This is a genomic window from Streptomyces sp. NPDC050703 (genome assembly GCF_040654435.1).
GTDB lineage: Bacteria > Actinomycetota > Actinomycetes > Streptomycetales > Streptomycetaceae > Streptomyces.
Window position 1 is genome coordinate 1 of the sequence record NZ_JBFAHX010000021.1, and the last position, 54,742, is coordinate 54,742.

Below are 54,742 nucleotides of genomic sequence, written 5' to 3' on the forward strand. Positions count from 1 at the left end.
AGCGGGCTCACGCGTTCTTCACAGAACACGGCATCACCGTCGAACGAGTCCTGACCGACAACGGCTCCTGCTACAAGTCCAAACTCTTCACCCAGACCCTGGCCGTGGCCGGCATCACCCACAAGCGCATCCGCCCCTACCGGCCGCAGACCAACGGCAAGGTCGAACGCTTCAACCGCACCCTCCTCGACGAATGGGCCTACCTGCGGCCCTACACCTCAAACGACGAGCGGACCGCAGCCCTGGCAGACTTCCTCCACACCTACAACCACCACCGCTGCCACACCGCACTCGGCGGCCAGCCCCCGATCAGCCGGGTCAACAACGCTGCGGGTCAATACACCTAGGGCGTGGCGGGTCAGTCGGACGTCGGGCGGTACACGGTGAGCGCCTCGGGGAGCTTGTCGATCAGGAGCGCGGGCGGGGCGGGCGTGACCTCGCCGTCGTACGCCATGTGGGTGCCTTCGGGCAGACCCGAGATGACCAGGCGCTGCGGCTTGGCGGCGGCGTAGACGCGGGTGCGGGTGAGCTGTCCCGCGAGGGCGGCGGCGAGCAGCCTGCTGCGGGCGAAGCGGCCCGCGTGGGCGATGCGGACGTCGAGCAGCCCGTCGGCCAGGTCGTGCCTGCGCACCGGGGCGATGCCGACGCTGCGGTAGGCGCCGTTGCCCGCGAAGAGGAGCCACATGGAGCGGCGGCGGCCGTTCACCACGGCGCGCAGCGGACGGCCCGTACGCAGGATCTGCAGGACGCCGAGCAGGGTGGCGGGCGGACCGCCGATCTTGGGGGACCAGTGCTCCCTGCTGCGGACCAGCTCGGGGTAGCTGCCGAGGCTGAAGGTGTTGAGGAAGTGGGCCTCCTCGGCGTGGACCCTGCCGCCGGGGCCGAGGCCGGCGAGCGGCTTGATGCGCCCCACGTCGGCGCGGACCGCGCTGCCCTGGCCCACGGCGACGCAGGCGTCCGCGATGGTGTCGACGCCCAGGTCGGCGGCGAAGTGGTTGAACGTGCCGCCGGGCAGCACCATCAGCGGTACGTCGAACCGCAGGGCGGGCGCGACGGCGGCGTTGACCGTGCCGTCTCCCCCGCACACCCCGAGGACGCCGCCACGCCGGGCCGCGTCCCTGGCCGCCTCTTCGAGGACCTTGGGCAGGGCGCCCGCCTCCTCCTCGTAGAGGACCACCTCGGCGCGCGGCAGGGCGGTCTTGATCTGCCGCACCGGGTCCGCGAGTTGCGGCTGCGCGCCCGATGACGGGTTGACGACCACGATCAGGCCCTCGCCCTCCGGCAGCGCGGGGGCGTCGACGCGCGGCCGTGCGGGCGGCGGGAGCTGGGCGCGGGTGGGCACCATGCCGCGCACCGCGTAGGCGGCGCCGACGCCGAGGGCCGCGCCCACCAGGACGTCCCGGGGGGCCCGCGCGCCGCCGCGGACGCGCGAGTACGCCACCGTCGCGGCGACCGGGGCCAGCACCGCGCCCCAGCCGGGCGCCTCCAGGGCCGCGCCCGCCGCGAAGGCCGCCGCCGAGGCCGCGTGGCCCGAGGGGTAGGGGCCGGTCAGCGGCTTGCGGGGCAGGCGTCGCAGCAGGGGGGCCGCCTCGTGGACCGGGCGTGAGCGGCCCACCGCGCTCCTGCTCAGGGTGTTGACGGTGACCGACGCGAGACCCATGGACGTGAGGCCGCGCACCGCGGCGCGCCGCCCCCGCACCCCGCCGAAGACCCACATCCCGGCAGCGGCCCCGCAGAACAGCAGCCGGTGTTCGGTGCCGAGCAGCCGCCGGGCGCGATGCCTCAAGAGATCCTTCATGCCCCCCGCCTACCCCGGAAGCCGCGCGGAAGGCCCGAAGGGGCGAAGCAGTGCGCGAGATCACGCGGCAGGGCGGGGGTTCAGGCGGGCAGGGCGGCGAGCCAGTCCGTCAGGAGCCGGTTCACCTCGGCGGGCCGCTCCTGCTGGACCCAGTGGCCGCAGCCGTCGAGGATGTGGGCGCCGCTCAGGCCCGGCAGGGTGTCGGGGAACGCCTCGACCGCGTCGGCCAGCCAGGTCGTGGAGGCGTCGAGGGCACCGCCGATGAACAGGCTGGGCACGGTGAGGGGCGCCCCGGCGAACCGGGCCAGGTCCTCCCAGTCGCGGTCCATGTTCCGGTAGCGGTTGAGCGCCCCGGTCAGGCCGGTCCGCTCGAACTCCCCCGCGTAGACGTCGAGTCCGGCCTCGTCGAGCCAGCCGGGCAGGGCTCCGGCGGAGAAGCGGTCGCGCAGGGTGCCGCCCAGGGACGTGAAGTGCGGGTCGGGGTCGCCGGGGCCGGGCATGGTGTCGGCGGAGAGCGCGGCGTAGAAGCCGGCGAGCCAGCCGCGGACGTCCGGCTCGATCTCGGCCTCGGCGCGCCCCGGCTCCTGGAAGTACGAGACGTAGAACTCGTCCCTCCCCTCGCCGCCCATGCCCGCGAACACCTCGCTGGGGCGCGGGCCGCCGGGCGGCGTGTACGGGACGCCGAGCAGGGCTGCGGCGCGGAAGACGTCCGGCCTGACCAGCGCGGAGTGGGCGGCGATGGTCGCGCCCCAGTCGTGCCCGACCACCACCGCGCTCTCCTCGCCGAGGGCGTGGACCACGGCGGCGTTGTCCTCGACGAGTTCGAGCATCCGGTACGCCGCCACGTCGGCGGGACGGCTGGAGCGCCCGTAGCCCCGGACGTCGACGGCGACGGCCCGGTACCCCGCGGCGGCCAGTGCGGGCAGTTGATGCCGCCAGGAGTACCAGGACTCGGGGAAGCCGTGCACCAGCAGGACCAGCGGCCCCGATCCCTGCTCGACCAGGTGGACGCGGCCGGCGGGCGAGGGGACGAGGCGGTGCGTGCGCTCGGCGGCGGCCGGGGACTGCGGCATGGGCCCTCCAGGGGCGTTCGGCGGACCGGTGACGTGCCCACGAGCATGGTGCGGGCACCGTGCCACGGACGATGTTTGTTGCCGGTCCGGCAAATTCGCGGGCCACGGGGCCAGTCGCCCCGCCCCGCCGCCGAGTGGGGACGCGGACCCCTTACGGGACGGTCGAGTTACGGGACGGTCGAGTTACGGGACGATCGAGTCCACGTAGCCGCCGTCGACGCGTACGGCGCCGCCCGTCGTCGCCGAGGCGAGGGGCGAGCTGAGGTAGACGACCATGTGGGCGATCTCCTCCGGTTCGATGAGCCGCTGGATCAGCGACTGGGGCCGGTGCTTGACCATGAACTCCCGCTGGGCCTCCTCCCACGGCAGCTCGCCGCCGACCAGTTCGCGGACGAAGTCCTCGACGCCCCCGGTGTGCGTGGGGCCCGCGATGACGGAGTTCACGGTCACTCCCGTGCCGGCCGCCTCCTTGGCGAAGCCGCGGGAGACCGCGAGCAGCGCCGTCTTCGACATGCCGTAATGGATCATCTCGGCGGGCGTGACGAGCGCCGAGTCGGAGGCGATGTTCTGGATGCGCCCCCAGCCGCGCTCCTTCATGCCGGGCAGGTAGTGGCGGATCATGCGCACCGCGGTCAGGACGTTGACCTCGAAGTAGCGGCGCCATTCGGCGTCGCTGACGGCGAGGGCGTCCGCCGCCCCGAACACGCCGAGGTTGTTGACGAGCACGTCCGCGTCGGGCACGGCGGCGATGACCTGCGCCGCGCCCTCGTCGGTGGAGATGTCCCCGGGCGCCGCGGTGAACTCGCCGCCCCCGCACGTGGCGCGCAGCCGCTCGATGGCGCCTTCCACGGATGTCCGGGAGCGGCCGTTGACCGCGACCCGGGCTCCCGCCCCGGCCAGGCCCGCGGCGATGGCGGCCCCGATGCCCTGGGTGGAGCCGGTGACGAGGGCGGTCCTGCCGGTGAGATCGACGAGCACGGTGCATGCCTCCTGAGACGTGGTGCGGCCGGGGTGTTCCACCCCGCTTCTCCCCTCCTGTTTCCGCCCCCCTCGCGGTTCATCCCGACCGCAGGACGTCGGCCAGGACCCGCACGTGCCCGTGCGGCAGGTCCTTGGCCGCCGTGAGCAGGGTCAGCCCGCCCGAGCGCGCGAGGCCGCGCAGGCGGTCGAGGCCGGCGGCGCGGTCGGCGTCGTCGAGTTCCCGCCGGTAGCGCTCGGCGAACGCGTCGAACTTGTCCGGGTCGTGGCCGTACCACTGGCGCAGCCCGGTGGAGGGCGCGAGTTCCTTGTCCCAGGAGTCGAGTTCCGCGCGGTCCTTGGAGAGCCCTCGCGGCCACAGCCGGTCGACGAGGACGCGGGAGCCGTCGTCCGGTTCCGCGGCGTCGTAGACCCGCTTGACCTGGATGTCGAGAGAGCGTCCTGTCGTCATGCCGGCATTCTCCCCGGTGTGGTCCCGGTGTGGTCCTTCGGGCATTCTCCGCCGGACGGCGGCCTCGCGCGCGCCCGACCCGTTCGGACGAGCAGCGCGGGCCCCGTTCCTCCCGCCCTGGTGCAGTGGGGCCATGACGGGACGCATCGGCAGGATCGACCGGCGGTGGTTCGCCCGGGTGGCCGCCGCGCGGCCGGCCGGCGCCGACCGGGTGCTGCCGCCGCTGAGCACCGCCGCGGACCACGGACGGCTGTGGCTCGCTTCGGCCGCCGCGCTGGCGCTCGCCGGCGGGCCCGCGGGCGGGCGTGCGGCCCGCCGGGGTACGGGCGCGCTGGCCCTGGCCTCGCTGACCGCCAACGTGGTCGCCAAGTGGGCCGTGCGCCGCGACCGCCCGGGGCTCGGCGCGGTCCCGCTGGTGCGGCGCCTGGCCAAGACGCCGTGGACGTCGTCGTTCCCCTCCGGGCACGCGGCCTCCGCGGCCGCCTTCGCGACGGGGGTCGCCCTGGAGTCGTCGCGGTACGGCCTCGTGGTCGCGCCGGTCGCCGCGGCGGTGGCGTTCTCCCGCGTCTACGTGGGGGTCCACTACCCCTCGGACGTGCTCGCGGGCTGTGCGCTCGGCGTGGCCGCCGCCGCGGTGACCTGCTACTGGTGGCCGCCGCGGCCGGGCGAGGAGCGGGATGCGCGCACCCGTGTGGCGGCGCCCGCGCTGCCCGGGGGCGAGGGCCTGGTGGTCGTCCTCAACACGGGGTCGGGCAGTGACGTGCCGGGCCGCCCGCCCGCCCGGCGGCGTCTGGAGCAGTTGCTGCCGAGGGCGGAGATCCTCGCGTGCGGCCCCGGCGACGATCTGGAGCGGCTCCTGGACGAGGGGGCCGCGCTCGCCGCGGGGAGGGGCGGGGTGCTCGGCGTCTGCGGTGGTGACGGCACGGTCAACGCCGCCGCGAACCGGGCCGTTGCGGCGGGGCTCGCCCTCGCGGTCTTCCCCGGGGGCACGCTGAACCACTTCGCCCAGGACGCGGGGGCGGCCACGTTCGAGGACACCGCGCACGCCGTGGAGCGCGGCGAGGCCGTGCGCGTGGACCTGGCCAGGGTCCTGGACGGCGACAGCGCCGACGGCGACGGCGATGGCGACGGCGACGGCGACGGCGACGGCGACGAGGGCACGGTCGTCGCGGGCTTCGTGAACACCTTCAGCATCGGCCTCTACCCCGAACTGGTGCGCAGGCGCGAGAAGCTGGAGGGCCGGGTCGGCAAGTGGCCCGCGGCGGCCGTGTCCCTCCTCGCCGTGCTCCGCGACGCGACGCCGCTGCGGGTGAGGATCGACGGCCACGACCGCGTCCTGTGGCTGCTCTTCGCGGGCAACGGCCGCTACGTCCCCGACGGCCTCGCCCCCTCGCACCGGCCCCGTCCGGACGACGGGCTCCTGGACGTCCGCACGGTCGACGCCGAGGCGCCGCTGGCCCGCACCCGGCTGATCCTGTCCTCCCTCGGCGGGGCGCTGCGGCGTTCGCGGGTCTTCGGCACCGAGCGCGTCGAACGGCTGCGGATCAGCGGCCTTGAGGACGTCCGCGACCTCGCGTACGACGGGGAGGTCGCGCCGGCGCCCGCGACGCTGCTCCTGGACAAGCGGCGGGGCGCGCTGACGGTCTACAGCCCCGCCCCTTCGGGGGCCACCGCGCGGTGAACGGCGCGCTCGGGCCGGGGGCGGCACACCCGGGGGTCAACCTCCGGGGGACGCGCCCACCTGAGGGTGAAGCGGCTCGCGGTGAGGGGCGCCCGACCGGTAGGACGGGCGGGGTCAGCCGTCCCCGCCTCAGGGAGCAGCGCACCCATGAGTACCCGTGCAGTCCTTGTCACCGCCCTCGTCACGGGCCTCGTCCTCGGCATCGTGGGGACCAGGGCGGACACGTCCACCCAGCCTCGTACGACCGGTTCCCCCGCCGGGGCGGGCCGTTAGGCTGCGGCATTGCCGCGCAGTTGCCGTGCGGCCGCCAGCCGCCGTCGACGGAAGCGAGTGAACCTTGAACTTCCTCACCATCGGTCATCGCGGGGTCATGGGTGTCGAACCCGAGAACACCCTCCGCTCCTTCATCGCCGCGCAAGCCGCGGGCCTCGACCTCATCGAGCTGGATCTGCACCTGAGCAAGGACGGCGCCCTCGTCGTCATGCACGACGCCGACGTCGCCCGTACGACCGACGGCAAGGGGCCGATCGCCGACAAGACGCTCGCCGAGCTGCGTGAGCTGGACGCGGGCCGCGGTGAGCGCGTGCCCGTCTTCGAGGAAGTCCTCGACGCGGTGAGCGCGCCGCTGCAGGCCGAGATCAAGGACGTGGCCGCGGCGCGCGCCCTCGCGGAGGTCATGCACCGCCGCGACCTGGTCGCCCGGGTGGAGGTCATCTCCTTCCACGACGAGGCGATCGCCGAGATCGCGCGCCTGGTGCCGGGGGTGCGCACCGCGCTGGTCGCGAGCCGGTACGGGACGGACGTCGTGGAGCGCGCCACGGCCGTCGGCGCGACCACCCTCGTGCTCAACATCCGGCGCCTCACGTCGGAGATCGTCGAGCACGCCAGGAAGGCCGGTCTGCGGATCATCGGCTGGGTCGTGAACACGCAGGACGACCTGCGTCTGGTGCGCGCGCTCCAGCTCGACGGCGCGACCACGGACTACCCCGAGATCAAGCGCACCGGCCGCTTCACGGCCTGACCGTCACCCGGGGCGGCCCCGCCTCAGGCGAGGTCCTTGACGAGCAGCTCGAACCGCAGGTCGTCGCGTTGCGGGATGCCGAAGCGCTCGTCGCCGTACGGGAAGGGCGTCATCTCTCCCGTACGGCGGTAGCCGCGCCGTTCGTACCAGGCGATGAGGTCCTCGCGTACGGAGATCACGGTCATGTGCATCGCGCGGGCGCCCCACTCCTCGCGGGCCACGCGCTCCGCCTCGGCGATGACGGCCTTGCCGAGGCCCGCGCCCTGCTGGACGGGGCTCACCGCGAACATGCCGAAGTAGGCGTGCTCGCCCCGGTGTTCGAGCTGGCAGCAGGCGACGAGTGCGCCGTCCCGCTCGACCGTCATCAGGCGGCTGCCCGGCGCGTCGATGACCTCGGCGACGCCCTGGGGGTCGGTGCGCTGCCCCTGGAGGATGTCCGCCTCGGTGGTCCATCCGGTGCGGCTCGCATCGCCGCGGTACGCCGACTCGATGAGCGTCACGAGCGCGTCGACGTCGGCGGGTCCCGCGTCGCGGAAGGCCAGTTCTCCGGTACGCGGACGCGGGGCGGTGTCCATCGGCTGTTCTCCGATTCTCGGCGCGGCACGGTGCACCGCCGAGCCTAACCCGGGGCTAGGGTGCGGCCGCATGGTGCATGTACTGAGCAGCAGGACCCTCCTCCACCCCAGCGATCCCGAGCGTTCGCGCGCGTTCTACGGCGGGGCCCTCGGCCTGGCCGTGTACCGCGAGTTCGGTACGGGTCCCGAGCGCGGCACGGTCTACTTCCTCGGCGGCGGCTTCCTTGAGGTCTCCGGGCGCTCGAAGACTCGGCCCCCGCCCGAGCTGCGGCTCTGGCTCCAGGTCGACGACGTCCACGCGGCGCACGAGGAGCTGACCGGACGCGGCGTGGCGGTGGTCAGGCCGCCGGTGAAGGAGCCGTGGGGGCTGGTCGAGATGTGGATCGAGGACCCCGACGGGCTCAGGATCGTCCTGGTGGAGGTCCCGAACGACCATCCGATCCGCTACCGCCCGGGGATCTGAGCGAGTCCGGTCGGCCGATCCCCGCGTGGGCGGCGGACTCCTCCCCCGTCCGCCGCCCACGTGAGCCACGTCACACGACTAATCCATCCGGGATGCAGGGGTACACGGCCACAGGTACGGTCCAGAAGATCCATGACGACTCCTGACAGCCCCCCCACGGCCCTGAAGACGATCTCCCACTCCCTTGGAGAGACATCACATGGCAGCTCCCCGGATCCTCATCGTCGGCGGCGGTTTCGCCGGCATGGAGTGCGCTCACAAGCTGGAGAAGACGCTCGCCCCCCACGAGGCCGAGCTACGGCTGATCAGCCCCATGGATCATCAGCTCTACCTCCCCCTGCTCCCCCACGTCGCCGCAGGCGTGCTCACCCCGCAGTCGGTCGCGGTGCCGCTGCGCCGGATGCTGCGCCGCACGGCCATCGTGCCGGGCGGTGCCATCGGCATCGACACCAGGACCAAGACGGTGTTCGTACGGAAGATCAACGGCGAGGAGGTCGTGGAGCGCTACGACTACCTGGTCCTGACGCCCGGCAGTGTCACGCGGCAGTTCGACATCCCCGGCGTCGACAAGTACGCGGTCGGCGTCAAGACGCTCGCCGAGGCCGCCTGGATCCGCGACCACGTCATCTCCCAGCTCGACCTGGCGTCGGCCAGCTCCTCCCGCGAGGAGCGCGAGCAGCGGCTTCAGTTCGTCGTGGTCGGCGGCGGCTACGCGGGCACCGAGACCGCCGCCTACCTCCAGCGCCTGACGTGCGCCGCGGTCAAGCGCTACCCGCGCCTGGACGTCTCGCAGATCAAGTGGCACCTGGTGGACATCGCGCCGAAGCTCATGCCCGAGCTGGGCGGGCCGCTCGGCGACAAGGCCATGCAGATCATGCGCCGCAGGGGCGTGAACGTCTCGCTCGGGGTGTCCGTCGCCAAGGTGACCGAGGACACCGTCACACTCACCGACGACCGGGTCCTGCCGTGCCGCACGCTGATCTGGACCGCCGGGGTCGCCCCGAGCCCGCTCATCGCGACGCTCGGCGCCGACACCAACCGCGGCAGGCTCGTCGTCAGGCCGGACCTGACGGTGCCGGACCTCGACGGGGTCTTCGCGCTCGGCGACGCGGCGGCCGTGCCGGACGTCGTCAAGGGCGGCGACGCCATCTGCCCGCCGACCGCGCAGCACGCCATGCGGCAGGGCTGGGCCGCCGCGAAGAACGTCCTCGCCGCGCTGCGCGGCACCCCGCTCGCCGACTACCGGCACAAGGACCTGGGCCTGGTCGTGGACCTCGGCGGCATCCAGGCGGTGTCGAAGCCGCTGGGCGTGCAGCTCTCCGGGCTGCCCGCGCAGGTCGTGGCGCGCGGCTACCACCTGGGCGCGCTGCGCACCGTCACGGCCCGCTTCCGCACGGCCGCCAACTGGGGCCTCAACGCGCTCGCCGGCGACGACTACGTCCGTACCGGCTTCCAGGCCCAGCGCCCGGCCACCCTGAAGGACTTCGAGATGACGGACGCGTATCTGTCCCCGGAGGAGATCGAGCAGCGGGTGGCGGCGGCGTGACGCCAAGGGGTCCGGCGGCTCAGGCCCGCCGCGCCCCGGTCCTGCCTTCGAGCCGTGCGAGCAGCTCGCCCAGGAGTCCGCTCAGCCGCTCCTGGTCCGTGCCGCCGAGCACGGACAGCACGACCGTCTCGTAGGAGAGCTGCTCGGGCAGGATCGTGTCGACGAGGTGGCGCCCCGCGTCGGTGAGCCGGACGTGAGCGACCCGGCGGTCCCGCGCGTCGGCCCTGCGCTCGACGAGATCGCGCTCCTGGAGCTGCTTGAGCCGCTTGGTGACCGCGGCCCCCGAGGAGAACGTCTCGCGGGCCAGCTCCCCGGGCGTCAGCTCGTGGCCGGTGCGGCGCAACGCGCCGAGCAGGTCGAACTCCGCGCGCGTCAGGCCCGCCCGGCGCAGCGGCGCGTCCTCGGCCTGCTGGAGGAGGGCCGCGCAGCGGTTGATGCGGCCGATCACCTCCATCGGCCCGGTGTCGATGTCGGGGCGCACCGCCTGCCACTGCCGCACCACCGCGGCCACGGTGTCGCCGCCGGCCTCCGCCGCCGGGCCGTTCTCTGCTCTCATGCTGGTGCGCCCTCCCAGGCGTCGGCGGTTCCTTCGCGGTCCCGCGTGGCCGGTCCGTTCTCGCGGCTCCTTCGTACCGTCGCCGCGAGCGTACGGTGTCCGGCGCGCTCGGCGGCGACCACCCGCTGCTCGGGCAGGGCGCGCTGCCACCATTCGCCCGCCGCGGCGTCGGCGGCGGCCCGCAGATCGACCAGGGCGGCGGTGAGCCCGCGCCGCGCGGGCTCGACGGGGCCCGCCCCGGCCGCGAGGCCCGCCTCGGCCTGCGCGATGGCCCGCTCGGCGGCGGTGAGAGCGCGTTCGATGTGGTCGGTGGCGCGCCGGTTGGTGACGAGGATCGCGGCGGCGACGCCGAGCACGGCACCGACGAGGGTGTCCACGACGCGGTCGACGATCAGTTCGCCCGGCTGCTGGAACCGCGCGAACTCGGTGACCAGGAGCGCCATGGGCGTCACGCAGACGCTGCCCATCCAGTAGTTCCGGCTGATCAGCGCCTCGGCGCCGAAGGCGAGCGCGAGGCAGCTCACGATGAGTTCCGCGTGGCCGAGGTGGGCGAAGGGCGCGATGGCGGCGAAGGCGAGCACCCCGACGAGGTTGCCGACCACGCGCTGTACGCCGCGGTTCCAGGTGAGGGTGAGGTTCGCCTGGTAGAGGGAGGCGGCGGTGACCAGGGCCCAGTAGGGGCGCCCGACGCCGAGGGCGAGTGACGCGTAGCCCGCGAGCGCGCAGCCGACCGCGGTGCGCAGCGCGATGGGCAGCAGCGGGGAGCCGGGGCCGAGCCTGCGCCACAGCGGCACGGTGGGGCCCGCGAGTTCGGCCTCGACGCCGAGCAGTTCGTCCCGTTCGCCGGGGCGTACGCCGGCGGGGCGCGGCACGGCGCTCGTGCCGCGCAGCCTCGCCGCCCAGGAGCGCAGCGCGTCGGGGTCGGCGGCGGCGGGCGCGGCCAGGGCCTCTTCGGCGCGGACGACGAGGCGGCCCAGGGCGCGGCGGGCCTCGGCGGTGCGGCTGCCGGTGGCGAGCAGGGCCTGCCAGGCGGCGTGCACGGCTCCCGCGGCGGCGGAGCGGGCCCGCTCGGCGGCGGCCGTGTCGCCCTCGGCCCGCGCGGTGTCCGCGTACGCGGCGGCGGCTCGCAGGGCGCGGGCGGTGGCCCGGCGCTCGGGGCCGTGCGGTCGCAGGAGCGCGGGCGCCATGCCGACGAGCCACGCGACGGCACCGCCGGCGAGGGTGAGGGCGAGGTGTGCGGGGACCTGGCCGATGTCACTGGGCGCGAAGAGCGTCGCCGAGCTGATGAAGGTGAAGATCAGGTGCCCGGGCGGCCCGACGCGGGTCGCGTCGCACAGCGTCTTCTGCAGGGCGGCGAGCACCGCGCCGACGGCGACGAGGATCGCGGCGGAGCCGGTCAGCGAGGCCGTGAGGAGGGCGGCGGCCACGCTCGCCGTCATCCCGGCGACGACCCAGGCCAGGGCGCGGGCCCTGGCGGCGTACGGGAGGTGGTGCGTGTACAGGGCGCAGAACGACCCGGCCATGGTGTACATGACCAGGTCGAGCCGGCCGAGGGCCAGCAGCGTCAGGTTGGGGATCGCGGTGGCGACGACGACGCTGCAGGCCGGCTTGAACCAGATGTCGGACGGCTTGTTGGGGCGGAGCACCCCGGCGAGCGGCAGCCGCCGGACTCGGACGCGGGCGGGGCGGTGGGGCGGGGCGGATGCGGGCGGGGTGGACGACGACGTACTGCTCATACCTAAAACCTTAGCAAGTGTTTTACTTGCAAAATATTGGACGTCGCAGCGGCCCTCGGCGACCCGCTCGAACCGCCGGGGGGCGCCCCGCCCTGAGCGGGTCACACCCCCCACGCGCTCCCGGTGCACCCCCTCGCGCCCGCATACGGCTCGGCGGCCCCGGGCATCGACCCGACGACACCGTCGACAGGGGGAGGTGCGCGGTGCACGGACCGGCGCAGGCCGCCTGGCTGCTCGTCGCGCTGTGTGCGGCGACCGGGGCCTACTGTCTGCTGCGGATGCGCAGCCGTATCGAGGAACAGCGCCGCACCGCGGGCGGCGAGGCGCTCATGGGCTTCGGCATGGCGGTGATGGCCGTGCCCGCGGCGGTCCTCGCCCTGCCGCGCTGGACCTGGCTCGTCAGCGCGGCGGTGTTCGGCGCCGCGACGCTGCACGGGCTGTGGCAGTCCGTGGGGGCCGCGCGCCCGGACCGCCACCACGTCCACCACCTGGTCGGCGCGCTGGCGATGGTCTACATGTCGGTGGCGATGATCACGGCGCCGGGCGGTCACGCGGGCCACGGAGGCACGGGCCTGCCGCCGCTGACCGGGGCCCTGCTGCTCTACTTCGCGGGGTACGTCCTGTGGTCCGGGGTGCGGCTCGCCCCCGCCGGGACGGCCGCGGCGGGGGAGGGTGCCGTCGGCGGAGCGCCGGTGCTCGGGTGGGGGGACAGACCCGAGCTGGCGCTCGCGTGCAGGCTCTCGATGGGCATGGGGATGCTGGCGATGCTGCTCACGCTCTGACCGCTGCGGCCCTCTGGCTGATCATCGCGGCGAGGACGGTGAGGCTGTCGAGCTGGCAGTCCGCCGCCTCGGCGACGGCCGGGTCGTTGGCCCACAGATGTCCCCAGGGGCCCCGGCGCAGGTGGGCGGTGCGGAGGCCGGCCTGCCGGGCGGGGAACACGTCGTGGGCCGGGTGGTCGCCCACGTAGAGCGTCTCCGCCGGGCCCGCCTGGGCGACTTCGAGCACCTTCGTGAAGAACGCGGGGTCCGGCTTCGCCACCCCCCACTCCCCCGAGGTGGCCACGGCGTCGGCGGGCAGATCGAGGTCGCGCAGCAGCTCGGCGGCGCGCGCGGTCCCGTTGCCCGCGATGACGACCCGGATGCCGAGCTTGTGCAGGGCGCCGAGGGCGGGCCGCACGTCCGGATAGAGGTCGGCCTCGCCGATGTGCTCGCCCCGGCCCGCGCCCTCGCGCGCACGCTCGGCCGACTCGACGTCCATGTCGGGGCTGACGAGCTTGAGGGCGTCCTTGCCGTCCCTGCCCTGGGCGACGACGGCGCCGACGAGCACGGAGAGGGTATGGCTCGGGACCTTCAGCCAGTTCGCCCACGAGGTCCAGTAGCGGTCGTCTTTGGTGAGGGTCTCCCCCACGTCGAACACAATGGTCTCGATCATCGTCCGGACACTACGGCGCCCCGCGCCCACCGGGGCGCACACCGCTCGGCGGCACGCGCCCGCGACCCGATCGGGGAAACGCCACTACTGCTTTCGGACCTGCACCGCTTTCGGACCCGCTTTCCACGGCCGTGCCGGGACCGCCGTCACGGCACGGTTCCACCGTGGCGTGCGTCACTTGCCGAGGCAGGCCATACCCTCCGGTGGCCGCGCCCTCATAGGCTGGGCGGCATGATGGTCCCCGTCGCGTTGTTGCTGCTGGGCGCCCTGACCGCCGTCGTCGCACCGCGCATGCTCGCACGGGCCGACTGGCCGGAGCGCGAACCCGTGGTCGCGCTGTGGGCCTGGCAGTGCGTCGTCGCGGCCGTCCTGCTCTGCTGCGCCCTCTCGATGGTCCTGAGCGCCGCCGCCGCGTGGCAGGCCGTGCGCGGTCACGTCTTCGCCCCCGCCCCGCACGCCGTCGTCGAGGCCTACGCCCTGCAGGCCCCCGGCCCCTGGGCCGCGGCCACCGCCGTGCTGCTCGCCTGCGGCGGGGTGTGGAGCGCCGCGATGCTGACCCGCGAGATCACCCTCGCGCGGCTCCGGCGCACGGTGCGCCGCACCGAACTCCGCGACCGGGCCCCGCTGTTGCCCGGCGAGGAGCCGGGTGCCGACCGGCTCGTCGTCCTGGAGGGCGAGCGCCCCGACGCCTGGTGGCTGCCGGGCCAGGCCCCGCAGCTCGTCGTCACCACGGCCGCCCTGCGCCGCCTGAAGGGCCGTCAGCTCGATGCGGTGCTCGCCCATGAGCAGGGCCACGCGCGGGCCCGGCACGACTGGCTGCTCCACTGCTCGGGCGCGCTGGCCGCCGGGTTCCCGCAGGTGCGGGTGTTCGCGGCGTTCCGTGACGAGATGCACCGCCTCGTGGAGCTCGCCGCCGACGACGTGGCCTCGCGCCGCTTCGGCCGCCTGACCATCGCGCTCGCCCTGGTCGAACTGAACGAGGACCGCGGGGTCTTCGGGCCCTGCCCCACCGCGCACGCCCACGTCCCGCAGCGCGTGCACCGCCTGCTCTCCGCCCGGCCCCGCCTCACCGCGGCGCACCGGCTGCGCCTGACGGCGACCGCCGCGCTCGTACCGGTGATCCCGGTCCTCGTGACCTTCGGTCCGGGACTGCGAGCCCTGGGCTAGCGGCGGCCCCCGCCGTCCCGGGGATGGCATACGCCCGGCGTCGTCGGCAAGGATCACTTCATGCACCCCGCGCCGACCGACTCCCCGCCCCGTCCGCCCTGCCGCCGGGCCGCGCTCGCCGCCACGCTGTGCGGCGTGCCCGCGCTCGTGCTGCTGCTCCTCGTGGAGCTGGAGTGGGGCCCGCTGACCACCCTGGACAGGGACATCGCGCGGACGACGCACCGCTGGGCGGTGGCCGACCCCGACGCCACGCAGGCGAGCCGCATCCTCACCGACTGGGTGTGGGACCCCTGGACGATGCGCGCCCTGTGCGCGGCGGCGGTGCTCTGGCTCGTGGCGCGCGGCGCGCGGCGGCTCGCGCTCTGGTCGGCGGCCTCCTGCCTGGCGGCATCGGCGGTGCAGCAGGCGCTGAAGGCGGCGGTCGACCGCCCGCGCCCGGTGTGGCCCGACCCGGTGGACTCCGCGCACTACGCGGCGTTCCCCTCGGGCCACGCGATGACGGCGGCCGTCGTCTGCGGCCTCCTCCTGTGGCTGCTGCGCCTGCACGGCGCGGGCCCCGCCCTGTGGCGCACGGCCCTCGCCCTGGCCGTGCTCTCCGTCGCCGGCGTGGGCCTGACCCGCGTCTGGCTCGGCGTGCACTGGCCCACGGACGTCCTCGGCGGCTGGCTTCTCGGCGCCGTGGTGGTGGCGCTCACGGTCGCGACGTACGAGCGCGGGCCCGCACGGCGGGACGCGGCCGGTACCTGACCGGTGGCCCGCGGACGCCCTTGAGCGCCCGTCAACCGGACAGGACGTACGCGTCGATGTGGCGGTCGGGGCCGTGTGCGCGCAAGGCGGGCCGCAGGTCCCATCCGTTGTCGCCGACCATCACCACGCCGACGCCCCGCTCGCGGAGCCCCGCGAGCAGCCCGGTCCTCGGTGGGTTCGTACGAGGCCGATCCGCGCGACGCGCTCATGGCCGACGACGGCCGACGGGCCGACGGCGGCGGCGGCCGTCCCGGAGAACCAGCCGTGAGCAGGCAACACTCCCCCGCGGTGTTGCCTGCCCCAGGCCGGTCCCGGCCACGCGGGGCACAGATGGGCCCCGGCACCGGTACGCGCTGAGTATATTGGCTCAGAGCCAGTCAACGCAGGAGTTACAGAATGTCCCCGCGGAGCCCATCGGTCAATGAAGAGCTCCGCAGGCGTTCGCGCGAGCGGCTGCTGCAGGCGACGGTGGAGCTGGTCGCCGAGCGGGGGTACGAGGCGACGACGCTCGGGGCCATCGCCGACCGCGCGGGCGCGGCCCGCGGCCTGGTGTCCTACTACTTCCCCGGCAAGCGCCAGCTCCTGCAGTCGGCCGTGCACCGCCTGATGCACCGCACGCTGGAGGCCGCGCTCGAACGCGGGCCCGGCGCGCCCGACGGCCGGGAGCGCCTGGCCCGCGCGGTCGACGCGATCCTCGGCCTGGCGCGCGACGAACCGCTCCTCATGCGCACGCACATGGCGGGCATCCTCCAGGCGGAGGGCTTCGTGCAGTGCGCCGAGCAGCAGCGCCTCGCGGAGCTGCTGCGCGACACCGTCGAGCGGTACGGCTCGCGCGACGTGGACCGCGACTACCCCTTGCTGCGCGCCCTGCTGATGGGCGCGGTCTTCGCGCTGCTCATCCCGGGCGCCCCGATGCCGCTGGCGACGCTGCGGGCCGAGCTCTTCCAGCGGTACGGCCTGGAGTGGGAGCTGGGTGTCCCGCCGGGCGGCGGCCCGTCCGGCGGGACACCTCCTCCGCTGTCGTTCCGTCCGCAGCGGCCCGCGGGGCCTCAGTCGACGTAGTCGGGCTGCGTCTGGACGTTGAGCTCACCGAGCCGGACGCGTTCCGCGGCCTTGACCCGCTTGTCGTCGATCTTCAGGACGTCGAGCCCCATGGCCATGTCGTTCGAGTAGACCCGGCCGTTGTAGTAGTACGCGGACCAGGAGCCGGCAGTCGTGATCTTGTCGGTGGTATGCGGACCGCGCTCGAAGTAGCCGATCTCCCTGGGCCTGCTGGAGTCGGTGAAGTCCCAGACGGAGACACCGCCCTGGTACCAAGCCTGGACCATGAGGTCCTTGCCCTTGACGGGGATCAGCGAGCCGTTGTGCGCCACGCAGTTCTCCGTGGCGGCCTGGTGGCGCGGGATCTTGAAGTAGCTCCGGAAGACGAGCTTGCGCTTGTCACCCTTGCCCTTGACGTCGTAGATGCCGTTGGCGCCACGCTTCGGTCCGGTGGCCTCGTCACAGGTGGCGCCGGAGCCGCCGCCGAGCTCGTCGGTGAAGACGACCTTGTTCGCCTTCTGGTTGAAGGTCGCCGAGTGCCAGAACGCGAAGTTCCCGTTGTCCTGCACCTGGTCGATGATCTTCGGGTTCTCCGGGTCCTCGATGGAGAACAGCAGGCCGTCGCCCATGCAGGCGCCCGCCGCGAGGTCCTTGGAGGGCAGCACCGTGAGGTCGTGGCAGCCGGTGGTCTTGGAGACGCCCGGGTTGGTGGGCCCGCCCGGGTTGCCGCCGCCGTCGGGTCCCTCACCGGGGAAGAGCACGGGGAAGTTCACGACCGCGGCCTTCTGCGGGGCCTTGCGCGGCACCTTGATGACGGAGATCCCGTCGTGCGGCGGCCGGCAGTCGGGGAAGGCGGCGTTCGGCGAGTACGAGGAGACGTACACGTAGACGTCGCGCTTCTTCGGCACCAGCGTGTGCGTGTGGGAGCCGCAGGCGGTCTCGACGGCCGAGACGTACCGCGGGTTCCGCTTGTCGCTGATGTCGAAGATCTTCATGCCCTCCCAGGAGGACTTCTCCGTCGCGGGCTGCGAGGTGCTGTTGCAGGAGTTGTCGCTGCGCGAGGAGTCGGTGGAGAGGAAGAGCAGGTTCCCCGAGACGGAGATGTCGTTCTGCCCGCCGGGGCACAGGACCTGGGAGACCGTCCTCGGGGCCTTGGGGTCGCTGATGTCGAAGATGCGGAAGCCGTCGTAGTTGCCGGCGAACGCGTACCTGCCCTGGAAGGCGATGTCCGTGTTCAGGCCCGGCAGGGCGTCCTTCGGGACGTTGGCGACGTGCTCGATGTTGGCCGAGTGGACGACCTCGTCCTGCCCGGGTACCTCACCGCGCTCGACGGCCTCGCGGGCCGCGGCGGCGTCGCTCTCGGAGACGCTCCTCGGGGCCGCGGCGCCGGGGTCACCCGGGTCGGGTGTCGCCCCGGCGGGCGCCACGGTGAGCAGGGTGGCGAGGAGGCCGGCCGCCACGGCTCCGGCTCCCAGGCGTCTGCGCCGCGTTCGAGGGCTGTTCAACAGGGTCACTGCGTCCTCCCTTGTCGCCGTTCAGAGTTGAACGGTTCACGGACACCCGCAGTATCTGCCTCATCATGCACATATCAACAGAGGGGAATCAGGCTCGTCCCGGAAGTTCCGGATCACTGGTACTCCCGCCCGTGCTAGGACAGACTCCGACTCGTCCCCCCGCCACCGGAGGCCGCCGTGCACCCCGACTGCCGTCGTACGTACGCCCTCGCCACGCTCGTGGCCGCCGTCCTCACCCTGGGAGGCTGCGACTCCGGACCCGCATCGGACACCGGCGGCGGGGCCTCGCCCGGGCCGTCGGTGATAGCCCCGGGCAAGCCGGGCGAGAGCGCGGCCACGCTGTCGGCGGAGGACGCGGAGGAGCGCCGGCCCGCCGACGACACCCCGAACTCGGCCGACTTCACGTACACGCAGATGATGATCGAGCACCACGGCCAGGCCCTGACGATGACCGGACTCGCCCCGCAGCGGGCGTCGTCGACCGGGGTGAAGCGGCTGGCGTCCCGCATCGGCGCCGCCCAGAGACCGGAGATCGGCGCCATGAAGCGGTGGCTGAAGCGCCACGGCGGGCCGCGCGAACAGCACGGGCACGACCACGCGACGATGCCGGGCATGGCCAGTGACGCCCAGCTGAGGCAGTTGCGCGCGGCGAAGGGCGAGGCGTTCGACCGGCTCTTCCTGAAGCTGATGATCACGCACCACGACGGGGCGGTCTCGATGGCCGCGGACGTCCTCTCCGAGGGCAACGACATCCAGGTCGAGGAGATGGCGAACGACGTGGTCGCCCAGCAGACGAGCGAGATCGGCCGGATGCGGAGGATGGGCCGAGAGCACAGGCTCTGAACTTCCGCGCCCGGGGGCCCGTGCCGCACCGCGCACTCTCCTGACAGGGCGCACCCCGGATGCGATCCTGAAACCGTCCCGGGGTCGCCTCGCGGAGGGAGCACCACCGTGCTGCAGGTCGCCGTCGTCGGATCGGGCCCGAGCGGGGTGTACGCCGCGCAGTCGCTCGTCCAGCAGGACCGGGTGCCGGACGTGCGGGTCGATGTGCTCGACCGGCTGCCCTGCCCGTACGGCCTGGTGCGCTACGGGGTCGCGCCCGACCACGAGAAGATCAAGTCCCTCCAGAACAACCTGCGCACGGTGCTGGAACACGAGCGCGTCCGCTTCGTCGGCGGCGTCGAGATCGGCCCGGAGACCCTGCCCCCCGCCCGGCTCCTCGGCCTCTACCACGCGGTGGTGTACTGCGTCGGCGCGGCGGCGGACCGCAGGCTGGGCGTCCCGGGCGAGGACCTGCCGGGCAGCCACTCGGCGACGGAGTTCGTCTCCTGGTACAGCGCGCACCCCGACGCCCTGCCGGCCGGTTCCGCCCCGGACGGCTTCGTGCGGGGCGTGGAGTCGGCCCTGGTCATCGGCGTGGGGAACGTGGCGGTGGACGTCGCCCGCATCCTGGCCCGCGGCGTCGCCGAGCTGCTGCCCACCGACATGCCGGACGCGGCCCTCGGGGTCCTCGCGGGCAGCCGGGTCCGCGAGGTGCACATGGTGGGCAGGCGCGGTCCTTCGCAGGCCAGGTTCACCACCAAGGAGCTGCGGGAGCTCGGCTCGCTGCCGGAGACCGAGGTCGTCGTGGACCCGGCGGAGCTGGCGCTCGACCCCGCCTATTTGGACCCCTCGGGCCTGCCCGCGGCGAACCGCCGCAACGTGGAGGTGCTGCGCGGCTGGGCTCAGCGCCCTCCGGCCGGCCTCGCGCGCCGGATCAGGCTGCGCTTCTTCCTGCGTCCGGTCGCCCTGACGGCCGGGGCGTCGGGACGGGTCGCCGGGGCGCGGTTCGAGCGCACGGTGCCGGACGGCCGGGGCGGGGTCACGGGGTCGGGGCGGTACGAGGACGTCCCCGCCCAGCTGGTCCTGCGCTCGGTGGGCTACCGCGGGGTGCCGCTGGAGGGGCTGCCGTTCGACGCCGAGCGGGGCACGGTGCCGCACGCGGCGGGGCGGGTGCTGCGCGCGGGGGCGCCATCGGCGGGCGAGTACGTGGCCGGGTGGATCAAGCGCGGGCCCACCGGTGTCATCGGCACCAACCGCCCCTGCGCCAAGGAGACGGTCGGCTCCCTCCTCGACGACGCCCCCGGCCTGCTGCGCAGGGAGCTGCCCGGCGATCCGCTCGCGGGGCTGCGCGCGGCGGGTCTGCGCCCTGTCGAGTGGCCGGGGTGGCTGGCCATCGAGCGCGCCGAGGCCGAGCTGGGGCGCTCGCTCGGCAGGGGCGTGGTGAAGATCCCGGACTGGGAGGGGCTGCGCACGGCGGCGGAGCGGGCCACGCCGGGCTGAACTCCGGTGCCCCGGCCCCGCCCAGCCCGTTCCGTCCTGCTCCGTTCAGTCCCGTCCTGTTCCGTTCAGCTTCCGGCGGCCGTCTGCCGCTCGGCCTGGCGTGCCGCCGCCGCGAGGACCGCGTCGAGGAGGCCGGGGAACAGCGCGTCGAGGTCGTCGCGGCGCAGCACGCTCAGCTTGGCGGTGCCGCGGTAGATCTGCCGGATCACGCCGTTCTCGCGCAGCACCCTGAAGTGGTGCGTGCTGGTCGACTTGCTCACCGGCAGTGCGAAGTAGGAGCAGGAGAGCTCCGCGCCCTCCTCGCGCGCGAGGTCTCGGACCACCCGCATCCGCATGGGGTCGGCGAAGGCGTGCAGCACGCCTTCGAGCGTGATCTCCCCGGGCTCGGGGTGGGCGAGCGTCCTGCTGCCCGCGGCGGTCGTCATAGCGGCTCCCCTTCGTCCGGCATCTCCCTGACGCATTGTACGAGAACCTTCGTAGTTTGACATCCACCGTACTACGAGGACTATCGTACGAAGCACACACCAGCCGTGACGAAGGAGGCCGCCGTGAGCGCGCTGTTCGAGCCCTACACCCTGCGATCCCTGACCATCCCCAACCGGGTGTGGATGCCTCCGATGTGCCAGTACTCGGCGCTGCCCGACGGCCCCGATGCGGGCGCGCCCCACGACTGGCACTTCGCGCACTACGCGGCGCGGGCCGCCGGCGGCACCGGCCTGATCATCGTCGAGGCCACCGCGGTCAGCCCCGAGGGCCGCATCAGCCCCTACGACCTCGGCATCTGGAACGACACGCAGGTCGCCGCCTTCCGCCGGATCACCGGCTTCCTCAAGGGCCAGAACACCGTTCCCGGCATCCAGATCGGGCACGCCGGACGCAAGGCCTCCACCGACCGCCCCTGGGTCGGCGGCGCCCCCGTGGGCCCCGAAGCGCACGGCTGGCAGCCCGCGGGCCCGAGCCCCGTCGCCTTCGACGAGCACCACCCGGTGCCGACGCAGCTCACCGTCGCGGAGATCCAGGAGATCGTGGCGCAGTTCGCCGACGCGGCCCGCCGCGCCCTGGACGCCGGCTTCGAGGTCGCCGAGCTGCACGGCGCGCACGGCTACCTCATCGGCGAGTTCCTCTCCCCGCACAGCAACAAGCGCACCGACGAGTACGGCGGCTCGTACGAGAACCGCACCCGCTTCGCGCTGGAGGTCGTCGACGCCGTGCGCGCGGTGTGGCCCGAGGACAAGCCGCTGTTCTTCCGCATCTCCGCCACCGACTGGCTGGAGGAGGCGGGCTGGACCGCGGACGACACCGTCCGCTTCGCCACGCAGCTCAAGGAGCACGGCATAGACCTGCTCGACGTCTCCACCGGCGGCAACGCCGCGGGCGTGCGCATCCCCGTCGGTCCCGGCTACCAGGTGCCGTTCGCCGCGCGCGTGAAGGCCGAGACCGAGATGGCCGTCGCCGCGGTCGGCCTGATCACCGAGGTGGAGCAGGCCGAGAAGATCCTCGCCAACGGCGAGGCCGACGCCGTGCTGCTCGGCCGCGAGCTGCTCCGCGACCCCTCGTGGGCGCGGCGCGCGGCGCGCGAGCTCGGCGCCGACGTCCACGTGCCGGACCAGTACCACCGCTCGGTCTGATCCGGCCCGCCCCGCGCGCTACTCCGGGATCGCCGCCAGGGTGAAGGAGTGGCCCGCGGGGTCGGAGTAGGTGCGCGAGTCCCGTGGCCCGTGGTTGTTCTTGGTGTCCACGGGGCGCGCGCCCAGGCCGATGGCCTCGCGCTCGGCCTCGTCCATGTCCTGGCGGGCGACCATGATGCGCAGGTGCGCCTGCTGCGAGTCCTCGGGGCGCGGCCAGCTCGGCGGGATGTAGTCCCGCTCGCGGTGGACGGCGAGGCAGACCCCGTGGTCGTTGGTGACCTCCACGTAGTCGGGGTCCTTGCTCAGCCGCACCTCCGCACCGAGCAGTCCTGCGTAGAACTCGGCGAGCGCCTCGGGCTCCGAACAGTCAAGTACCAGCACGGTGTTCTTCTGCACGGTCATTCTCTCCGGATGTCCCCGCGGCCCGGCTCCAAACCGGGCCGCGGCCCCGGCTGCCCGCTTCCCGCGGCCTGCTTCATCCACTGCGCCTCGTACTTCGCGTACGTGCCGTCGTGCACGGCGAGGTGCGTGAACTGGTCGCGGGGGGGAGCTTCGCCCGGTAGCGCGTCTCGCTCGCGCCGGTCATCATCACGTCCGCCCTGCCCGCCACGGGCTCCTCGAAGATCGTGGCGTTCTCCGGGTGGAGCCTGATCGCCGCCCGCTCGATGTTCGCCCGGGACGTCTGCGGCAGCGCCTCGGCTAGCGTCGGCGGTGTGAGACTCGAAGACGCCCTGCGCCACCGCCCCGTCGTGCTCGACGGCGGCCTCTCCAACCAGCTGGAGGCCGCCGGGCACGACCTGGGCGACGCCCTGTGGTCGGCGCGGCTGCTCGCCGACGAGCCCGATGCGGTCGAGGCCGCCCACCGCGCCTACTACGAGGCGGGCGCCGAGGTCGCGATCACCGCGAGCTACCAGGCGACCTACGAGGGGTTCGCCCGGCACGGCATCGACGCCCGCCGCACGGCCGAACTGCTCCGGCTGAGCGTGGAGCTGGCGCGACGGGCCGGCGCGGGCCTCGGCCGCGAGGTGTGGGTGGCCGCTTCGGCGGGGCCCTACGGCGCGATGCTCGCGGACGGCTCCGAGTACCGGGGCGGGTACGGGCTCACGGAGGCCGGCCTGGAGCGCTTCCACCGGCCGCGCCTGGAGACCCTCGCCGCGGCCGGGCCCGACGTGCTGGCCCTGGAGACGGTGCCGGACACCGAGGAGGCGGGGGCCCTGCTGCGGGCGGTGCGCGGCCTCGGGGTGCCCGCCTGGCTCTCCTACAGCGTGGCGGGAGGGCGCACGCGCGCGGGGCAGCCGCTCGACGAGGCGTTCGCCGTGGCCGCTGAGGCGGAGGAGGTGATCGCGGTGGGGGTGAACTGCTGCGATCCGCGCGACGTCGAGGCGGCGGTGGCCACGGCCCGGCGGGTCACCGGACTTCCGGTGGTCGTGTACCCCAACAGCGGGGAGATCTGGGACGCCGGGGCGCGGGCCTGGCGCGGTCCGGCGCGGTTCGAACCCGGCATGGCATCGCGGTGGCGGGCGGCGGGGGCGCGGCTGGTCGGCGGGTGCTGCCGCGTGGGTCCGGCGGCGATCGCGGGGCTGGCGGCCGAGCTGGCGCCGCCGGACCAGCGGGGCTGAGCGAGGACACGGCGCCTGACCTGCGGGGAAAGCCGGTCGAAGGGAGACTGTCAGTGGTGGGGTGCAGACTGACGGATACCTGAGACAACGCCGTCCCGGAGGAGGCCGCCATGGCCGAAGTCCTTCTGTCCGTAGGCACCCGCAAGGGCCTGTTCATCGGCCGCAGGCGCGCAGGCGCCTGGGAGTTCGACGACAGCCCGTACTTCAACGCGCAGGCGGTGTACTCCGTCGCGATCGACACCCGGGGGCCACGCCCCAGGCTGCTGGCGGGGGGTGACAGCGCGCACTGGGGCCCGTCCGTCTTCCACTCCGACGATCTGGGCCGGACGTGGACGGAGCCCGCGAAGCCGGCGGTGAGCTTCCCGAAGGACACGGGCGCGTCCCTGGAGCGGGTGTGGCAGCTCCACCCGTCGGCGGCCGAACCCGACGTGGTGTACGCGGGCACCGAGCCCGCCGCGCTGTACCGGTCGGAGGACCGGGGCGAGAGCTTCGCGTTGGTGCGCCCCCTGTGGGAGCACCCCACCCGGTCCCAGTGGGTGCCCGGCGGCGGCGGCGAGGGCCTGCACACCGTCCTGACCGATCCCCGCGACGCCCGTTCGGTGACCGTCGCGGTCTCCGCGGCGGGCGTGTTCCGCACCGAGGACGGCGGGGCGAGCTGGGCCCCGTCGAACAAGGGCGTGTCGGCGGTGTTCCTGCCGGAGGAGGACCCGGAGTTCGGGCAGTGCGTGCACAAGGTGGCGCGGGACGCGGCCGACCCGGACCGGCTGTATCTGCAGAACCACTGGGGGGTGTACCGCAGCGACGACGCCGGCGCGCACTGGACGGACATCGGCGGCGGTCTGCCCTCGGACTTCGGCTTCGCGGCGGTGGCCCACCCGCACCGCGGCGGGACGGCGTACGTCTTCCCGATCAACGCCGACATGGACCGGGTCCCCGCCGGCCGCCGCTGCCGGGTGTTCCGCACGTCGGACGGGGGCGGGAGCTGGGAACCGCTGAGCGAGGGGCTGCCCCGGGGCGACCACTACGGCACGGTGCTGAGGGACGCGATGTGCGCCGACGACAACGACCCTGCGGGCATCTACTTCGGCAATCGCAACGGCGAGGTGTTCGCGTCGGCCGACGACGGCGACACCTGGCAGTTGCTCGCCTCGCACCTGCCGGACGTGCTCTGCGTGCGGGCCGCGGCCATCGGTTGATGGGCGGTGGTGCCGCGGCAGTAGGGTGACGGCGTGGCACCACGACCCTTGCACGAGATCGTCGAACCAGGCTGGGCCAAGGCCCTGGAGCCGGTGGCCGAACGGATCGCCGGGATGGGGGACTTCCTGCGCGCGGAGATCGCCGCGGGACGCACCTACCTCCCGGCGGGGCCGCACGTACTGCGCGCCTTCCAGCAGCCCTTCGACGACGTCCGCGTCCTGATCGTCGGACAGGACCCCTACCCCACGCCCGGTCACGCGGTGGGCCTGTCGTTCTCGGTCGCGCCCGAGGTGCGTCCGCTGCCCGGCAGCCTCATCAACATCTACCGCGAGCTGGGCGACGACCTGGGCCTGCCGCCGCCGGCCAACGGCGACCTCACGCCCTGGACGCGGCAGGGCGTGCTGCTGCTCAACAGGGCGCTGACCACGGCCCCGCGCAAGCCGGCCGCGCACCGCGGCAAGGGCTGGGAAGAGGTGACCGAGCAGGCGATCCGCGCGCTCGCCGCGCGCGGCAAGCCGCTGGTGTCGGTCCTCTGGGGGCGTGACGCGCGCAATCTGCGGCCGCTGCTCGGGCCGTTGCCGTCGGTGGAGTCCTCGCACCCCTCGCCGATGTCGGCGGACCGCGGGTTCTTCGGCTCGCGCCCGTTCAGCCGGGTCAACGACCTTCTCGTTCGGCAGGGCGCGCAGCCGGTGGACTGGCGGCTGCCGTGACCGGAGCCGCGTGTGTCCTGGGCGTCGACTCGGGGGGTTCCGGTCTGCGGGCCGCTCTCCGGACTCCGCAAGGGGCGCCGTGCCCGGAGCCGGTGCGCTCTGCGCAGCCGGTGCGCACGGGGCCGCGCGGCATCGACGCCGGGCACTTCATGGAGCTGCTGCTGCCCCTGGCGCGGGGCCTCCTTGCCGACGTGGGCGGAGCCCGGGTGTCCGCGGTCGCGGTGGGCGCCGCCGGGATGGCGACGCTCGGCGACGACCTGCGCGCGGAGCTGCCCGGCGCGCTCGGCCGGGCGCTGGGTGTGCGGCGGGTGGCGCTGGCCGCGGACGCCGTGACCGCTTACGCGGGCGCGCTGGGTGACCGCCCCGGCGCGGTGGTGGCCGCGGGCACCGGGCTGATCGCGGTCGGCACTGATCTCACCGCCTGGCGTCGCGCCGACGGCTGGGGCCATCTCCTGGGCGACTGCGGGGGCGGGGCCTGGATCGGGCGCGCGGGGCTCGAAGCGGCGATGCGGGCGCACGACGGCAGGCGGGGCGGTTCGCGGGCGCTGCGGGACCGCGCGGAGAAGGTGTTCGGCCCATTGGCCGGGCTGCCGGGGCTGCTCTATCCGCGGACGGACCGGCCCGCGGTCCTCGCCTCGTTCGCGCCCGAGGTCGCGGCCTGCGCGGCCGACGACGCGGTGGCGGGCGGCATCCTCCGGAACGCCGCCCGGCATGTCGCCGAGGCCGCCGCGGCCGTCTGTCCCCAGGACGTGGCGAGCGAGGTGGCGCTCACCGGCGGGCTGCTCAAGCTGGGCGAGCCGTTGCTCGGCCCGCTGCGCGGCGACCTGTCGGAGCTGCTGCCGCGCGCCCGGCAGGTCCCCGCGGCCGGTGATCCGCTCGACGGGGCGCTGCACATCGCGGGCGGCCTCGCGGCGGACCGGCTGCTGCTGCCGCGTGACGCGCGCATGCTCTCCGTGCACGGGTGGGAAGGGGCGCCGGCCTCGGCGTAATTCCTCAGACAAAATCGGACTTATACCGCCCACCTGCACCCTCCCCGAACAGCGTATGGCCGCGAGCCAGTAGCATGCGGGCGCATGAGCTCCCCCACTGGGCCCGCATCCGGCCTGCCCGTACGAATGCCGCGCCCCCGTCAGCCGGGCCGGCACCGCCGCCCGGAGCCCGTCGCGGCTCCTGAGGGCGCGCCCGCACTGGTCCTCGCCGTCCCGGGACCCCCCAGCACCACCACGCGCCAGCTCGCCGAAGAGGTCGTGAGCATCGCCCGCTCCGAGCTGCCCGGCCTCGACGCCAGGATCGGCTACGTCGACGGTGAGGAAGACGCCACCGTCACGTCCTTCCCCGAGTTCCCCTCGCTCGCGTCCGTGCTCGCGCACGCGGCGGCCGAGCGCACCGCCCGCTTCGAGCGCGCGCGCGAGGCCGGCGCCGACGCCGCCGGGCCCGAGGGCCCCGCCGCGGTCGTCGTGCCGCTGCTCGCGGGCCCCGACAGCGCCCTGATGCTCCGCGTCCGGGAGGCCGTCACGGCCGGCGGCGCCCCCGCCGAGCTGACCGATGTGCTCGGCCCGCACCCGCTGCTCGCCGAGGCGCTGCACGTGCGCCTTTCGGAGGCGGGCCTCGCCCGCGCCGACCGCGCCCGGCTCTTCACGGTGGCCACCGCCGCCGACGGCATCATCCTCGCCACGGTCGGCGGCGAGGAGGCCGTGCAGGCCGCCGGGATCACCGGCATGCTGCTCGCCGCGCGCCTCGCGGTGCCGGTGATGGCTGCCGCGCTCGACCAGGAGGGCTCCGTCGCGGCCATCGCCGAGCAGCTGCGCGGCGCGGGCTCGGCGCAGCTCGCCCTCGCCCCGTACCTGATCGGTCCCGAGCTCGACGAGGGGCTGCTCGACGCGGCGGCGAAGGAAGCGGGCTGCTCGGCCGCCGAACCGCTCGGCCCCTACCCGGCGATCGGCAAGCTGGCCCTGTCGAAGTACACGACGGCGCTGGGCATCGCGCCGCAGCAGGCTTCGGGCGCGCCGGTGCACTGAGTGCTCCTCGTACGCCGGTGAACGGGCCCGCCCCGATGTGGGGGCGGGCCCGTCCGCGTACGCGGGCGGGGCGGCTCAGCCGAAGATCACGCAGGAGGCGGCGGGCGCGTCGATCGAGCCCGCCTTGCGGGGGATGCCGGTGCCGGGGTCGACGGTGAACCAGGTGACGTCCCCCGAGCGCTCGTTGGCCGCGTAGAGGTGGCGGCCCGAGGGGTGAAGGGCCAGGTCACGCGGCCAGTGCCCGCCGCACGGCACCGTGGCGGCGAGGCGGGGGGCCTCGTCGGGGGCGCCGAGGGCGAGGACGGAGATGACGTCCGTGCCGCGCGTGGCGGTCCAGAGGAACCGCCCGTCGGGGGCGACGACGACCGCGGAGGGGTAGACGTCGCCCTCGGGGGTGTCGACGAGGACGGAGACCTCGCTGAGCGGCTTGAGCGCGCCCGTCCCGGCGTCCCAGGAGCAGGTGGTGAGGGTGGGCGAGAGTTCGTTGAGGAGGTAGGCGCGGTCGCCGTCGGGGTGGAAGGCGAGGTGCCGCGGGCCCGATCCGGGGCGTACGGCGACCTCGCGGTGCAGGGTCAGGCCGTCGTCGCCGAACGCGCAGACGCGCACGGAGTCCGTGCCGAGGTCCACGCTGACCGCCCAGCGGCCGCTGGGGTCGGCGAGCACCTGGTGGGCGTGCGGGCCCTGCTGGCGCTGCGGGTGCGGGCCCGAGCCGGTGTGCCGCAGTTCGCTGGACGGGGTGGCGGCGAGGCCGCCGTCGTCGCGCAGCGGTACGGCGGTGACGCTGCCCGACCGGTAGTTGGCGGTGAGGACGTGGCCGTCGTACAGGTCGAGGTGGGTGGGGGCCGAACCGACCGGCACGGGCTTGCCCCTGAGTTCCGGCTTGTCCCCGTCGATGTGGAACGCGGCGACGGCGCCGTCCGACGTCTCACTGACCGCGTAGAGGGTGTCTCCGGAGGGCGAGAGCGCGAGGTAGGACGGGTCAGGCACGGCGTCGGTGGTGCTGAGGACGGCCAGCGCGCCGGTCCCCGTGTCCACGGCCGCCGTGAGGACGCCGAGGCCCCCGGCGGCGGTGAACGATCCGATGTAGGCCCGTCCGGCCTGTCTGCCCACGACCACTGCTGTCCCCTCTCGACCGGGGCGCCGCGTCCCGGGCGCCGCTCGTGCGGCCGACGCTAGCAGTGGGTCACGGCGGGGCCGGGTGAGCCCCGGGGATCACCGCGTGTGTCGCAGCTCACTCCCGCGCGCGGGCCGGTGGCGGAACCTCCAGCACTCCTTCACCGTTTACCCATATGTGGCCTCGCGGAGAGGCGCCCGTCCTCCGCTCGCCACCCCCTTGCCGCCCCGGCTGGTCCCCCCCGTCCAGCCGGGGCTTCTCTTTCTCGTGTCAGCGGCCTCGTATCGGCGCGTTTCGTGTCAGCGCCGCTTCTGGGAGTGCAGGTACCAGGCTGCGGCGAGAGCGATGAGCACCACGATGATGAGTATCTTCATGACCTCCTGCTGCCCAGGACGGCAGGTCTGAAGCCCACCTCCCCGCCGTGGCCGCGCCCGGTGGCGCGCTCAGGCCCCGGTCGGCTCAGGCCCCGATCAGCCGTGTCCGCGGCGAGCTGTGCAGGGGGTCGGCCAGCTCCGCGAGGGCCCTCTCCAAGCCGTGCAGATGGGCGAGAGCCGGTTCGACGACGGAGCCGTGCGGCACATCGGCGGGCCGGAGGGACGCCGGGGCACCGTCGGCGGGACCCGTCAGCGCCTCGACCGCGGCCTCCACGCGCCAGCAGGCGGCGGCGAGCCGGTCGTCGTGGGACGCCTCGGGGTCGGCGGCGATCGAGGCCAGGCCGCGCACCTCGTCGGCGCAGGCGTCGAGCAGCGCAATGACCTGCCGGGCGCGTTCCTTGCGGGCCCGCAGCGGGCTCAGCGGGTGGACGAGCGGGGCGAGGGAGAGGCGCACCTTGCCGAGGAGCTGCTCCAGTTCGGCGACGCGGGGCGCGGGGTCGGCCGTGACCGAACCGGCGAGCCGGGCCGCGGCCTCCGCGGTGCAGGCGTGCACGCAGCGCAGGGCGCGTTCGATCCAGGCGTGGGTGGTGGCGTGCGTCGTCACGGGCAGGACGAGCAGCACCGCGAGGGCGGCGCCGAGGGCTCCCGCCCCGGTCTCGGCGACGCGCAGGGCGAGCAGGGCCGGGTCGAGCACCCCGAGCAGGCCGTAGAGCACCCCGGCCATGACGGTGACCGCGAGCATCATCCAGGTGTAGGAGACGGCGGCCGTGTAGAAGATGCCGAAGACGCTGACGGCGACGATGAGCGCCGAGGGGACGGGCGCGCCGTCCAGCGGCACGGCGACGACGAGGCCGAGCGCGACGCCGATGACGGTGCCGAGGACCCGGCGGAAGCTGCGGACCAGGGTCTCCCCGCTGGACGCGGTGTTGACGAAGACCCACCAGGTGGCGCCGACGGCCCAGTACCAGCGCTGATCGGAGAGCACCTGGCCCACGGCGAGCGCGAAGGCGCCGCCCGCGACGGCCTGCACGGCCTGCCGTGTGGTCGTACGGGCGAGGCCGGTGCCGGGGTGCGGCGGCGGCATGACGGCCGGGGGCAGCCGGCGTTCGTAGCACCAGGCGCCGAAGCGGACGGCCGCCGCGGCGCAGAGCGAGAGCAGGACGGCGGCGTACAGCTCGGGGAGCTGACGGGGGACGGTGTGCAGGAACTGCGTCGCGAAGAACATCATGAACGCGAAGACGCCGAGGGAGTGCCCGCGCGGCCCCCAGCGCCGCGCGTAGACGCCGGCTCCCATGACGGCGAGGAAGGCGGCGTCGCGCGCCACGGGCACGTCGTGCAGCAGGGCGGCGACGGCGAGTACGGGGAATCCGACGGCGGGCAGCAGGGCCGTGGTCACCGCCTGCCCCCTGACCGTGGCGTCGCCGACGGTGAAGAGGGCGAGCAGCGCGGCGAGGCCGCCCGTGATCGCCGCGACGAGCGAATGTCCGGCCAGACCGCACACGGCGACCGCGCCGCCGATGCCGAGGACCGCCCTGGAGGCGAAGCGCAACCGCGTCCGTCCCGGATCGGGCGCCACGAACATCCTCTTCATCACTGCCTTCCCGCCCCTCTCGCGCCTGTCGCGTCCGGTCCGTGGGGTTCGTCCGAGGAACCCGCATGAAAAAGGCGCCGCGGAAACCCGCAGCGCCATCGACAGCACCATCACACCATCTGATCGCCCTCTGGCTCAACCGATGCCGGTCGCACTGGGCCATTGGCACACCGTCGGGCGCTTCGGCTGGGCCGCGGGCGGGCCAACGGATCACGCGGGGCCGGGGGTGTGGCGGTCGGTGCCCCGCCACACCCCCGGACATCGGCGCCGCTGGTCAGACGGCCGGACCGAAGCGCTCCCAGGCGCGGTGGGCGCCGAGCGACTGGGTGACCGTACGCAGCACGGTGGCCGGTTCACCCGCGGTCACGCCCGCGGCGCCCGCGGGCAGTCCGGCCGCTTCGAGGACGGCCGGGCCCGTGCCCCAGGCACCGATGGCCTTGCCGTGCCGGAAGGCCTCGGAGACGAGGAGCAGCACCCGGGGGTCGATCGCCGTGGCCACGGCCGCCGCGTCGTCGACCTTGGCGTCGCGCGCTCCGTAGGCGTCGGGGGCCGGGGCGGGGGCGGCGGCGAGGAGGACGGCGTCGAACTCGACGGACCGCGCGGTGGTGAAGGTGCGCTGCACGGTGACGGGGTCGGCGTCCAGGCCGAGCTTGCCGCCGGCCGGGGCGATGACCAGCGGGACCATGCCGGCGTCCAGGATCTCCGCGCGCACCGTGCGGACGGCGTCCAGGTCGGCGCCGTCGGTGACGATGCCGATGATGCGGCCGTCGGCCGGCCACTCCTGGCCGACCTGGGAGAGGGCGGGGCTCGGCGCGACGTCGGCGAGCGGAACGGTGGCCTCGGGCGCGGGCAGGCCGAGTCCCGTGGCGACCCGGGAGCACAGCTCGGGGTCGATGTTCGCGAGGACCCGCAGGCCGCGCTCCTTGATGCCGGTCTCCCAGCACTTGCCGAGCTCGAAGGTGTAGGCGGCGATGATGTGCTCGCGCTCGACGGGGGTCATGCTGAGCCAGAACTGCCGGGGCTGGCTGAAGTGGTCGTCGAAGGTGGCCGGCGCCTCGCGCACCTTGCGGGAGGCGGGCACCTCGGCGGGCACCTCGATGTAGGCCCCGGTGTCCGCTCCGGCGAGGAAGGGGCAGCCGCCGTCGGCGGAGTTGGGCCGGTAGGGGGCGACGCCCCGGTGCACGGCGGTCTGGTGCATGCCGTCGCGCAGCATGTCGTTGACGGGCGCGTGGGTGCGGTTGATGGGGAGCTGACCGAAGTTCGGGCCGCCGAGCCTGCTGATCTGCGTGTCGAGGTAGGAGAAGAGGCGGCCGTGGAGCAGCGGGTCGTCGGTGACGTCGATGCCGGGGACGAGGTGGCCGGGGTGGAAGGCGACCTGCTCGGTCTCGGCGAAGTAGTTCGACGGATTGGCGTTGAGGGTCATCAGGCCGATCGGGCGGACCGGCGCCAGCTCCTCGGGCACGATCTTCGTGGGGTCGAGCAGGTCGATGCCCTCGAACATGTGGTCAGGGGTGTCGGGGAAGGTCTGGACGCCGAGCTCCCACTCCGGGTAGGCGCCCGCCTCGATGGCGTCGGCGAGGTCGCGGCGGTGGAAGTCGGGGTCCACGCCGCCGGTGAGCTGCGCCTCCTCCCACACCAGGGAGTGGACGCCGAGGCGCGGCTTCCAGTGGAACTTGACCAGCGTCGTGGCGCCTTCGGCGTTGACGAGGCGGAAGGTGTGGACGCCGAAGCCCTCCATCATCCGGTAGGAGCGCGGGATGCCGCGGTCCGACATGTTCCACAGCGTGTGGTGGGTGGCCTCGGTGTGCAGGGTGACGAAGTCCCAGAACGTGTCGTGGGCGCTCTGCGCCTGCGGGATCTCGCGGTCGGGGTGCGGCTTGCCCGCGTGGATGATGTCGGGGAACTTGATCGCGTCCTGGATGAAGAACACCGGGATGTTGTTGCCCACGAGGTCGAAGACGCCCTCCTGGGTGTAGAACTTCGTGGCGAAGCCCCGGGTGTCCCGCACGGTGTCCGCGGAGCCGCGCGAGCCGAGGACGGTGGAGAAGCGGACGTAGACCGGCGTCTCGACGCCCTCGGCGAGGAAGCCCGCCTTGGTGATCCCGGCCGCGGTGCCGTAGCCGCGGAAGACGCCGTGCGCGGCGGCGCCCCTGGCGTGCACGACGCGCTCGGGGATGCGTTCGTGGTCGAAGTGGGTGATCTTCTCCCGCAGGTGGTGGTCCTGCAGCAGCACGGGGCCGCGCGGCCCCGCCTTCAGCGAGTGGTCGGTGTCGTAGAGGCGCGCGCCCTGGGCGGTGGTCAGGTAGGCACCGTCCTGGGCGACCCTGTCCTGCGGCACCCCGGTCGCCTGCCCGGTGGGGCTGTAGGTGTCCGGGCCGCGCTGGTCGGCTTTGGGCGGCAGGGGCTCGCGCGGCTCCGTGGGCTCGGCGACCGGCACGGCCTCGGGGCCCGGAGCACCAGGAATCTCATTTCCCTTGTGCATGGCCTTCTGGACCTTTCCCACGGCCTTCTCCGCTGCGGCGGTCACCGGGTTCTTCTTCTCGCTCACTGGATTCCGATCCTTCGACGGTACGGTGCCACGGGCGGGGAGTGAGTGGCACCTGGCAGGGGCTCTTTCGCGTGACGACGGGTACCCCGCACCCCCGCAGGAGACACCTGCACTGCGCCGTCCGTGGCCGGACGGAAAGTGCGATTGGCCGGGGCCGACCCGGGTAGACGGTGATCGGTCTCTTCGAGAACATGCGCGCGCCATCCGCAGTGCCATCATGGGCCCATGGGAAAAAGCGCGCTCATCGTCATCGACATGATCAACACCTATGACCATCCCGACGCGGACCAGCTCATACCCTCCGTACGCAAGGCGTTGCCCTCGATCGTGCGGCTGATCGAGCGCGCCCGGGAGGAGGGTGTACCGGTCATCTACGTGAATGACAATTTCGGCGAATGGCGCTCCCACCACGGAGAGATAGTCGAGACCGCCCTGTCGGGACCGCATTCCGAACTGGTCCGTCCCGTGCGGCCGGACGACGCGTCACTGTTCGTGGTGAAGGCCCGCCATTCGATCTTTTTCGAGACGCCGCTCACTTATCTGCTCTCCCAGCTCGACGTCGACCACGTGGTCCTTTCCGGCCAGGTGACCGAGCAATGCGTGCTGTATTCCGCGCTCGACGCCCACATTCGCCATCTGCGGGTGACGGTGCCCGAGGACGCGGTGGCCCATATCCACTCCGACCTGGCTGGGGCGGCGCTGCTCATGATGGAGCGCAACATGCACGCGACCATCACCGACTCCGAGGGGGTCGCGTTCTGAGCGTCCGCGGGAGGGAAGCCGGACAGCGGTGTCACCGCTGAGGGCCCCCACCCGGGGCCCCCGAACCGAGGAGTGCCCGTGACCGACCGACAGCACGTCCTGCGCGGCCGTACGGCCGTCGTGACCGGCGCCGCGCGCGGTATCGGCGAGGCCGTCGCCAGAGAACTGGCGTCGCGCGGCGCGAAGGTGGCGCTCCTCGGCCTGGAGGAACGGGAGCTCGCCCGGGTGGCCGCCGCGCTGCCGACGGCGTCGGGACACTGGCACGTGGACGTCACCGACGACGCGGCGATGGCCCGCGTGGCCGCGGAGGTGCGCGGCAGGCTTGGTCCGGCCTCCGTCGTCGTCGCGAACGCCGGGGTGGCCGAGGGCGGCCCGTTCGTCGATTCCGACCCGCACAGCTGGCGGCGCGTCGTCGACGTCAACCTCGTGGGCAGCGCGATCACCGCCCGCACCTTCCTGCCCCAGCTCCTCGACACCCGCGGGCACTACCTCCAGGTCGCCTCGCTGGCGTCCATCGGGGCCGCCCCGCTGATGAGCGCGTACTGCGCGTCGAAGGCGGGCGCGGAGGCCTTCTGCCACGCCCTGCGCGCGGAGCTCGACCCGCGCGGGGTCGGCGTGGGCATCGCCTACCTGAACTGGATCGACACGGACATGATCCGTGACGCCGACCGGTACCCCGTCCTGCGCGAGCTGCGGGCGCACATGCCGCCGCCGGCCCGCAGGATCTACCCGGCGGCGATGGTGGCGGGCCGCATCGTGCGTGCCGTCGAGCGCCGGGCGCCCAGCGTGTACGTGCCGGGGTGGCTGCGGGGCGTGCAGGCGGTACGGGCCATGCTGCCGGGGGTCGTGACCCGGTTCGCGCGGCAGGAGCTGACGCGCTCGGAATTCTCGGCGACGGGTCTCCTCGGCGCGGGCGGGCGCGCGGCGGGTGCCGAGGGCGTCCGCGCGCCGGGGTCCGCGTAGAAGGGTCCGCATAGAAAGGTCCGCGGGGAAGGTCCGCGCGGGCGTCCGGGGGACGTACTGCCTGGCAGGCGCGCCGCAGGGTATACGGCTCTGCGTGAGAACTTCCGGTACCACCAGCACCACCGCGCAGACGTCGGACGAGCCGACGGCGCTCAAGAAAGCCCTGACCACTCCCCTCCTGTACTTCTTCATCCTCGGCGACGTGCTCGGCGCGGGCGTGTACGTCCTCGTCGGCCAGGTGGCGGCCGACTCCGGCGGCGCCGTGTGGGTGCCGCTGGTCGCGGCGCTCTGCCTGGCGCTCCTGACGGCCACCTCGTACGCCGAACTGGTCACCAAGTACCCGCGCGCGGGCGGCGCCTCCCACTACGCCACCCTCGCGTACGGGCCCTTCGCCGGCTTCCTCGCGGGATTCTGCATGCTCGCGGCGGGGATCGTGTCGGTCGCCGCGCTGGCCCGCGGCTTCGGCGGCGACTACCTCTCCGAGTTCGTGACGCTCCCCGTCGCGCTCGTCACCGTCGTCTTCCTCGCCGCGCTCGCGCTCCTGAACGCGCGCGGCATCCGTGAGTCGACGCGGGCCAACGTGATCGCCACGGTCATCGAGGTGGGCGGCCTCGTCGTCGTGATCGGGCTCGGCCTGTGGATCGTGCTGCGCGGCGACGGCGACGTCGGCAGGCTGACGCAGCTCGGGACGGCGAGCCACGGCCCCGCGGCGGCCGTGCTGAGCGGCGCGGTGCTCGCCTACTACTCCTTCGTCGGATTCGAGACGTCCGTCAACGTGGCCGAGGAGACCCGCGATCCGCGCCGCTCGTACCCGCGGGCCCTGTTCGGCGCGCTCATCACCGCGGGCGCGGTGTACGCCCTGGTCGGAGCCGCCGCGGCGGCGGCCGTACCGACCGGGCGCCTGGCCGGTTCGAGCGGACCGCTGCTCGAAGTCGTCAAGGAGGCGGGCGGCGTCCCCCCGGAGCTGTTCAGCGCCGTCGCGCTGGTCGCGGTGGCCAATGGGGCGCTGCTCACCGGCATCATGTCGTCCCGCCTCGCCTACGGCATGGCGCGTGAGGGACTGCTGCCGTCGTTCCTGACCAGGGTGCTGCCCGGCAGGCGCACCCCGTGGGCCTCGATCGCCGCGACGACGGCGCTCTCCCTGCTGCTCGCGCTGACCGGTGACGTGGCCACGCTCGCCTCGACCCTGGTCCTGCTGCTCCTGGTGGTCTTCTTCCTGGTCAACACCTCGGTGCTGGTGCTGCGCCGCCGTGACACCGCGCCGCGCGAGCACTTCAGGGCGCCGCTCGCGGTGCCGTTCCTCGGCGCGGTCTCCTGCGTCGTGCTCGCGACGCAGGTCGAACGTGAGGTCTGGACGCGGGGCCTGGTCGTGCTCGCGGTGGGCGCGGTGTGCGGCGCCGTCGCCACGGTCCGGCTGCGGCGCGCCCGCTGACGACCCTGCCTAGGGGTGCAGGGCCGCCCAGGTGCGCGGGCCCACGAAGCCGTCCGCGCTCAGGCCGACGCTCTGCTGGAAGTTCTTGACGGCGGCCAGCGTGGCGTCGCCGAAGATCTTGTCCTGGGCGACGCTCTTGTAGCCGTAGACCTTGTTCAGGATGCACTGGAGGTGGCCGACGGCGTCGCTCGCGTGGCCCTTGCCGAGTTCCGGGTGGTCGCCGGTGTAGGGACAGTAGCGCCACTCGCCGTCGGTGGCCTGCCTGGTCCCGACACCGGTGCCCGACCCGGCGGCCTGGGCGACGGCCGGCCCCGCCATCAGCGCACAGCCGAGCAGCACGGCGGCGAGCGTACGGGTGCGGAGGGCTCTGCTGGGTCGCGAAGTCACGGTGGTCTCCCGGTCTGAGTCGTGCGGACGGATGCGGACGGACGGGGCGGTGGCTGCCCCGCTCAGACCCAGGGGCAGCGGGGCAGCCCGGGGTAGGGGTGCTGCTGGGTCTGCACGACCTTGGCGGGCACCATGCCCCAGCCCTTGATGCCGGGCAGGCTCACCACCTCGTCGCCCTGGGTGTAGTACCAGACCTTGTTGCCGTCGGCCGCGGCGTCGCCCAGCGTCCAGCACACGAACCAGCTCGGCGAGAGCTTCAGGCGGCCGGTGACCGGTGCGTTGAACGCGGGGCGGCCGAAGGCGTCCGACGCCAGGTTGTCGCAGTACAGGTCGAGGCTGAAGGCGTTGCCGAGGGTGTCCCTGTGCGGCTGGTTCTGCCGCAGGGAGCAGGTGGGCGACGTATCGGAGGGACCGGCCGCGGGTGCCGGGGCCGCCTGGGCGGTGGGGGCCGCCGCCGCGGACAGGGCCAGGCAGAGCGCGGCGCCCGCCAGGGCCGTGCGGCGCTTGCCGGGGGCGGAGGTTCGGCTCATGCGCGTACTCCTGTCGGCTCGTGCGGGGTGCGGGGCGGTGTCATGACCAGGTGCACTGCTTCAGGCCCGGTACGGGGTGGGTCGCGGAGGAGAGTTCGGCGGCGGGGAGGTAGCCCCAGCCCTTCGCCGTCCTGGCGCCGGAGACGGTGTCGCCCTGGGTGTAGTACCAGATGTCTCCGCCCTGGTAGACGCTGCCGCGCTTCCAGCAGACGAACCAGCTCGGCGAGAAGGCGATCTGGCCGTTGACCGTGGAGTCGGTGGTGGACTGCACGCGGATCGAACCGGTGGTGTGCGCGCACACCACGTCGCCGAGGAAGTGCATGCCGGTCCAGTCGGTGTGCCTGGCCTCGGTCCGCGTCTGGCAGGCCGCCGCGCCGGCCGAGGCCGAAGCGGTGCTCTGCGAGGCCGGTGACACGGCGAGGACGGCGGCGCCGACCGCGGCGAACGCCAGGGCGGCCCGCCATCCCCGGCTCCCGCTCCCGCCGCGGCCGGGGCGTGGGCGCCCGGCGTCCGGTCCGTTCCCTTCGCGCTGTGCTGCGAGCTGTCTCACGGCCATGTCGGCTGTCTCCCGGCAGTTCACTCCGCGTGGGTGGGCCGTGAGGCGCTCTCGGCGCGGCCTCCGGCCCGCTGGTGTTCCGATCGTGTCGCCGAGCCCTGACGCGTCTCTGACACGCCCTCTCCCCCGCGGGCACCGCGCATGCCATCGTGTTCGCTCGGCGGGTCAGGTCCGGACCAAGCACGCCGGGCCGCCCCGGCAAGAGCCAGGCGAAGCACAGGACTTCGGGACAAGGAGCGTACGCATGCGCGGCACAACGGTTCTGCCCGGCGAGGGCGACAGCGGGGAACCGTCCGGCGGCGGCATGCCGACGCACCGCCTGGAGGTGCCGATGCCCAACGCGCTGCCCTTCGCCATCGGCACCTTCGACACCATCGGGCCGATGTCGCGGGCCGCCTTCCCCCACCGGCACACCTTCCACGAGATCGTGCACGTCACGGGCGGCACCGGCAGGCACGTGGTGGACCTGAACGGCTGCCCGCTGCGCCCGCCCCACCTGTGCTTCATCGCTCCCGGCCAGGTCCACCACTGGGAGGACGCCACGGGCCTGGAGGGCCGCGTCATCCTCTTCACCGACGACTTCCTCCTCGACCACCCCGCCGACCGGGACATCCTGCGGGGGCTCGGCCGGCGTGCCACGCTCGCGCTGCCCGCCGAGGACGCGGAGTGGACCGCGCGGCTCGTCGCCGACCTGGAGGCCGAGTACCGCTCGGGCGCCGCCGGCTTCCACAGCGTGCTGCGGTCCCTGCTGCACGTCCTGGTGGTACGGGCCGCGCGGCTGCCCGCGGCGAGGCCCGCCGCCGCGCCGTCCGCGCCGCCCCGGTCACGGCCGGGTTCGGTGGCCGCGGAGTTCACGGCGCTCCTCAACGGCCCGGAGGGCGCCGCCCACTCGGTGCGGACGTGCGCGGAACGGCTCGGCGTCTCGGTCGGCTACCTGAGCGAGGCGGTGAAGGCGTCCACCGGCCGCACACCCGGGGAGCTGATCCGGCAGACCAGGGTGCACGAGGCGAAACTCCTGTTGCTGCACACCGAACTGACGGTACGCCAGGTGGCGGCGCGGACCGGTTTCGGCGATCCGGCCTACTTCTGCCGCTTCTTCCGCCGCGAGACCGGGACGAGCCCCGGGGACTTCCGGCGCGGCACCGGCGATATTCACCATGACCACCGGCTCCAGTCCATCGCACGGCCCGCCGCCTCCGCATAGCTTCTTAGCCGATCCGGAACCACCCCCACCCCCTCAGGAGGAGCGATGGACGACGAGATCGGCAGCGGAGCCGGGGACGAGGCGCGCGGCGAAGGCGGCGAGTCACGGCCGCGCGGCAGGGGGCCGAGCCGCAAGACGGTGCTGAGGGCCGCCGCCGCGGCGGGCATGGCCCTGCCGGTGGCCGGCCTCATGAGCGTCCCCGCCCTCGCGCGGACGGCGGGCGAGCGCGGTGAGGCCCCGGAACTGACCCCGACCTGTGACGACGGCGACGATCCGACGCCCCCGCAGATGGAGGGCCCGTACTTCAAGCCCAACTCCCCGCGGCGCACCTCGCTCCTCCAGTCGGGCACACAGGGCGTGCGGCTCACCGTCACCGGTTACGTCTTCGGGCGGGCCTGCCGCCCCATAGGCCAGACCCTGCTGGACTTCTGGCAGGCCGACGCCTACGGGACGTACGACAACGTCGGGTACCGCTTCCGCGGCCACCAGTTCACCGACGCCAACGGCGCGTTCAAGCTGACCACGATCGTGCCCGGCCTGTACCCCGGGCGGACCCGGCACCTGCACGTCAAGGTGCAGGCACCCGGCCGCCCGATCCTCACGACGCAGCTGTACTTCCCCGGGGAGCCGCGCAACAACACGGACGCGCTCTTCGACCCCCGGCTGCTGATGAACGTCCGTACCGTCGGCAGCGCGAAGGAGGCGGACTTCGACTTCGTCCTGAACGTGCCGCAGTAACCGAGCCGCGGCCGGCACGGCCCGCGCCCCACCCCCGTGGAGGCGCGGGCCGTGCCGGCCGTCACACCGTACGGACCAGTTCCCAGGTGTCGACGGCGTGGTCGAGCGTCATCCCGTGCCGCTCGTACAGGGCGAGGGCCCCGCTGCTGTTGTCGGTGTCCACGCCGAGGCCGATCCGCTCGCGGCCCCGCGCCGCGTAGTGCCCGAAGGCGTGGCGCAGGAGGTGGCTGCCGAGGCCCTGGCCGCGGGCCTTGGCGAGGACGCCGAGGTTGCCGATCCAGCCCATGGAGGGGCGGTCGTCGTGGGTGCGCAGCACGGCCGCGTCACCGATGCCCTCGACGTGGGCGATCCACACCAGTGACCAGTCGGCGCGCTCGCCGTCGATGTCGTCCAGCCACTGCCGGTAGCTGCGCGGCCGGAAGTCGAAGTGCTCGGCGAAGCTCTCCTGGAGCAGGGCGTGGGCGCGCCGCCTGTCGTCCTCGTCCCGGCAGTCGCGCAGCGTGACTCCGGCCGGGACGGCGGGCGCCCGGTCGGCCACGGCGTCGAGCGGACGGACCATCACGTGGTAGCGCCGTACGGGGAGCCAGCCGCGGGTGCGCAGCGCGGGCAGGTCCATGGTGGGCGCGGTGTTGAGGTACATGTGCAGCACGGCACGCGCGGCGCCGTTGCCCGCCGCGCGTTCGGCGGCTCGGGCCTCGACCAGGTCGAAGAGGTGCAGGGCCCCGTCGAGCCGGCCGGGCAGCACATAGTGGTCGACGTCGATCCGCTCGCCGTGCGACTCGTCCCACAGCCGGGCGTATCCGATCAGCCGCTCGCCCTCGAACAGCAGCCAGGAGTCGCGCTCCAGGTCCACTTCGGGGTGCTTGAGGTCGGCCAGTACCTCGGCGGACTCGGTGTCGGCGCGGCCGATCTCCAGCAGGTCGACCTCATTGAGCAGCGCGCACACCGCGTCCGCGTCGCCGGGCGTCGCCGGGCGCACGGTCAGTCCGGACGGCGGTATGTGAGACGTGGTCATGCGCCCACTCTCGTGGCCGGGGCCACCGCGCCGCAACGGAGTTTCCCGGCGCCGGGCCCGTCACCGCGCGGGCCGCTCCCCCGGCTCGCGCCGGCGCCAGCCGGCATCACGGTACGGGCGGTGCGCGCCGTGCGGGCCGTGCCGGGTTCCGGCGCGGCCTCCTAGGCCAGGACCGCCCTGACCTTCTTCCCGCCTCGTTCCATCCGTATGACCTCCACACGGTGGGCCAGTTGGCGGACCATGGCCAGGCCGCGGCCGCTCTCGCGCTCGGTGCTCGCCCTGCGGGCGCGGGGCCGGACGGGGCTCGCGTCGTGGACCTCCACGGTCACTCGGCCGCCCGTGACCTCCACGCGCAGGCGGCAGCCGCCGCGGGCGTGCTGGACGGCGTTGGACACGAGCTCGGAGACGACGAGCGTGGCGTCGTCCACCCGCTCGGCGGACACCTCCGTCTTGCGGCGGTGCGGTCTGACGAGGAACGCGGAGGTCAGCTTCCGTGCCCGGCCCGCCGAAGCGGCCTCCTGCGGCAGTGCGTACTCCACCCCCGCGGTGGCACGGCGGGCGCGCTGGTGCGCACGCATGGCGGATCATCCCCTCCCTGGGTCCGTCGGTGAACGTCGCGGTCGAGGTCCGGGACCGCGGCTCTTCCTGGGGGACCGGCTGGTCGTCCTGGGCGGCGCCGGTCCTGCCTCTCGGTGATGCCCCCGTCCGCTGATCGCCAATCCGGCTGTGCGGTACGCCTCATCGCGTGTTCACGACACCGTTCGCCGGGGTGCGCGGACATTGACCCTGACGTCAGGTTCATCCGAGACTGCGCGTGTGTCCGCGCGCGGCGGCCCCACCCGAGAGCCCGAGAACCCCGAGAACCCATATGCCCGGATCGCCCAGGAGAGGCCGCCCCATGAATGCGACGCCCCGCCCGTTCAGGGACTACCAGGACGAGATCTACCTCAACGGCCTGGGCGGCGTGGTTCCCGCCTTCCCCATGGCCTACGCCGACCTGGAGGCCCGCGCACGGGCCGCGCTGCCGCCCTCGGTCCTCTCCTACGTCGCGGGCGGCGCGGGCGACGAGCGTACGCAGAACGCCAACGTCACCGCGTTCGAGCGGTGGGGGCTGATCCCGCGCATGTTCGTGGGCGCCGCCGAGCGCGACCTGTCCGTCGAGCTGTTCGGGATGACGCTGCCGTCGCCGCTGTTCCTGGCTCCCATCGGTGTGCTCGGCATCTGCGGGCAGGACGGACACGGGGACCTGGCGACCGCGCGGGCGGCGGCGCGCACCGGGGTGCCGATGATCGCCTCGACGCTTTCGGCCGACCCGATGGAGTCGGTGGCCGCCGAGTTGGGGGACACCCCCGGCTTCTTCCAGCTCTACACGCCCACCGACCGCGCGCTCGCCGAGAGCCTGGTGCACCGGGCCGAGAAGTCCGGGTTCAAGGCGATCGTCGTCACGATGGACACCTGGATCACCGGCTGGCGCCCCCGCGACCTGAGCACCTCCAACTTCCCGCAGCTGCGCGGGCACTGCCTCGCCAACTACACCTCCGACCCGGTCTTCCGCGCGCACCTTCCCGTCGCCCCCGAGCAGGACATGGGGTCCGCCGTCCTGACGTGGGTGCGGCTCTTCGGCAACCCGTTGACCTGGGAGGACCTGCCGTGGCTGCGCTCCTTGACCACGCTGCCGCTGATCGTGAAGGGCCTGTGCCACCCCGAGGACGTCCGCCGCGCCAGGGACGGCGGCGTGGACGGCGTCTACTGCTCCAACCACGGCGGTCGCCAGGCCAACGGCGGGCTGCCCGCGCTCGACATGCTCCCCGAGGTCGTCGAGGCCGCCGACGGGCTGCCCGTCCTCTTCGACTCCGGGGTCCGCAGCGGCGCGGACATCGTCAAGGCCATCGCGCTCGGGGCGAGCGCCGTCGGGGTGGGCCGCCCGTACGCGTACGGGCTCGGCATCGGCGGGGCGGACGGCGTCACGCACGTCCTGCGCTCGCTCCTCGCCGAGGCCGACCTGCTCATGGCCGTCGACGGCTACCCGACGCTCGCGGACCTCACCCCGGAGGCGCTGCGCCGGGTCCTCTGAGCCGGCCGCCGCCCGGCCGTACCCGGATGCCCGGGAGCCGGGCGGGCCCGGCGGCTAGAGTTCACCAGCGAGCGACCCCGCCCACCTGGGAGAACCGGCACCATGGCCGTCGACGAACTCGACACCCGCATCCTGCGGCTGCTCCTCGAACAGCCGCGCACCAGCCTGCGCGAGTACGCGCGCCTGCTCGGCATCGCCCGCGGCACCCTGCAGGCCAGGATCGACCGCCTGGAGCGGGACGGGGTGATCACCGGCACGGGCCCGTTCCTCTCCCCGGCCGCGCTGGGCCACCCGGTGCTCGCCTTCGTCCACATCGAGGTCACGCAGGGGCACTTGGACGAGGTGGGCGACGCGCTGGCCGCCGTACCCGAGATCATCGAGGCGCACTCGATCACCGGCGGCGGCGACCTCCTGACCCGCGTCGTGGCACGCGACAACGGCCATCTGGAAGACGTCGTCCAGCGGCTGATCCAGCTGCCGGGCGTGGTGCGCACGCGGACGGAGATGGCGCTGCGCGAGCGGGTGCCGCACCGGCTGCTCCCACTGGTCGAGTCGGTCGGCGGCGCCGCCCCCGGCAGCCCGGCACCCGGCGGCCCGGCACCCGGCGGACGCTGAGCCTCGGCCCGGGAGCCGACCTGCGCCTTTGGCATCCTTGGGGCCATGAGCACCTTCGGCACCACCGCGGTCATCTTCGATCTCGACGGCACCCTCGTCGACAGCGAGCCCCACTACTTCGAGGCGTCACGGGCCCTGCTCGCCGAGCGCACCGGCCGCGCGTACACGTGGGCCGACAACGAGCGCTACGTCGGGATCAGCTCCCACGAGACGCTCGCGGACTGGCGGACGGAGTACGGGATAGCCGCCCCGGTGGCCGAACTCATCGCCGAGCTCGACCACCGCTATCTGACGCTGGCCCGCGCGGGCACGCCGGTGTATCCGGAGATGCGGAAGCTGGTGGAGCGCCTGCACGACGCGGGGGTGCCGATGGCCGTGGCGTCCGGTTCCTCGCGCGCGGCCATCGCGGCGGTCCTCGCGGGTACGGGGCTCGACGCCTGGCTCACGACGTTCGTCTCCGCCGAGGAGGTGGAGCGCGGCAAGCCGGCGCCCGACGTGTTCCTCGCCGCGGCGGAGCTGCTCGGGGCGGCGCCGTCCGACTGCGTGGTCTTCGAGGACGCGGCACCGGGCGCGGCGGCGGCCCGCGCCGCGGGCATGCGCTGCGTCGCGGTCCCGTACGTGGCGGCGCACGCGGAGGACCCCTCCTTCGCGGAGGCGGACCTGCTGTTCCCCGGCGGCCACGGCGAGTTCACCGCGGAGGCGGCGCTGGCGCTCCTGTAGGGAGGCCGTGCGCCAGGTGTCAGGCGGCGGCCCGGTCGACGGCCGCTGCGGGCTCCTCGCCCCCGGCGAGAATCCGGCGCAGCTCGGCCGTGCGCTCCGCCGCGTCGCCCCCGGCGAGCAGCGCCGCGAGGAGCGCGGTGCGCGCCTGGCCCGCGCGGAGGGTGCCGGTGAGGACGGCCCCCGCGGCGGCGAGGTCGACGGCGCCGCCATGGGTGTAGATCTCGGTGACGGGGCCCGCCTGGACGCGGGTGGTGAGGGCCACGAGGACCCCCCGGTCGACGGCGTCGGCGACGGCGGCCACGAACTCCGGGGTGGCGTTGCCCGCGCCGGTGGCGACGAGGACGACGCCCTGGGCGCCCGCGTGCACCGCGGTCTCCAGGAGCAGCGGGTCGGCGTCGACGTGGTGCATCACCATGTCGATGCGGGGCAGCGACACCGCGGCGGCGGGCAGCGGCAGGGGGGCGGGGCGCTCGGGGCGGTGCAGTACGGACACCTTGCCGAAGCCGACCTTGCCGACGCGGGGCCCCGAGGGGTCGGCGAAGGCGTCGGCGGCGAGGGTCTGCGTCTTGACGGTGCCGCGCGCGGCGTGCACCTTGCCGTCGAAGACCACGAGTACGCCCAGGTCACGGACGCTCGCGGCGGTGAGCAGCGCGTCGTAGAGGTTGCCGGGGCCGTCGCCGTCGGTGGCGCCGAGCGGCTTCTGGGCGCCGGTGAAGACGACCGGGCGGGGGTCGTGGTGGTACAGGTCGAGCAGGAAGGCGGACTCCTCCAGGGTGTCCGTGCCGTGCGTGACGACGATGCCGTCGACGCCGGGGTCGGCGAGGACCTCGTGCACGGTGCGCAGCAGGGTGAGCTGCTGGGCGGAGGTCAGACGCGGGCTGTTCACGTTGAACAGGTCGACGACCTCGGAGGTGATGCCCTGGGGGATGGCGGCCGAGGCGAGCACTTCGCGGCCGGGGGCGTCGGCGGCGAAGCCGGTGCCCTGCCAGCGGCTGGCTATGGTGCCGCCGGTGCTGATGACGACGATCCGTCCCGTCTGCGCTTCCACGTCCGCGTACCTCCCTGGGGTCACGGAGGACCGTCGGTCCTCACAGTGGTGGCCATTTTCCTGGCGCAAGAATAGGTCGAACACCGCGCAATGTGCTTGCCGAGATCGGCTGCACACGCAACACAGAGGGTGGATAATCGCGCCATGGACGAGATCGACCGCAATATCTTGCGCGAGCTGCAGAACGACGGCCGTCTGACCAACCAGGAGCTGGCCCAGCGCGTCGGCCTCAGCGCGTCCCCGTGCATGCGCCGGGTGCGCCAGCTGGAGCTGGACGGCGTGATCCAGGGGTACCGCGCGGTCGTCGACCCCGAGGCGGTCGGCCGCGGCTTCGAGGTGCTCGTCTCCATCGAGGTGCGGCGCGACCGCGAGACGGTGGAGGCGTTCGAGGCGGCCCTCCAGGACATCCCCGACGTCATCGAGGCGTACCGCCTGTTCGGCAGCCCCGGCTGCCTGCTGCGCATCGCCGTCGCGGACCTGGCGGCGTACGAACGGCTCTGGATCGAGCGGCTCACGGCGCTCGCGGGCGTCACGGAGGTCAACTCGCAGATCATCATGAAGCGGATCAAGGAGCCGGAGGGCCTGCCGGTGGACGCCGGGCCCCCGGGCGACAGGAACCGCTGATTCCGCCCCCGTCCGGGCTCCGCGACCGCGCGACCGCACGACTTTGGTCCAGACCTATTGACGTCCGGTCTGGACCTGCCTAGCGTGGCGCCTCGCACCACGCACGTCTCCTCGCCCCCCTCGCACCCAAGGAGCACAGCGTGTTCGGTCGGACGTTACGCCTGCTGGGGTCGGCCGTCGCGCTGGCCTGCGCCGCACAGCTACCGGCCGCCGCGGCGGCCCCCGCCGCCCCGCGGGCCGATACCTGCGCGGTGAAGTCGAAGCCCGCCGGGAAGGTCCTCCAGGGCTACTGGGAGAACTGGGACGGCGCGTCGAACGGCGTGCACCCGCCGTTCGGCTGGACGCCGATCACCGACTCCCGCATCCGCGAGCACGGCTACAACGTGATCAACGCCGCCTTCCCCGTGATCCGTTCGGACGGCACCGTCCTGTGGGAGGACGGCATGGACTCGACGGTGAAGGTCGCGACGCCCGCCGAGATGTGCCAGGCCAAGGCGGACGGCGCCACCATCCTGATGTCCATCGGCGGCGCCGCCGCGGGGATCGACCTCAGCAACTCCGCCGTCGCCGACCGCTTCGTCGAGACGATCGTGCCGATCCTGAAGAAGTACAACTTCGACGGCATCGACATCGACATCGAGACCGGCCTCGTGGGCAGCGGCAACATCAACCAGCTCTCCCCCTCGCAGTCCAACCTCATCCGCATCATCGACGGCGTGCTCGCCCGGATGCCCTCGAACTTCGGGCTCACGATGGCCCCCGAGACGGCGTACGTGACCGGGGGCAGCGTCGTCTACGGCTCGATCTGGGGCGCGTACCTCCCCGTCATCAAGAAGTACGCGGACAACGGCCGCCTGTGGTGGCTGAACATGCAGTACTACAACGGCAGCATGTACGGCTGCTCCGGCGACTCCTACGCCGCCGGCACCGTGCAGGGCTTCACCAAGCAGACCGACTGCCTGAACAAGGGCCTGGTCATCCAGGGAACCACCATCAAGGTCCCCTACGACAAGCAGGTCCCCGGTCTGCCGGCCCAGCCGGGCGCGGGCGGCGGCCACATGTCCCCGAACCTGGTGACCCAGGCGTGGAACACCTACAACGGCGCCCTGAAGGGCCTGATGACGTGGTCCATCAACTGGGACGGGTCGAAGGGGTGGACGTTCGGCGACAACTTCAAGCGGCTGCGGTAGCGGGCCGGGCGACGCGCCGCGTCACGGCGTCCCGCGCGGCGGCGGCCAGCACCCGCCGGTCACCGCCCCGCAGCGGGGTGTGCGCCGTGACGCGCACGGCCAGGTCCTTCGCGGCGGCCACCCGGCGCAGCGAGACGGTGAACTCCTCCTCGCCGAGGAAGGCCGCGACCCTGCTGGGGGCGCCGCCCTGCCGGTAGGCGACCGTCACCGGCCGTACGGGCGCGCCCGCGTCGGCTGCCGCCTGGAACGGGGCCCGCCGGAAGCGCCCGCCCTCCTCCGAGCACCAGGTCGTCGCCTGGGGGAAGACGAGGACGGAGGTGCCGCCGCGCAGGGCGTCCGCAAGCCCGGTCACCGTACGGGGCAGTTGGCGCGGGCTGCCGTCGCGGTCGATGAAGCGGGTGCCGACCCGTCGGGCCAACGGTCCGATCACCGGCCAGCGGCCCACCTCCCGCTTGGCGAGGACACCGACCGGTTCGACGGCGAGCAGGGCGACGACGTCGAGCCAGGAGACGTGGTTGGCCACGACGAGTGTGCCGCGCCCCGCCCCGTCCGGTGCGCTGAGCCGCCCCGCGAGCCCCGTCTCCAGGCCCGTCCCGAGCGCAGCGAGCACCGCCCGCGCCTCACCCCGCAGCGTCTCGGGGTCCGCGAGCCGGCCGCCGCGCGCGGTGGCGCGGGTCAGGGTGTACGTCAACGCCGCGTAGCGCCGCGCCAGTTCCGCCATCGACACGCGCGGCTCCGGCTCGGTCGCGCAGCTCGCCGGGCAGCCGCGGTCGACCGTCCAGGGACTGATGGCGGTCATCACGCGTCCTCGCCGAGGAAGTACCGGCGGTGCCGCGGGCTGAGGCGCTCCATGTCCAGGAGGACGAAGAAGTCGGCGACGTCGAACTCCGGGTCGTGCGCGGGGGCACCGCACAGCCACGCGCCGAGGCGGAGGTAGCCGCGGAGGAGGGGCGGCAGGTCGGCGTAGGAGGGGCGCTCGGGGGCGGGGGCCGTGGGCGTCCAGGGGTTGCGGGGGTGCACGCGCAGCCCGGGCGGCGAGGCGTGCTTGCCCGTGCCGAGCAGCCAGGCGCCCGCCGCGGCCCGGCCGCCGTCGGCCAGCGGCACGGAGGCGCAGCCCGCGAGGTAGCGGTGGCCGGAGAGCAGGACGTAGCGGGCGAGGGCTGACCACATGAGGTTGATGACGGCGCCCGAGCGGTGGTCGGGGTGCACGCAGGAGCGGCCCGCCTCGACGAGGGAGGGGCGCAGTTCGGCGAGGTCGCACAGGTCGAACTCGCCGTCGGAGTAGGACAGCGGGGTCCTGCCGGGCGGCAGCAGGCGGTAGGTCCCGACGACCTCGCCGGTCGCGGTGTCGGTGACGATGAGGTGGTCGGCGACGTCGTCGTGGACGTCGACGTCGTGGCCGGGCAGCGGCGTGGCGAGCGCCGCGCCCATCTCCTCGCCGAAGACCTGGTACCGCAGCCGCTGGGCGGCCCTGATCTGCTGGGTGGTGTCCGCGATGGAGATGACGTAGGAGCCGGCAGCCGTCGAGACGAGCGAGGACGAGGGCATGACACTTCCGTTCTCGGGTCGGTGAGGGGACGTGGGGTGCGGAGGCGCTGCGCTTCGGGTCCGGCCCGGCGGACCCGCGTGCCGTGCGGGGAAGCCGGGTGCGCCGGGCCAGGGGGTATCCGGTCGGGGCCGGGGCGAGTGCCCCGGGGTGCGGTCACGTCCAGCACGGTGACGGTGCCGGCTGAACTCCGGATCTCCGAAGCACGTCGGTCACACGTCCGGCGCACGACGGAACCGGAGCACCCCCACCCCTCGCCTCCCCCTCCCTCGCTCACCTCCCACCCCACCACTCACCTGCCGCCCCGCCACTCGCCTCCCACCTGGTCGCTCGGCCGCCGCCCCATCGCTGGCCTGCCACCCCGCCGCTCGGCCGCCATCTCATCGCTGGCCTGCCTCATCGCCGCTCGGCCGCCGCTCCCTCGCTCACCTGCGGCCCCGCCCCCCGGTTGGCACCCGGTTGCTCAGCCGCCGCCCCATCGCGGGCCTGCCTCCCCGCCGCTCGGCTGCCATCCCTCGCTCACCTGCGGCCCCGCCACCCGGTTGGCACCCGGTTGCTCGGCCGTCGCCCCATCGCTGGCCCGCCGCCCGGTCGTTCGGCTGCCATCCCATCGCTGGCCTGCCACCCCGCCGCTCGGCCGCCACCTCATCGCTGGCCTGCCTCATCGCCGCTCGGCCGCCGCTCCCTCGCTCACCTCCCGCCGCACCGCTCGCCTCCCACCCGGTCGCTCGGCTGCCATCTCATCGCTGGCCTGCCGCCCGGCCGCCCGGCCGCCCGGCCGCTCGGCCGCCGCTCCCTCGCTCACCTGCGGTCCCGCCACTCGCCTGCCACCCCGCCGCTCGCCCGTCGCTTCGTCGTTCGCCTGTCGCCCCTCCACTTACCTCCCACCCAGCACTCACCTGCCACCCCGCCGGCCACCCGCCGCGCCGCCACTCACCCCCGCCCACTCACCGGTCACCCCGTTGACTCGCCGCCGTCAGGGCCGTTACATACGCGGCATGTCTCATCCCCTCCCGCTCGCCGGGGTCACCGTCGTCAGTCTTGAGCAGGCCGTGGCGGCGCCCTTCGCCACCCGGCAGCTCGCCGACCTGGGTGCCCGTGTCATCAAGGTCGAACGGCCCGGCGGCGGTGACTTCGCGCGGCGGTACGACACCACCGTGCACGGCCAGGCCAGCTACTTCGTCTGGCTGAACCGCTCCAAGGAGTCCCTCACCCTCGACCTCAAGTCGGAGCGCGGCCTGGAAGTCCTGGAGGAACTGCTCGCGAAGGCCAACGTGTTCGTGCAGAACCTCGCCCCCGGCGCCGCCACCCGCCTCGGTCTCGGCGCGCCGGCGCTGCAGGACCGCCATCCCACGCTCATCCCCTGCACCATCAGCGGCTGGGGCACGGACGGACCGTGGGCGGACCGCAAGGCGTACGACCTGCTCGTGCAGTGCCAGACGGGGCTGCTCCAGCTCACCGGCACCCCGGACGAGGCGGTGCGGGCCGGGATCTCCGTGGCCGACATCGCGGGCGGCATGTACGCGTACAGCGGCATCCTGTCCGCCCTGTTCACGCGGGCGACGACCGGCCGCGCGCCGACCGTGGAGGTCTCCCTCTTCGACGCGCTGGCCGAGTGGGTGAGCCAACCCGCCTACTACACGCGCTACGGCGGCACCCAGCCGCCCCGCGTCGGCGCGCGACACGCGACGGTCGCCCCCTACGGGACCTTCACCGCGGCCGACGGCAAGGACGTCCTGCTGTCCGTGCAGAACGAGCGGGAATGGGCCGCGCTCTGCCGGGATTTCGTCGGCCGCCCCGAGCTGGTCGACGACCCGCGCTTCGCCACCGGTTCGGACCGCGTGGCGCACCGCGAGGCGCTGGACGCGATCATCTCCGTACGCTTCGCGGAACTCGGCAGCGGCGCGGCGGCGGAGCTGCTCGACCGCGCCGGCATCGCCAACGCCGGGGTGAACTCCGTCCACGACTTCCTCGCCCACCCCGTGCTGACCGAGCGGGGGCGGTGGCGGGACATCCGGGTGCCGGGCGCGGCCGGCCCCGTGCAGGCACTGCTGCCGCCCGCGGTGCTCTCCGGGGTGGTGCCCCGCATGGACCCGGTACCGGACGCGGGTGAGCACACGGAGGCGATCCTCGCCGAGCTGGGGCGTGACGCGGAGGACATCGCCCGGCTCCGGGCGGAGGGCGTCTGCCCCTGAGCAGCCGCGCTCGGGCGCCGGTGCCGAGGCCCTCCACGACCTGCGCGTTCGGCAGCCCGGCGAACACCTGGCGGTGCCCGGCGCGGCAAGCTGATCGTGCCGGGCCCATGCCGGTCTCGCCCGCGGCCGTGCCCATGGGCGCGAAGGACGCCTTGCGCGCGCCGAGCAGGCGGCGCACGACGCGGTTCGCGGACCCGGCGTGCAGCTCGGGCCCGTAGTGCTCAAGGAAGGTGGCGGTGTCCGCCCACGCGGGGTCGGTCGCCACCAGCAGGCCGAGGGCCTCGGGGGGCGGACGGGGTCGAAGTCACCGAGGGGAGCACGCGTGGCGGCACGTCGACAGCCCCCGGTGACACGCCTCAGTGCGAGGCGGCCCGCGCGGGCGGCACGGAGACCGCCATGGTCATCTCGACCGGTTCGGCACCGTTGTTGCGGTAGCCGTGCGGTACGTCGGCCTCGAACGTGCCGGACGTCCCCGCGGCGAGCACGTGCTCGACACCGTCCACGACGAGCGTCAGCTCACCCCGCGAGACGTGCAGGAGCTCGACGGTGCCCGGCGGGTGCGCGTCGGAATCGGTGCCCTCGCCCGGCAGCAGGTGATAGGACCACAGCTCGAAGGGGCCCCGTGCCTCGGTGCCGACCAGGAGCGTGCTGCTGCTGCCCGCCTCCGTGGACCACAGGCGCACCGCCTGCTCCGGTGGCACGAGCCGGACGGGGGAACCCTGTTCGTGGTCGAGGAGGGTGGTGATGCTGACGCCGAGCGCGTCCGCGAGCTTGACCGTGATGCCGACGCTCGGGTTCGTCCTGGCCTGTTCGATCTGGATGATCATGCCGCGGCTGACGCCCGCCCTGGCCGCGAGGGCGTCGAGGGTGAAGGCCCGCTCGGTGCGCCAGCGCCTGAGGTTGCGCGCGAGCGACTGGGTGAGCTGGTCGAGGTCCGACACGTTCCGTCCAAGATGTGGGCCCGGGTGGTTCACCACACTGTACTGCGACACCTCGGCGCGCCCCTGGGAACGGCATCCGGCACCCGGGGCGGCACTCGGCACCAGACCGGCGCCCTGCACCGTTCAGTCGTCATCAGTCGTCTTCGGTCGTCTTCGGTCGTCTTCAGTCGTCCGCCAATTCGCCGAGCGCGACGAGCTGTTCCGGCGTGACACCCTCGGGGATCGGCACCGGCGCCGGGGTCCGCAGCGGCGGCTGCCAGCCCCGCTCGGCGCTCCAGGTGCGGACGACGCGGGCGGGCGCCCCGGCCACCACCGCGTGGTCGGGCACCTCGCCCCGCACCACCGCGCCCGCGGCGACCACGACGTTGCGGCCGATCCTGGCGCCGGGAAGGATCACCGCGCCGGTGCCGATCCAGCAGCCGGGCCCGATCTCGACGGGGTCCATGCGGGGCCACTGCTTGCCGATGGGGGTGTGCGGGTCGTCGTAGGAGTGGTTGGTGGACGTCACGTAGACGTAGGGGCCGAAGTAGCAGTCGTCGCCGATGGCGACCGTGGTGTCGGCGATGACGTGGCTGCCGCGGCCGAGCACGACGCCGTTGCCGACGCGGAGGATCGGGTCGGGGCCGAGGTCCAGGTCCGGCATCATCCCCGCGGTCAGCGTGACGTGCTCGCCCACGATGCAGTGGTCGCCCAGCGTGATCCATGGCTCGCCGAAGACCGTGCCCTGCGGGAAGGCCAGCTTCGTGCCCTCGCCGATCGCGCCGAACCGCAGCCGTCCGGGGTGCGCCGCGGTGACCGCGCCCGCCCGCTGCGCCCACGCCCAGCCCGTGTGGACCGCGCGCTGCGCGAGGCGGCGCGGCACCGCGGCGAGGGATGAGAACGTGTTCCTGTTCTTCGGCACGCGCTCACGTTACTCAGTCACCCGGGGCCCCGGGCACCCCTGACCTGTGATCTTCGCCCCACACGGCCGCACCGGCCGCCGGTTCCCGTACCGTGCGCTCAGGCGTGACGACGTACCGAAGAGGGAGACACCCGATGGGCCACGAGGCACTCATCACCGGCATCGGCGGCAAGGACCCGAAGATCGACCAGGACGCCTTCACCGCGCCGACGTCCGTGGTGCTCGGCGAGGTGACGCTGCACGCCGGGGCGAGCGCCTGGTACGGCGCGGTGCTGCGCGCCGACTGCGGGCCCATCGTGGTGGGCGCCGACAGCAACATCCAGGACAACTGCAGCCTCCACGTCGACCTGGGCTTCCCCATCACCATCGGCGAGCGCGTCTCGGTCGGGCACAACGCCGTGCTGCACGGCTGCACGGTCGAGGACGACTGCCTGATCGGCATGGGCGCCACCGTGCTCAACGGCGCGGTGATCGGCGCGGGGTCGCTGGTCGCGGCCCAGGCGCTGGTGCCGCAGGGCATGGAGGTGCCCCCGGGCTCACTCGTCGCGGGCGTGCCCGCCAAGGTGCGCAGGCCGCTCACCGACGAGGAGCGCGAGGGCATCTCCCACAACGGCACGATGTACGTCGAACTGGCCCGGGCGCACCGGGCCGCGCACACCGGGGAGTGAGTCAGTCGGCGGCGGCCGGCACCGGCTGCGGCTCGGCGGCGGCCACGGCCGGCGCCGCCTCCGCCTCGGCGGCCGCCTTCTTGGCGCGGCGCTTGACGAAGAGCATCGAGCCGACGCCGATCAGTACGGCGATGGCGAGCCCGAAGTAGGAGAAGCGCTTCAGCCAGTCCTCGGCGACCACGCCGATGTAGTAGATGACCGCGGTGGTGCCGCCCGCCCAGACGATGCCGCCGAGGACGTTGGCGACGGCGAACTTCCAGTACGGCATGCGCAGGACGCCCGCGAGCGGCCCGGCGAAGATGCGGAGCAGGGCGACGAAGCGGCCGAAGAAGACCGCCCACATGCCCCACTTCTGGAAGGACCGCTCGGCGCTGCCGACGTTGGCGGCGCTGAAGTGCTTGGGGAACTTGCGCTCCAGCCGGGCCAGGAGCGGGCGGCCGCCCTTGCGCCCGATCGCGTACCCGATGGAGTCGCCGATGATGGCGCCCGCGGTGGCGCACGCGCCGAGGATCACGGGGTTGATGTCACCGTGCTGGGAGGAGAGGAGCGCCGCGGAGACCAGGACGATCTCGCCGGGCAGCGGGATGCCCAGGCTCTCCAGGCCGATGACGATTCCCACCAGCGCGTAGATGCTGACGGCTGGCACCTGCTCCAGCCACTCCTGGACGTGCAACGCCGGTTCCTCCCGTACGGACTGCCTGTGCGCCGAACTGCCTGGGCGCGGACCCCCGGCAGCCTACCCGGACGGGTCAACCGTCCGGGAACCCGAAGCCCGGGACACGGGAACGCCCCGGGCCGCACGGCTCACTCCCCCGACCGGGAGCCGGTCAGCTGGGGTCGTTGGGACGCAGCGTCCAGACCACCCGCATCTCACCGGTGACGGCGCCGTCCGCGCGCCGGATCTCGACCGCGACGGGGAACTCGGGCCGCTGCCCCGCGTCGAGCTCGGCCACGACGTCCTCGGCCGGCCTGCCGAGCGTGGCGGTGGCCGTCACGGGCCCCATGGCCAGCTTCTTGTACGTGATGTCGGCGCTGACGGCGAGCGGCACGGCCCGCGAGAGCTGCGCGCCGAAGGCGGCGAGGACGATGGCGCCGCTCGCGGACTCGCCGAGCGTGAACATGGCTCCGGCGTGCGGCCCGCCGACGTGGTTGTGGTAGTCGCTCTGGTCGGGCAGGGCCACTACGGCCTTGTCGGGCGCGGTCTCCCTGAACTCCAGGTTCAGCGTCCGCGCCATGGGCACCGTGGCGGCGAGCATCTCGCCGATCGTCATCTGGTCTGCGCTCATGCCCACGATGTTACTAACCAGTAGCCCACTTGACCAGGCCCCTCCCTCCCCCGAACCACGGTCCCCTAGGCTGATCCCCCATGTGGCCAGGACACCAGCCGCCCGGGGGCGAGCAGAACCAGCCGGAGCAGAGCCCGAACCCTTACCTTCAGCCGGGGTACCAGCAGTCGGGCCCGCCGGCGGGACAGGCGCCGTGGAACGCGCCGACCGTGCCGGGCGCGCCGGCTCCCACACCTCCGGGACCGCCGGCGGGGCCGCCGAGCGGCGGCGGTGGCAAGACGAAGGTGATCGCGCTCTGCCTGGCCGCGGCCGTGGTCGTGGGCTCGGCCGTGACGGGGTACCTGGTGCTCGGCGGCGACAAGGACGACACGGCGAAGCCCGATCCGACGAAGAGCGCGGCCACACCCTCGGCCGGCGCCTCCGGCTCCAGCGGCAACCCGCGCGA

At 73.9% G+C, this 54,742-nt stretch carries 56 protein-coding genes and 2 pseudogenes (1 of these 58 cut by a window edge); 31 read left to right on the top strand and 27 right to left on the bottom strand.

Features of this window, described 5'->3' with window-relative positions; all coding sequences use genetic code 11:
• Positions 1–347 (top strand): integrase core domain-containing protein (locus AB0I16_RS20075; protein WP_363250782.1); only part of this gene is annotated, 347 nt, incomplete at its 5' end.
• An 11-nt stretch (positions 348–358) separates the two neighbouring features.
• On the opposite strand, the gene AB0I16_RS20080 is transcribed toward AB0I16_RS20075, so the two are convergent.
• From AB0I16_RS20080 to AB0I16_RS20095, 4 genes are all read right to left on the bottom strand, one after another.
• The gene (locus AB0I16_RS20080) at positions 359–1,798 is read right to left on the bottom strand and encodes a diacylglycerol kinase family protein (RefSeq protein WP_363250783.1); all 1,440 of its coding nucleotides are present in this window, start codon (positions 1,796–1,798) and stop codon (positions 359–361) included.
• Between the two features lie 80 nt (positions 1,799–1,878).
• On the bottom strand, positions 1,879–2,871 hold the full coding sequence (locus tag AB0I16_RS20085) for an alpha/beta hydrolase (protein WP_363250784.1): 993 nt from the start codon (positions 2,869–2,871) through the stop codon (positions 1,879–1,881).
• 183 nt (positions 2,872–3,054) lie between these two features.
• Positions 3,055–3,849, bottom strand: a complete 795-nt coding sequence (locus AB0I16_RS20090; protein ID WP_363250785.1) for an SDR family oxidoreductase — start codon at positions 3,847–3,849, stop codon at positions 3,055–3,057.
• Between the two features lie 79 nt (positions 3,850–3,928).
• Positions 3,929–4,300: a DUF488 family protein gene (locus tag AB0I16_RS20095; protein WP_363250786.1), complete on the bottom strand. Its 372-nt coding sequence runs from the start codon at positions 4,298–4,300 to the stop codon at positions 3,929–3,931.
• Between the two features lie 133 nt (positions 4,301–4,433).
• Between AB0I16_RS20095 and AB0I16_RS20100 the strand changes: the two genes are divergently transcribed.
• The 3 genes from AB0I16_RS20100 (at position 4,434) to AB0I16_RS20110 (ending at position 7,002) form a co-directional block, all read left to right on the top strand.
• On the top strand, positions 4,434–5,981 hold the full coding sequence (locus AB0I16_RS20100) for a phosphatase PAP2 family protein (RefSeq protein ID WP_363250787.1): 1,548 nt from the start codon (positions 4,434–4,436) through the stop codon (positions 5,979–5,981).
• Between the two features lie 147 nt (positions 5,982–6,128).
• The gene (locus AB0I16_RS20105; protein ID WP_363250788.1) at positions 6,129–6,254 is read left to right on the top strand and encodes a hypothetical protein; all 126 of its coding nucleotides are present in this window, start codon (positions 6,129–6,131) and stop codon (positions 6,252–6,254) included.
• Positions 6,255–6,318: 64 nt separating this feature from the next.
• On the top strand, positions 6,319–7,002 hold the full coding sequence (locus AB0I16_RS20110) for a glycerophosphodiester phosphodiesterase family protein (protein ID WP_363250789.1): 684 nt from the start codon (positions 6,319–6,321) through the stop codon (positions 7,000–7,002).
• A gap of 23 nt (positions 7,003–7,025) precedes the next feature.
• Here AB0I16_RS20110 and AB0I16_RS20115 read toward each other — a convergent pair whose 3' ends face one another.
• Positions 7,026–7,577 (bottom strand): GNAT family N-acetyltransferase, encoded by a 552-nt coding sequence (locus AB0I16_RS20115; protein ID WP_363250790.1) that lies wholly within the window; start codon positions 7,575–7,577, stop codon positions 7,026–7,028.
• A gap of 70 nt (positions 7,578–7,647) precedes the next feature.
• Between AB0I16_RS20115 and AB0I16_RS20120 the strand changes: the two genes are divergently transcribed.
• Positions 7,648–8,040, top strand: coding sequence for a VOC family protein (locus AB0I16_RS20120; RefSeq protein WP_363250791.1), 393 nt, complete (start codon positions 7,648–7,650; stop codon positions 8,038–8,040).
• 199 nt (positions 8,041–8,239) lie between these two features.
• Positions 8,240–9,586: an NAD(P)/FAD-dependent oxidoreductase gene (locus AB0I16_RS20125; RefSeq protein ID WP_363250793.1), complete on the top strand. Its 1,347-nt coding sequence runs from the start codon at positions 8,240–8,242 to the stop codon at positions 9,584–9,586.
• A gap of 19 nt (positions 9,587–9,605) precedes the next feature.
• On the opposite strand, the gene AB0I16_RS20130 is transcribed toward AB0I16_RS20125, so the two are convergent.
• Both AB0I16_RS20130 and AB0I16_RS20135 read right to left on the bottom strand, forming a co-directional pair.
• Positions 9,606–10,142 carry a MarR family winged helix-turn-helix transcriptional regulator gene (locus AB0I16_RS20130; RefSeq protein WP_363250794.1) on the bottom strand — a complete coding sequence of 179 codons (537 nt, stop codon included), beginning with the start codon at positions 10,140–10,142 and terminating at the stop codon, positions 9,606–9,608.
• A complete protein-coding gene (locus AB0I16_RS20135) occupies positions 10,139–11,878 on the bottom strand; it encodes an FUSC family protein (RefSeq protein ID WP_363250795.1) in 1,740 nt (579 codons plus the stop codon). Before AB0I16_RS20135 ends, AB0I16_RS20130 begins: the two co-directional genes overlap by 4 nt.
• Before the next feature lie 203 nt (positions 11,879–12,081).
• On the opposite strand from AB0I16_RS20135, the gene AB0I16_RS20140 reads away from it, so the two are divergent.
• A complete protein-coding gene (locus tag AB0I16_RS20140; RefSeq protein WP_363250796.1) occupies positions 12,082–12,660 on the top strand; it encodes a DUF5134 domain-containing protein in 579 nt (192 codons plus the stop codon).
• Here the strand turns inward: AB0I16_RS20140 and AB0I16_RS20145 are convergent.
• Complete coding sequence (locus AB0I16_RS20145; RefSeq protein ID WP_363250797.1) at positions 12,650–13,312, bottom strand: HAD family hydrolase; 663 nt, start codon at positions 13,310–13,312, stop codon at positions 12,650–12,652. The two genes, AB0I16_RS20140 and AB0I16_RS20145, sit on opposite strands and share 11 nt — an antisense overlap.
• A gap of 231 nt (positions 13,313–13,543) precedes the next feature.
• On the opposite strand from AB0I16_RS20145, the gene AB0I16_RS20150 reads away from it, so the two are divergent.
• The 3 genes from AB0I16_RS20150 to AB0I16_RS20160 all read left to right on the top strand — a co-directional run bounded on the left by AB0I16_RS20150 (position 13,544) and on the right by AB0I16_RS20160 (position 16,288).
• The gene (locus AB0I16_RS20150; protein WP_363250798.1) at positions 13,544–14,479 is read left to right on the top strand and encodes a M56 family metallopeptidase; all 936 of its coding nucleotides are present in this window, start codon (positions 13,544–13,546) and stop codon (positions 14,477–14,479) included.
• 60 nt (positions 14,480–14,539) lie between these two features.
• Complete coding sequence (locus AB0I16_RS20155) at positions 14,540–15,226, top strand: phosphatase PAP2 family protein (protein WP_363250799.1); 687 nt, start codon at positions 14,540–14,542, stop codon at positions 15,224–15,226.
• A 396-nt stretch (positions 15,227–15,622) separates the two neighbouring features.
• Positions 15,623–16,288, top strand: coding sequence for a helix-turn-helix domain-containing protein (locus AB0I16_RS20160; protein ID WP_363250800.1), 666 nt, complete (start codon positions 15,623–15,625; stop codon positions 16,286–16,288).
• Here AB0I16_RS20160 and AB0I16_RS20165 read toward each other — a convergent pair.
• On the bottom strand, positions 16,276–17,781 hold the full coding sequence (locus AB0I16_RS20165; RefSeq protein ID WP_363250801.1) for a hypothetical protein: 1,506 nt from the start codon (positions 17,779–17,781) through the stop codon (positions 16,276–16,278). The genes AB0I16_RS20160 and AB0I16_RS20165 overlap by 13 nt on opposite strands.
• A 177-nt stretch (positions 17,782–17,958) precedes the next feature.
• Between AB0I16_RS20165 and AB0I16_RS20170 the strand changes: the two genes are divergently transcribed.
• Both AB0I16_RS20170 and AB0I16_RS20175 read left to right on the top strand, forming a co-directional pair.
• Positions 17,959–18,624, top strand: a complete 666-nt coding sequence (locus tag AB0I16_RS20170) for a DUF305 domain-containing protein (protein WP_363250802.1) — start codon at positions 17,959–17,961, stop codon at positions 18,622–18,624.
• A gap of 108 nt (positions 18,625–18,732) precedes the next feature.
• Entirely contained in the window at positions 18,733–20,103 is a 1,371-nt protein-coding gene (locus AB0I16_RS20175; RefSeq protein WP_363250803.1) for an FAD-dependent oxidoreductase, read from the top strand.
• 65 nt (positions 20,104–20,168) lie between these two features.
• Here AB0I16_RS20175 and AB0I16_RS20180 read toward each other — a convergent pair whose 3' ends face one another.
• Entirely contained in the window at positions 20,169–20,528 is a 360-nt protein-coding gene (locus AB0I16_RS20180; protein WP_363250804.1) for a helix-turn-helix domain-containing protein, read from the bottom strand.
• A gap of 123 nt (positions 20,529–20,651) precedes the next feature.
• Between AB0I16_RS20180 and AB0I16_RS20185 the strand changes: the two genes are divergently transcribed.
• On the top strand, positions 20,652–21,731 hold the full coding sequence (locus AB0I16_RS20185; protein WP_363250805.1) for an NADH:flavin oxidoreductase/NADH oxidase: 1,080 nt from the start codon (positions 20,652–20,654) through the stop codon (positions 21,729–21,731).
• Between the two features lie 18 nt (positions 21,732–21,749).
• On the opposite strand, the gene AB0I16_RS20190 is transcribed toward AB0I16_RS20185, so the two are convergent.
• The gene (locus tag AB0I16_RS20190) at positions 21,750–22,133 is read right to left on the bottom strand and encodes a VOC family protein (RefSeq protein ID WP_363250806.1); all 384 of its coding nucleotides are present in this window, start codon (positions 22,131–22,133) and stop codon (positions 21,750–21,752) included.
• 311 nt (positions 22,134–22,444) lie between these two features.
• Here AB0I16_RS20190 and mmuM point away from each other — a divergent pair, with 311 nt between their 5' ends.
• The 5 genes from mmuM to AB0I16_RS20215 all read left to right on the top strand — a co-directional run bounded on the left by mmuM (position 22,445) and on the right by AB0I16_RS20215 (position 27,275).
• Positions 22,445–23,350 carry a homocysteine S-methyltransferase gene (mmuM, locus tag AB0I16_RS20195; protein WP_363250807.1) on the top strand — a complete coding sequence of 302 codons (906 nt, stop codon included), beginning with the start codon at positions 22,445–22,447 and terminating at the stop codon, positions 23,348–23,350.
• A gap of 110 nt (positions 23,351–23,460) precedes the next feature.
• Positions 23,461–24,546 (top strand): exo-alpha-sialidase, encoded by a 1,086-nt coding sequence (locus AB0I16_RS20200; protein ID WP_363250808.1) that lies wholly within the window; start codon positions 23,461–23,463, stop codon positions 24,544–24,546.
• Positions 24,547–24,579: 33 nt separating this feature from the next.
• Positions 24,580–25,257, top strand: a complete 678-nt coding sequence (locus tag AB0I16_RS20205) for a uracil-DNA glycosylase (protein ID WP_363250809.1) — start codon at positions 24,580–24,582, stop codon at positions 25,255–25,257.
• Complete coding sequence (locus AB0I16_RS20210; RefSeq protein WP_363250810.1) at positions 25,254–26,246, top strand: BadF/BadG/BcrA/BcrD ATPase family protein; 993 nt, start codon at positions 25,254–25,256, stop codon at positions 26,244–26,246. The genes AB0I16_RS20205 and AB0I16_RS20210 overlap by 4 nt, the downstream gene beginning before the upstream one ends.
• Positions 26,247–26,330: 84 nt before the next feature.
• Entirely contained in the window at positions 26,331–27,275 is a 945-nt protein-coding gene (locus AB0I16_RS20215; protein WP_363250811.1) for a hypothetical protein, read from the top strand.
• A 75-nt stretch (positions 27,276–27,350) separates the two neighbouring features.
• Here the strand turns inward: AB0I16_RS20215 and AB0I16_RS20220 are convergent, their stop codons facing one another.
• The 3 genes from AB0I16_RS20220 to AB0I16_RS20230 form a co-directional block, all read right to left on the bottom strand.
• Positions 27,351–28,391, bottom strand: a complete 1,041-nt coding sequence (locus tag AB0I16_RS20220; RefSeq protein ID WP_363250812.1) for a lactonase family protein — start codon at positions 28,389–28,391, stop codon at positions 27,351–27,353.
• Positions 28,392–28,848: 457 nt separating this feature from the next.
• Positions 28,849–30,357 (bottom strand): FUSC family protein, encoded by a 1,509-nt coding sequence (locus AB0I16_RS20225; RefSeq protein WP_363250813.1) that lies wholly within the window; start codon positions 30,355–30,357, stop codon positions 28,849–28,851.
• A gap of 271 nt (positions 30,358–30,628) precedes the next feature.
• Positions 30,629–32,902, bottom strand: coding sequence for a catalase (locus AB0I16_RS20230; protein ID WP_363250814.1), 2,274 nt, complete (start codon positions 32,900–32,902; stop codon positions 30,629–30,631).
• 225 nt (positions 32,903–33,127) lie between these two features.
• Here AB0I16_RS20230 and AB0I16_RS20235 point away from each other — a divergent pair, with 225 nt between their 5' ends.
• The 3 genes from AB0I16_RS20235 to AB0I16_RS20245 all read left to right on the top strand — a co-directional run bounded on the left by AB0I16_RS20235 (position 33,128) and on the right by AB0I16_RS20245 (position 36,059).
• A complete protein-coding gene (locus AB0I16_RS20235; RefSeq protein WP_363250815.1) occupies positions 33,128–33,664 on the top strand; it encodes an isochorismatase family cysteine hydrolase in 537 nt (178 codons plus the stop codon).
• A gap of 78 nt (positions 33,665–33,742) precedes the next feature.
• Positions 33,743–34,627, top strand: a complete 885-nt coding sequence (locus AB0I16_RS20240; RefSeq protein ID WP_363250816.1) for an SDR family oxidoreductase — start codon at positions 33,743–33,745, stop codon at positions 34,625–34,627.
• A 94-nt stretch (positions 34,628–34,721) separates the two neighbouring features.
• Positions 34,722–36,059: an APC family permease gene (locus tag AB0I16_RS20245; RefSeq protein ID WP_363250817.1), complete on the top strand. Its 1,338-nt coding sequence runs from the start codon at positions 34,722–34,724 to the stop codon at positions 36,057–36,059.
• A 9-nt stretch (positions 36,060–36,068) separates the two neighbouring features.
• Here AB0I16_RS20245 and AB0I16_RS20250 read toward each other — a convergent pair whose 3' ends face one another.
• From AB0I16_RS20250 to AB0I16_RS20260, 3 genes are all read right to left on the bottom strand, one after another.
• Complete coding sequence (locus tag AB0I16_RS20250; RefSeq protein WP_363250818.1) at positions 36,069–36,446, bottom strand: peptidoglycan-binding domain-containing protein; 378 nt, start codon at positions 36,444–36,446, stop codon at positions 36,069–36,071.
• A gap of 62 nt (positions 36,447–36,508) precedes the next feature.
• Positions 36,509–36,976 carry a hypothetical protein gene (locus tag AB0I16_RS20255; protein ID WP_363250819.1) on the bottom strand — a complete coding sequence of 156 codons (468 nt, stop codon included), beginning with the start codon at positions 36,974–36,976 and terminating at the stop codon, positions 36,509–36,511.
• Between the two features lie 40 nt (positions 36,977–37,016).
• Positions 37,017–37,532: a hypothetical protein gene (locus tag AB0I16_RS20260; protein WP_363250820.1), complete on the bottom strand. Its 516-nt coding sequence runs from the start codon at positions 37,530–37,532 to the stop codon at positions 37,017–37,019.
• 244 nt (positions 37,533–37,776) lie between these two features.
• Between AB0I16_RS20260 and AB0I16_RS20265 the strand changes: the two genes are divergently transcribed.
• Positions 37,777–38,736, top strand: a complete 960-nt coding sequence (locus tag AB0I16_RS20265) for an AraC family transcriptional regulator (RefSeq protein ID WP_363250822.1) — start codon at positions 37,777–37,779, stop codon at positions 38,734–38,736.
• A 165-nt stretch (positions 38,737–38,901) separates the two neighbouring features.
• Positions 38,902–39,471 (top strand): annotated as a pseudogene (locus AB0I16_RS20270) (dioxygenase); the annotation flags it as partial.
• A 64-nt stretch (positions 39,472–39,535) separates the two neighbouring features.
• Here AB0I16_RS20270 and AB0I16_RS20275 read toward each other — a convergent pair.
• On the bottom strand, positions 39,536–40,489 hold the full coding sequence (locus AB0I16_RS20275; RefSeq protein ID WP_363250823.1) for a GNAT family N-acetyltransferase: 954 nt from the start codon (positions 40,487–40,489) through the stop codon (positions 39,536–39,538).
• A 161-nt stretch (positions 40,490–40,650) separates the two neighbouring features.
• A complete protein-coding gene (locus tag AB0I16_RS20280; protein WP_363250824.1) occupies positions 40,651–41,067 on the bottom strand; it encodes an ATP-binding protein in 417 nt (138 codons plus the stop codon).
• 320 nt (positions 41,068–41,387) lie between these two features.
• On the opposite strand from AB0I16_RS20280, the gene AB0I16_RS20285 reads away from it, so the two are divergent.
• From AB0I16_RS20285 to AB0I16_RS20295, 3 genes are all read left to right on the top strand, one after another.
• Positions 41,388–42,563, top strand: a complete 1,176-nt coding sequence (locus tag AB0I16_RS20285; protein ID WP_363250826.1) for an alpha-hydroxy-acid oxidizing protein — start codon at positions 41,388–41,390, stop codon at positions 42,561–42,563.
• 102 nt (positions 42,564–42,665) lie between these two features.
• Positions 42,666–43,178, top strand: coding sequence for an Lrp/AsnC family transcriptional regulator (locus tag AB0I16_RS20290; RefSeq protein ID WP_363250827.1), 513 nt, complete (start codon positions 42,666–42,668; stop codon positions 43,176–43,178).
• Positions 43,179–43,223: 45 nt separating this feature from the next.
• The gene (locus AB0I16_RS20295; RefSeq protein WP_363250828.1) at positions 43,224–43,898 is read left to right on the top strand and encodes an HAD family phosphatase; all 675 of its coding nucleotides are present in this window, start codon (positions 43,224–43,226) and stop codon (positions 43,896–43,898) included.
• A 19-nt stretch (positions 43,899–43,917) separates the two neighbouring features.
• Here AB0I16_RS20295 and AB0I16_RS20300 read toward each other — a convergent pair whose 3' ends face one another.
• Positions 43,918–44,946, bottom strand: coding sequence for an asparaginase (locus tag AB0I16_RS20300; RefSeq protein ID WP_363250829.1), 1,029 nt, complete (start codon positions 44,944–44,946; stop codon positions 43,918–43,920).
• Between the two features lie 144 nt (positions 44,947–45,090).
• On the opposite strand from AB0I16_RS20300, the gene AB0I16_RS20305 reads away from it, so the two are divergent.
• Both AB0I16_RS20305 and AB0I16_RS20310 read left to right on the top strand, forming a co-directional pair.
• Positions 45,091–45,570, top strand: a complete 480-nt coding sequence (locus AB0I16_RS20305; RefSeq protein WP_363250830.1) for an Lrp/AsnC family transcriptional regulator — start codon at positions 45,091–45,093, stop codon at positions 45,568–45,570.
• Positions 45,571–45,710: 140 nt separating this feature from the next.
• Positions 45,711–46,760 carry a chitinase gene (locus AB0I16_RS20310; protein WP_363250831.1) on the top strand — a complete coding sequence of 350 codons (1,050 nt, stop codon included), beginning with the start codon at positions 45,711–45,713 and terminating at the stop codon, positions 46,758–46,760.
• Here the strand turns inward: AB0I16_RS20310 and AB0I16_RS20315 are convergent.
• Together AB0I16_RS20315 and AB0I16_RS20320 are read right to left on the bottom strand one after the other, a co-directional pair.
• The gene (locus AB0I16_RS20315) at positions 46,744–47,559 is read right to left on the bottom strand and encodes a lysophospholipid acyltransferase family protein (protein ID WP_363250832.1); all 816 of its coding nucleotides are present in this window, start codon (positions 47,557–47,559) and stop codon (positions 46,744–46,746) included. The two genes, AB0I16_RS20310 and AB0I16_RS20315, sit on opposite strands and share 17 nt — an antisense overlap.
• Positions 47,559–48,308: a GNAT family N-acyltransferase gene (locus AB0I16_RS20320; RefSeq protein ID WP_363250833.1), complete on the bottom strand. Its 750-nt coding sequence runs from the start codon at positions 48,306–48,308 to the stop codon at positions 47,559–47,561. Before AB0I16_RS20320 ends, AB0I16_RS20315 begins: the two co-directional genes overlap by 1 nt.
• A 996-nt stretch (positions 48,309–49,304) precedes the next feature.
• On the opposite strand from AB0I16_RS20320, the gene AB0I16_RS20325 reads away from it, so the two are divergent.
• Complete coding sequence (locus tag AB0I16_RS20325; protein WP_363250834.1) at positions 49,305–50,501, top strand: CaiB/BaiF CoA-transferase family protein; 1,197 nt, start codon at positions 49,305–49,307, stop codon at positions 50,499–50,501.
• A 22-nt stretch (positions 50,502–50,523) separates the two neighbouring features.
• On the opposite strand, the pseudogene AB0I16_RS20330 reads toward AB0I16_RS20325, so the two are convergent.
• The 3 genes and pseudogenes from AB0I16_RS20330 to AB0I16_RS20340 all read right to left on the bottom strand — a co-directional run.
• Positions 50,524–50,861, bottom strand: a pseudogene (locus AB0I16_RS20330) (hypothetical protein); the annotation flags it as partial.
• Positions 50,858–51,442 carry an XRE family transcriptional regulator gene (locus AB0I16_RS20335; protein WP_363250835.1) on the bottom strand — a complete coding sequence of 195 codons (585 nt, stop codon included), beginning with the start codon at positions 51,440–51,442 and terminating at the stop codon, positions 50,858–50,860. The pseudogene AB0I16_RS20330 and the gene AB0I16_RS20335, both read right to left, overlap by 4 nt.
• Before the next feature lie 163 nt (positions 51,443–51,605).
• The gene (locus tag AB0I16_RS20340) at positions 51,606–52,343 is read right to left on the bottom strand and encodes an acyltransferase (protein WP_363250836.1); all 738 of its coding nucleotides are present in this window, start codon (positions 52,341–52,343) and stop codon (positions 51,606–51,608) included.
• A 134-nt stretch (positions 52,344–52,477) separates the two neighbouring features.
• Between AB0I16_RS20340 and AB0I16_RS20345 the strand changes: the two genes are divergently transcribed.
• Positions 52,478–53,011, top strand: a complete 534-nt coding sequence (locus AB0I16_RS20345; protein WP_363250837.1) for a gamma carbonic anhydrase family protein — start codon at positions 52,478–52,480, stop codon at positions 53,009–53,011.
• Between the two features lies 1 nt (position 53,012).
• Here the strand turns inward: AB0I16_RS20345 and AB0I16_RS20350 are convergent, their stop codons facing one another.
• Both AB0I16_RS20350 and AB0I16_RS20355 read right to left on the bottom strand, forming a co-directional pair.
• Positions 53,013–53,684, bottom strand: coding sequence for a DedA family protein (locus AB0I16_RS20350; protein ID WP_363250838.1), 672 nt, complete (start codon positions 53,682–53,684; stop codon positions 53,013–53,015).
• Positions 53,685–53,838: 154 nt separating this feature from the next.
• Entirely contained in the window at positions 53,839–54,297 is a 459-nt protein-coding gene (locus tag AB0I16_RS20355; protein ID WP_363250839.1) for a DUF4442 domain-containing protein, read from the bottom strand.
• Between the two features lie 80 nt (positions 54,298–54,377).
• Between AB0I16_RS20355 and AB0I16_RS20360 the strand changes: the two genes are divergently transcribed.
• Positions 54,378–54,742 carry the 5' end (the start) of a hypothetical protein gene (locus AB0I16_RS20360; protein ID WP_363250840.1) on the top strand. 616 nt of this gene lie beyond the right edge of the window, so only the first 365 of its 981 coding nucleotides appear in the window; the start codon lies at positions 54,378–54,380; its stop codon lies beyond the right edge, outside the window.

Excerpts from the sequence above, each read along its gene's own strand:
- AB0I16_RS20180 (WP_363250804.1), bottom strand. The coding sequence starts at position 20,528 with ATGACGACCGCCGCGGGCAGCAGGACGCTCGCCCACCCCGAGCCCGGG.
- AB0I16_RS20085 (WP_363250784.1), bottom strand. The coding sequence starts at position 2,871 with ATGCCGCAGTCCCCGGCCGCCGCCGAGCGCACGCACCGCCTCGTCCCC.
- AB0I16_RS20100 (WP_363250787.1), top strand. The coding sequence starts at position 4,434 with ATGACGGGACGCATCGGCAGGATCGACCGGCGGTGGTTCGCCCGGGTG.
- AB0I16_RS20120 (WP_363250791.1), top strand. The coding sequence starts at position 7,648 with ATGGTGCATGTACTGAGCAGCAGGACCCTCCTCCACCCCAGCGATCCC.
- AB0I16_RS20135 (WP_363250795.1), bottom strand. The coding sequence starts at position 11,878 with ATGAGCAGTACGTCGTCGTCCACCCCGCCCGCATCCGCCCCGCCCCAC.
- AB0I16_RS20280 (WP_363250824.1), bottom strand. The coding sequence starts at position 41,067 with ATGCGTGCGCACCAGCGCGCCCGCCGTGCCACCGCGGGGGTGGAGTAC.
- AB0I16_RS20285 (WP_363250826.1), top strand. The coding sequence starts at position 41,388 with ATGAATGCGACGCCCCGCCCGTTCAGGGACTACCAGGACGAGATCTAC.
- AB0I16_RS20160 (WP_363250800.1), top strand. The coding sequence starts at position 15,623 with ATGTCCCCGCGGAGCCCATCGGTCAATGAAGAGCTCCGCAGGCGTTCG.
- AB0I16_RS20125 (WP_363250793.1), top strand. The coding sequence starts at position 8,240 with ATGGCAGCTCCCCGGATCCTCATCGTCGGCGGCGGTTTCGCCGGCATG.
- AB0I16_RS20115 (WP_363250790.1), bottom strand. The coding sequence starts at position 7,577 with ATGGACACCGCCCCGCGTCCGCGTACCGGAGAACTGGCCTTCCGCGAC.
- AB0I16_RS20080 (WP_363250783.1), bottom strand. The coding sequence starts at position 1,798 with ATGAAGGATCTCTTGAGGCATCGCGCCCGGCGGCTGCTCGGCACCGAA.
- AB0I16_RS20145 (WP_363250797.1), bottom strand. The coding sequence starts at position 13,312 with ATGATCGAGACCATTGTGTTCGACGTGGGGGAGACCCTCACCAAAGAC.
- AB0I16_RS20215 (WP_363250811.1), top strand. The coding sequence starts at position 26,331 with ATGAGCTCCCCCACTGGGCCCGCATCCGGCCTGCCCGTACGAATGCCG.
- AB0I16_RS20200 (WP_363250808.1), top strand. The coding sequence starts at position 23,461 with ATGGCCGAAGTCCTTCTGTCCGTAGGCACCCGCAAGGGCCTGTTCATC.
- AB0I16_RS20325 (WP_363250834.1), top strand. The coding sequence starts at position 49,305 with ATGTCTCATCCCCTCCCGCTCGCCGGGGTCACCGTCGTCAGTCTTGAG.
- AB0I16_RS20235 (WP_363250815.1), top strand. The coding sequence starts at position 33,128 with ATGGGAAAAAGCGCGCTCATCGTCATCGACATGATCAACACCTATGAC.
- AB0I16_RS20155 (WP_363250799.1), top strand. The coding sequence starts at position 14,540 with ATGCACCCCGCGCCGACCGACTCCCCGCCCCGTCCGCCCTGCCGCCGG.
- AB0I16_RS20130 (WP_363250794.1), bottom strand. The coding sequence starts at position 10,142 with ATGAGAGCAGAGAACGGCCCGGCGGCGGAGGCCGGCGGCGACACCGTG.
- AB0I16_RS20320 (WP_363250833.1), bottom strand. The coding sequence starts at position 48,308 with ATGCCCTCGTCCTCGCTCGTCTCGACGGCTGCCGGCTCCTACGTCATC.
- AB0I16_RS20355 (WP_363250839.1), bottom strand. The coding sequence starts at position 54,297 with ATGAGCGCAGACCAGATGACGATCGGCGAGATGCTCGCCGCCACGGTG.
- AB0I16_RS20105 (WP_363250788.1), top strand. The coding sequence starts at position 6,129 with ATGAGTACCCGTGCAGTCCTTGTCACCGCCCTCGTCACGGGCCTCGTC.
- AB0I16_RS20260 (WP_363250820.1), bottom strand. The coding sequence starts at position 37,532 with ATGGCCGTGAGACAGCTCGCAGCACAGCGCGAAGGGAACGGACCGGAC.
- AB0I16_RS20295 (WP_363250828.1), top strand. The coding sequence starts at position 43,224 with ATGAGCACCTTCGGCACCACCGCGGTCATCTTCGATCTCGACGGCACC.
- AB0I16_RS20305 (WP_363250830.1), top strand. The coding sequence starts at position 45,091 with ATGGACGAGATCGACCGCAATATCTTGCGCGAGCTGCAGAACGACGGC.
- AB0I16_RS20095 (WP_363250786.1), bottom strand. The coding sequence starts at position 4,300 with ATGACGACAGGACGCTCTCTCGACATCCAGGTCAAGCGGGTCTACGAC.
- AB0I16_RS20275 (WP_363250823.1), bottom strand. The coding sequence starts at position 40,489 with ATGACCACGTCTCACATACCGCCGTCCGGACTGACCGTGCGCCCGGCG.
- AB0I16_RS20315 (WP_363250832.1), bottom strand. The coding sequence starts at position 47,559 with ATGACCGCCATCAGTCCCTGGACGGTCGACCGCGGCTGCCCGGCGAGC.
- AB0I16_RS20265 (WP_363250822.1), top strand. The coding sequence starts at position 37,777 with ATGCGCGGCACAACGGTTCTGCCCGGCGAGGGCGACAGCGGGGAACCG.
- AB0I16_RS20345 (WP_363250837.1), top strand. The coding sequence starts at position 52,478 with ATGGGCCACGAGGCACTCATCACCGGCATCGGCGGCAAGGACCCGAAG.
- AB0I16_RS20290 (WP_363250827.1), top strand. The coding sequence starts at position 42,666 with ATGGCCGTCGACGAACTCGACACCCGCATCCTGCGGCTGCTCCTCGAA.
- AB0I16_RS20255 (WP_363250819.1), bottom strand. The coding sequence starts at position 36,976 with ATGAGCCGAACCTCCGCCCCCGGCAAGCGCCGCACGGCCCTGGCGGGC.
- AB0I16_RS20190 (WP_363250806.1), bottom strand. The coding sequence starts at position 22,133 with ATGACCGTGCAGAAGAACACCGTGCTGGTACTTGACTGTTCGGAGCCC.
- AB0I16_RS20150 (WP_363250798.1), top strand. The coding sequence starts at position 13,544 with ATGATGGTCCCCGTCGCGTTGTTGCTGCTGGGCGCCCTGACCGCCGTC.